Below are 57,409 nucleotides of genomic sequence, written 5' to 3'. Positions count from 1 at the left end.
GATCACATTGGAGACCGTGCCCACGGACACGCCTGCGGCGCGTGCGATGTCCTTGATACCCACTGACTGGGTCATCGGACTGGGACCTCCCGGTATGTAGAGCCACGGTGCCTTCAGGTTACTCGCGGTGCCCGTCCCCCTCCGTCGCTGCGCCGGGCGGGGCAGGCCGGCGCCGCGACGGAAGGCGGGGTACGCCTGGTGCCGGGGTCAGGACAGGTGGAACACCTCCGTCAGAGGCCGCATGGCCTCGTCGGGCCGCTGCCCGTCCAGGGCTTCGAAGAAGTCGGCCATCTCGGCCTGCCAGCGGGCGTTGACCTCGGTGGCCTCCATGGCGGCCACGGCCGCGGCGAAGTCCTCCGTCTCCAGATAGCCGACGAGCAGACCGTCCTCGCCGAGGAAGAGCGAGTAATTGTGCCAGCCGCTCGCCGAGAGGGCGTCGAGCATCTCGGGCCAGACGGCGGCGTGGCGCTCGCGGTACTCGGCGAGCCGGTCCTGGCGGACCTTGAGCAAGAAGCAGACACGCTGCACGGAACCGTCTCTCCGGGAAAGCCGCACGGGCTTCATGAAAGGTTTCAAAGCGGTTCCCGGGACATTAAGCGTGGAGGTCGCATCCCGTCAATGGCCTGCTCAGCGCAGTTCTCAACTGATCTCAGCCGCCGAGTCGTCACCGTCGGCTGGCGGCGTTGGCCGGGTTGACACTCTCGGGCAGGGCTCCTAGGTTCCTGCTGAATCGTTTCAGAACAGAAGATCGCCGGTGCCGAAGCCGTAGGAGCCCTGAAGTGACCGATCTCGCCGCGGTGAAGACCGCGCTCAAGACCCAGGCCGTCGAGACGCCGTCGTGGGCGTACGGGAACTCGGGGACCCGTTTCAAGGTCTTCGCCCAGGAGGGCGTGCCCCGTACCCCTCAGGAGAAGCTGGCCGACGCCGCCAAGGTGCACGAGCTCACCGGCGTGGCCCCGACCGTCGCCCTGCACATCCCCTGGGACGAGGTCGACGACTACACGGCACTCGCGAAGTACGCCGTCGACCGCGGGGTGAAGCTGGGAGCGATCAACTCCAACACCTTCCAGGACGACGACTACAAGCTGGGCAGCATCTGCCACCCCGACGCGGTGGTGCGCCGCAAGGCCGTCGACCACCTGCTCGAGTGCGTCGACATCATGGACGCGACCGGCTCGCGGGACCTGAAGCTCTGGTTCGCCGACGGCACGAACTACCCCGGCCAGGACGACATCCGCGAGCGGCAGGACCGGCTCACCGAGGGCCTCGCCGAGATCTACGAGCGTCTCGGCGACGACCAGCGGATGCTGCTCGAGTACAAGTTCTTCGAGCCGTCCTTCTACACCACCGACGTCCCGGACTGGGGCACCGCCTACGCCCACTGCCTCAAGCTCGGCGACAAGGCGCAGGTCGTCGTCGACACCGGCCACCACGCGCCCGGCACCAACATCGAGTTCATCGTCGCCACGCTGCTGCGGGAGAACAAGCTCGGCGCGTTCGACTTCAACTCGCGCTTCTACGCCGACGACGACCTGATGGTGGGCTCCGCCGACCCGTTCCAGCTGTTCCGGATCATGTACGAGGTCATCCGGGGCGGCGGACTCGGCTCCGACGTCGCGTTCATGCTCGACCAGTGCCACAACATCGAGACCAAGATCCCGGCGATCATCCGCTCGGTGATGAACGTGCAGGAGGCGACGGCCAAGGCCCTGCTCGTCGACCGGCCCGCGCTCGCCGCGGCGCAACGCGAGGGTGACGTACTCACCGCGAACGCCGTGCTCATGGACGCCTACAACACCGACGTACGCCCCCTGCTCGCCGAGGTCCGCGAAGAGACGGGCCTCGACCCGGACCCGATCGCCGCGTACCGCCGCTCCGGATGGCAGGAGCGGATCGCCGCCGAGCGTGTCGGCGGCGACCAGGCCGGCTGGGGCGCCTGAGCCCCGGACCGTACGAGACGACCCAGGCGACCAGGCCGGCTGGGGCGCCTGAGCCCCGGACCGTACGAGACGACCCTCCTCACCGACCCGCAAGGACACGCCCATGTCTTCCTCCCTCCACCCCGAAGCGGCCGCTCTGCTCGCCCGCTCCCATCGCCTCGGCGCCGATCCCCGCACCACCAACTACGCCGGCGGCAACACGTCCGCCAAGGGCACCGCGCCCGACCCCGTGACCGGCGGAGACGTCGAGCTGATGTGGGTCAAGGGCTCGGGCGGCGACCTCGGCACCCTCACGGAGTCCGGCCTCGCCGTGCTCCGCCTCGACCGGCTCCGCTCCCTCGTCGGCGTCTACCCGGGCGTCGAGCGCGAGGACGAGATGGTCGCGGCGTTCGACTACTGCCTGCACGGCAAGGGCGGCGCCGCTCCGTCCATCGACACCGCCATGCACGGACTGGTCGACGCCGTCCACGTGGATCATCTGCACCCCGACTCCGGGATCGCGCTCGCCTGCGCGGCCGACGGGGAGAAGCTGACCGCCGAGTGCTTCGGCGAGACCGTCGTGTGGGTGCCGTGGCGGCGCCCCGGGTTCCAGCTCGGCCTCGACATCGCGGCCGTGAAGAAGGACAACCCGCAGGCCATCGGCTGCATCCTCGGCGGACACGGAGTCACCGCCTGGGGCGACACGGCCGAGGAGTGCGAGCGCAACTCGCTGCTCATCATCCGGACCGCGGAGAGCTTCCTCGCCGAGCGCGGCCGCCCCGAGCCCTTCGGTCCCCTCCTCGACGGGTACGGGGCGCTGCCCGAGGCCGAGCGGCGTGAGCGCGCCGCCGTCCTCGCGCCCCACATCCGGGGCATCGCCTCGCAGGACCGGCCGCAGGTGGGTCACTTCGACGACTCCGCGGCCGTCCTCGACTTCACGGCCCGCGCGGAGCACCCCCGGCTCGCCGCGCTCGGCACCTCCTGCCCCGACCACTTCCTGCGGACCAAGGTCCGGCCGCTGGTCCTCGACCTTCCGCCGACCGTCCCGGTCGAAGAAGTCGTCGCGCGGCTGCGCGCGCTGCACGCCGAGTACCGCGAGGAGTACCAGGCGTACTACGACCGGCACGCGGACGCCGACTCGCCCGCGATCCGCGGCGCCGACCCGGCCATCGTGCTCGTCCCGGGCGTGGGCATGTTCTCCTTCGGCAAGGACAAGCAGACCGCTCGCGTGGCGGGTGAGTTCTACGTCAACGCGATCAACGTGATGCGGGGCGCAGAGGCGGTGTCGACGTACGCGCCGATCGAGGAGTCGGAGAAGTTCCGCATCGAGTACTGGGCCCTCGAGGAGGCCAAGCTCCAGCGGATGCCGAAGCCCAAGGCGCTCGCGACCCGCGTCGCCCTCGTGACCGGTGCCGGAAGCGGCATCGGCAAGGCCATCGCCCAGCGGCTCGTCGCCGAGGGCGCCTGTGTCGTCGTCGCCGACCTCAACGCTTCGAGCGCCGGGGCCGTCGCGGAGGAGATCGGCGGGCCCGACAAGGCTGTGGCCGTGACCGTGGACGTCACCTCGGAGGAGCAGATCGCCGACGCGTTCAAGGCGGCCGCGCTGGCCTTCGGCGGCGTCGACCTGGTCGTCAACAACGCGGGCATCTCCCTCTCCAAGCCGCTCCTGGAGACCTCGGCGCGCGACTGGGACCTCCAGCACGACATCATGGCGCGCGGCTCGTTCCTCGTCTCCCGCGAGGCGGCCCGCATCATGATCGAGCAGGGTCTCGGCGGTGACATCGTCTACATCGCGTCGAAGAACGCGGTGTTCGCAGGACCGAACAACATCGCCTACTCCGCGACCAAGGCCGACCAGGCCCACCAGGTGCGGCTCCTCGCCGCCGAGCTGGGCGAGCACGGCATCCGCGTCAACGGCGTCAACCCGGACGGGGTCGTGCGCGGCTCGGGCATCTTCGCCGCCGGCTGGGGCGCGCAGCGGGCGGCGACGTACGGCATCGAGGAGGAGAAGCTCGGTGAGTTCTACGCCCAGCGCACCATCCTCAAGCGCGAGGTACTGCCCGAGCACGTCGCCAACGCCGTGTTCGCGCTCACCGGCGGCGAGCTGACCCACACCACCGGCCTTCACGTCCCGGTCGACGCCGGTGTCGCCGCCGCCTTCCTGCGATGAGCGATCGTACGAAGGCGTTCGCCGCGGTCGACCTGGGCGCGTCCAGCGGGCGCGTCATGGTCGGCCACGTCGGCCCCGACACCCTCCACGTCTCCGTGGCACACCGCTTCCCCAACCGGCCGGTCCGCCTACCCGAGGGCTTGCGGTGGGACATCCTCGGGCTTTACGCGGGTGTGCTCGACGGCCTGCGCGCGGCCGGCCGGGTCGACTCCGTCGGCATCGACAGCTGGGCCGTCGACTACGGCCTGCTCGACGCCGACGGGGCGCTGCTCGGCAACCCGGTGCACTACCGGGACAGCCGCACCGAGGGCGTCGCGGAGAAGGTGTGGACGACCGTGCCGGCCGCCGAGCTGTACGCGGCGACCGGCATCCAGTACGCCCCGTTCAACACCCTGTACCAGCTCGCGGCGGCCCGCGAGGCGCGTCAACTCGCGTGCGCCGAGCGGCTGTTGATGATCCCCGACCTGATCTCGTACTGGCTCACCGGCGAGCAGGGCACCGAGCTGACCAACGCCTCCACCACGCAGCTCGTCGACCCCCGGACGCGCGACTGGTCCTACGACACGGCCGCCCGCCTCGGCATCGACCTGGAACTGTTCGCCCCGCTGCGGCAGCCGGGCGATCCGGCCGGGCTGCTGCGGCCGGAGGTGCTGGACGAGACGGGGCTCCAGGGGCCGGTGCCGGTGACGGCGGTGGGCTCGCACGACACGGCCTCCGCGGTGGCCGCGGTCCCCGCGACCACGCGGAACTTCGCGTACATCTGCACGGGCACCTGGTCCCTGGCCGGCCTGGAGCTGGAGGCGCCCGTGCTCACCGAGGCGAGCCGCGCCGCCAACTTCACCAACGAGCTGGGCATCGACGGCACGGTCCGCTACCTGCGCAACATCATGGGCCTGTGGCTGCTCCAGGAGTGCATGCGGGACTGGGGCCTGGCGGACGTCGTACCCCTGCTGCGCGAGGCGGCCCGGGTGCCGGGCCTGCGTGCGGTGGTGGACGCGGCCGAACCGGCGTTCCTGGCCCCCGGCGGGATGCCCCGGCGCATCCAGGCGGCGTGCCGCGCCACCGGTCAGCCCGTCCCGGAGACGCCGGCCGAGATCACCCGGTGCGTCCTCGACTCCCTCGCCCTCGCCCACCGCAAGGCGATCGAGGACGCGCAGCGGCTGTCCGGACGGTCCGCCGACGTCGTCCACGTGGTCGGCGGCGGGGCCCGCAACGAGCTGCTGTGCCGGCTGACCGCCGACGCCTGCGGGCTGCCGGTCGTCGCAGGACCGGCCGAATCAGCGGCCCTCGGCAACGTCCTGGTCCAGGCCCGCGCCCACCGCGCGGTCGGGGACCTCGCCTCGATGCGCGGCCTGCTGGCCCGCACCCAGCCGCTGACCACCTACGAACCCCGCGGCGACCGGGCAGAGTGGGACGCGGCGGCCCGACGGATCGCCGGCTGACGGCCACGCCCGAAACGCCGGGTGGGCACGGAACCTGACAACCGTGCCCACCCGGTCCCCGCACACCGAGAAGAAGGAGCCGCGATGCGTGTCGCTCTGTTCCTGACCTGTGTCAACGACACGCTCTATCCGGACACCGGCCGGGCCGTGGTGAGGCTCCTGTCCCGTCTGGGCGTGGACGTCGACTTCCCCGCGGGCCAGACCTGCTGCGGACAGGCCCACTACAACAACGGCTACCGGCACCAGGCCGAACCGCTCGCGCTGCGCTACGCCGAGGTCTTCGCCGGCTACGACGCGATCGTGACCCCGTCCGGGTCCTGCGGCGCCATGGTCCGCGAGCTGTACCCCCGCATGGGCGAGCGCGCCCGCGCGGAGGGCCGCGGCGACAGGCTCACCCGCACGCTCGCGCCGGTCGTGCCGAAGACGTACGAGCTCACCGAGTTCCTGGTGGACGTGCTCGGTGTGACGGACGTCGGCGCGTACTACCCGCACAGGGTCACCTATCACCCGACCTGCCACGGCCTGCGCGGCCTGGGGCTCGCCGACCGGCCGTACCGGCTGCTCCAGGCCGTCAAGGGCCTCGAACTGGCGGAACTGCCCGGAGCGGAGGAATGCTGCGGCTTCGGCGGCACCTTCGCGGTGAAGAATCCCGACGTCTCGGCCGCCATGGGCGCGGACAAGGCGCGCAGTGCCGAGTCGACGGGTGCCGAGGTGCTGTGCGCCGCCGACAACTCGTGCCTGATGCACATCGGAGGAACGATGTCGCGGCTGAAGGTGGGCATGCGGCCCGTCCACATCGCGGAGATCCTAGCGAGCACGGAGAAGGAGCCCCTGCTGTGAGCGGTACGTTCGTCGGGATGCCGGCCTTCCCGAAGGCGGCGCGCGACGCGGTCGGCAACCCCACCCTGCGGGCCAACCTCCGCCACGCCACCCACACCATCCGCGACAAGCGCGCGGCCGCCGTCGCCGAACTCGACGACTGGGCGCGGCTGCGCGAGGCCGGCAAGCAGATCAAGGACCACACCCTCCGCCATCTCGACCGCTACCTGGTCCAGCTGGAGGAGTCGGTGATCGCCGCGGGCGGGACCGTGCACTGGGCGGCGGACGCGGACGAGGCCAACAGGATCGTCACCGACCTGGTCAAGGCCACCGGCGAGACCGAGGTCGTCAAGGTCAAGTCCATGGCCACCCAGGAGATCGGCCTCAACGAGGCCCTCGAAGCCGAGGGCATCGCCGCCTACGAGACCGACCTCGCCGAACTCATCGTCCAGTTGGGCAAGGACCGGCCCTCGCACATCCTCGTCCCCGCGATCCACCGCAACCGCGGCGAGATCCGCGACATCTTCGTCCGCGAGATGAGCGAGTGGGGCCGGCCCGCACCCGCCGGCCTCACCGACAGCCCCGCCGAGCTCGCCGACGCCGCGCGGCTGCACCTGCGGGACAAGTTCCTCCGGGCCAAGGTCGCCGTGTCCGGCGCCAACTTCATGGTCGCCGAGACGGGCACGCTCGTCGTCGTGGAGTCCGAGGGCAACGGCCGGATGTGCCTGACGCTCCCCGAGACGCTGATCTCGGTCGTCGGCATCGAGAAGGTCGTCCCGACCTGGCGGGACCTGGAGGTGTTCCTGCAGACCCTGCCCCGCTCCTCGACCGCCGAGCGGATGAACCCGTACACGAGCATGTGGACGGGGACGAGCGAGGGCGACGGCCCCAGCGACTTCCACCTCGTCCTCCTCGACAACGGCCGCACCGACACCCTCGCGGACGAGGTGGGCCGCCAGGCCCTGCGCTGCATCCGCTGCTCGGCCTGTCTCAACGTCTGCCCGGTGTACGAGCGGGCCGGGGGTCACGCGTACGGCTCGGTCTACCCGGGCCCCATCGGCGCGATCCTGAGCCCCCAGCTCCGGGGCACACAGAGCGAGGTCGACGCCTCGCTGCCGTACGCCTCCACCCTCTGCGGCGCCTGCTACGACGTCTGCCCCGTCGCCATCGACATCCCCGAGGTCCTGGTGCATCTCCGGGAGCGGATCGCCCAGGGCGGACCGGTGACCCGCGAGGGCGACCTGGTCGTCCTGAGGCCGGCCAAGGGGCACGCGGCCGAGCGTGCGGCCATGCGGGCGGCGCGCTGGGCGCTCGGCCGACCGGGTGTGCTGCGGGCCGGACAGCGGCTCGCCGCACGCACGCGGAAGCTGCATCCACGGACACTGCCGGGTCCCGGCAAGGCGTGGAGCGCGACGCGGGACCTGCCACCGGTGCCCGCGGAGCCGTTCCGTGACTGGTGGCAGCGCACCGACGGCGGGAAGAAGGACGGGACATGAGCAGCAGGGATCTGATCCTCGGCCGGGTGCGGAGCGCGCTCGCCGACGTACCACCGGACGACACGCCGTACGAACAGGCCGTCGACCGCTCCTATCTACGCGTCCACGGTGACCTGGACGCCGAGCAGACGGTGGAACTCCTCGCGGAGAACCTGGCGGACTACCGGGCGGTCGTGCACCGTTGCACGGCCGACCAGCTGCCGCGGACGGTCGCCGTGATGCTGGCCGCCCGGGGCGCGACGACGGTGCTCGTCCCGCCGGGCCTGGATCCCGGCTGGCTCTCGGCGACCGACGTCGTGCGGGTCCAGGACCGGGCGGACACCACGCCGCACGAACTCGACCGGATCGACAGCGTGATCACCGGCTGCGCGGTGGCCGTCGCCGAGACGGGCACCCTCGTGCTCGACGCCGGCCCCGGCCAGGGCCGCCGTCGCATCACGCTGGTCCCCGACCACCACATCTGCGTGGTGCGTGTCCCGGACCAGGTGGTCTCCTCCCTTCCGGAGGCCCTCGAACGCCTCGATCCGACCCGCCCTTCGACCTGGATCTCCGGCCCGTCGGCCACCAGCGACATCGAACTCGACCGCGTCGAAGGCGTCCACGGGCCGCGCACCCTCGAGGTCGTACTGGTGACAGGTCCGCGCCCCGCCGTTTCGTGACTCCGGGACGAAAGGAGGTAGCGCGGGCGGGCGCGCGGACGCCGGCAGGCCATTGAGACCCAAGCAAGTGCTTGGTAGTGTGCCGAGGTGCCGGGCCCGGCCGCAGTCGCATCCGGTCCCCGGACCGTCGAGCTCCGGAGGATCCCGGCATGACTTCGATGACCCACCCCGCGACCCACCCGGCCCTGCGCACCGCGCTGTGCGACCTGGTCGGGGTCAGGTACCCGATCGTGCAGACCGGCATGGGCTACGTGTCCGGCCCCGAACTGACGGCGGCCACGGCCGCCGCGGGCGGCCTCGGCATCCTGGCCGGTGCCACCCTGACCCTGGAACAGACCCGTACCGCCGTCCGCGTCGTCAAGGAGCGCACCGACGCGCCGTTCGGCGTCAACATGCGCGGCGACGCCTCCGACGTACTGGAACGCGGCGAACTCCTCGTCCAGGAGGGCGTCCGGATCGCGTCCTTCGCCCTCGCCCCGAACGAGCGGGTGATCCGCCGCCTGAAGGACGCCGGGCTCGTCGTCATCCCCTCCGTCGGCGCTCGCCGCCACGCCGAGAAGGTCCAGGCGTGGGGCGTGGACGCGGTCGTCGTCCAGGGAGGAGAGGGCGGCGGCCACACCGGCCCGGTGCCCACCTCGATCCTGTTGCCGCAGGTGGTCGACGCCGTCGACATCCCGGTCATCGCGGCCGGCGGCTTCCATGACGGCCGGGGTCTCGTCGGGGCCCTGGCGCAGGGAGCCGTCGGCATCGCGATGGGCACCCGCTTCCTCCTCACCAGCGACAGCACGGTGCCGGACCAGGTGAAGGCCGAATACCTGCGGCGCGGTGTCGACGGCACCGTCGTCACCACGGTCCTCGACGGCATCCCGCAGCGGCTGCTGCGCACCGACCCGGTGGAGCGGCTGCTGCGGCAGAAGGCACTCGCCCGCGCGGGCCGCTCCCTCAAGCACGCCGTCGCCTTCCAGCGGATCTCCGGCATCTCCTGGCGGGACATGGTGCGCGAGGGCCTCGCCATGCGCCGCCGACACGACCTCGGGTGGTCCCAGGTGCTCATGGCGGCCAACACCCCGATGCTGCTGCGCGCCAGCATGACCGAGGGCCGCACGGACGTCGGCACGCTGGCCTCCGGCCAGGTCGTCGGCGTCATCGACGACCTGCCCAGCTGCCAGGAACTGATCGAGCGGATCGTGGCCGAAGCAGGCGCCGTACTCAACCGACTCGCCGCCGCGCCCCAGACGGCGGCGAAGCGCGCCTGACCGGCACGTCGAGCCCTCCTGAGCGCCGCCCACGACAACCCAGGGAGAACGCATGGGCACAGACACCCTCACGACCACCGTCGACGGGCGCGGTATCGCCGAGATCGTCGTCGACCGCCCGCCCGTCAACGCCCTCCCGGTCGAAGACTGGTTCCGACTCGCCGAGAAGATCGCGGACTTGGGTCGCGATGCGGACGTCCGGGTCGTCGTACTCCGCGCCGGAGGGCGTGGCTTCAACGCCGGGGTCGACGTCAAGGAACTCCAGGCCGACGCCACCAACGCCGCGCTCGTCGGCGTCAACCGGGCCTGCTTCGCCGCCTTCGCCGCCGTCTACGACTGCCCGGTCCCCGTCGTGGTCGCGGTCCACGGCTACTGCCTGGGCGGCGGCATCGGTCTCGTCGGCAACGCCGACATCGTGATCGCCGCCGAGGACGCCACGTTCGGACTGCCCGAGGTCGACCGGGGCGCCCTGGGCGCCGCCACCCACCTCTCCCGTCTCGTCCCGCAGCACAAGGCACGGGCCATGATGTACACCTGCGCGACCGCGAGCGCCGCCGAACTCCACGCCTTCGGCTCCGTTCTGGAGGTCGTCCCCGGCGAGCGGCTGCGCGACCGGGCGCTCGAGATCGCGGCCGGCATCGCGGAGAAGAACCCGAAGGTGGTGCGGGCCGCCAAGGAGGCCTTCAACGGCATCGACCCGTGGGACGTCAAACGCAGCTACCGGTACGAGCAGGGCTTCACCTTCGAGATCGCCCTCTCCGGAGTCGCCCGCGAGGTCCGCGGCGCCTTCGGGAGTACGGAGGAGCGCGTCACGGAGGAGCGCGTAGGGGACGGGGAGTGACGTGGACCTGACCTGGAGCCCCGAGGAGGATGCCTTCCGGCAGGAGGCCCGGCAGTGGCTCACGGCACACGTGCCGCGAGAGCCCCTGCCCTCCGGCGACACCCGCGCGGGCTTCGCCGCCTGTCTGGAGTGGGAGCGGAAGCTGTTCGACGCCCGGTGGTCGGTGGTCTCCTGGCCCGAGGAGTTCGGCGGCCGGGACGCCACCCTGTGGCAGTGGCTGATCTTCGAGGAGGAGTACTACCGGGCCGGGGCGCCCGCCCGCGTCACCCAGAACGGCATCTTCCTGCTCGCCCCGACCCTCTTCACGTACGGAACCCCCGAGCAGCAGAAGCGACTTCTGCCGCGCATGGCCGCCGCCCAGGACCTGTGGGCGCAGGGCTGGTCCGAGCCGGGCGCGGGCAGCGACCTCGCCGGCATCCGCAGCCGCGCCGTCCGCGACGAGGCCGCGGGCGGCTGGCGGCTCAGCGGCCAGAAGACGTGGACCACCCGCGGTGCCTTCTGCACGCACCTGTTCGGGCTCTTTCGTGCGGATCCCGAGGCCGGACGCCATCACGGACTGACGTACTTCCTGCTTCCGCTGGACGCCCCCGGCGTCACCGTCCGCGGCTTCGAACGCCTCGACGGCGACGAGGGGTTCGCCGAGGTCTTCCTCGACGAGGTCTTCGTGCCGGACGCGGACGTGCTCGGCGGCGTCGGTCAGGGCTGGCGGGTCGCCATGGCCACCACCGGTTCCGAACGCGGCCTCACCCTGCGCTCGCCCGGCCGCTTCCTGCACGCCGCCGACCGGCTCCTGGACCTGGCCCGCAGCACCCCCGACGCCGCCGCCGCGCACCGGGACCGGCTCGTGCAGGCGTGGATCGACGCCCAGGCGTACGAGCTGTTCACCCTGGAGCAGGTCACCGCGATCACCGAGGGCCGCGCCGTCGGAGCCGAGTCCAGCCTCAACAAGCTCTTCTGGTCGGACATGGACATCCGTCTGCACGAGACGGCCCTCGAACTGCTGGGATCCGAAATGGAGTTGGAGGACGGCTGGAGCCGGGGCTTCCTTTTCTCCCTCGCCGGCCCCCTCTACGCCGGAACCAACGAGATCCAGCGCAACATCGTCGCCGAGCGGCTGCTCGGCCTGCCCAGGAGGTGACGCGATGCGGTTCGCCGTAGCGGAGCAGGACACGGCCCTGGCCGAGGCGGCCGGGGAGGTGCTGGACCGGGAGGTGGACGCGGAGGTGGTCCGGGCCGGGTGGCCGGGCGCCGGGCCGCACGGGGGTCCGGGCGACCGGGTCGGCGCGGTGTGGCGCACCCTCGCCCAGGTCGGGATCACCGGGACGCTCGTCCCGCAGCACGCCGACGGCCTCGGCCTCGACGAGCGGGCCCTGCCGCCGCTGATGGAGACCCTGGGCCGCAGCGGCCTGCCGGTGCCGGCCGCGGAGGTGGTGGCCGTCGGGGCTCCGCTGCTCGCCGCCGCGGGGGCCACCTCGTACCTCGCCGCCGTCCTGGACGGAACGGCGCTCCTCGCCGTCGGCCTCACCGAAGGCGCGGCCGTGCCCTTCGCCGCCCGCGCCGACCTGGTCGTCGTACGCGTCGGACGGCAGGCGCGGCTGTACGAGCGGGGCGAGGTGCGCGTCGAGCCGCTCGCCGCCGTCGACGGTTCACGTCACCTGGGCCGCGTCACCGCCCCGCCCGCCGGCGGCCTGGTCCTCGCGGGGGAGGAGGCTCTGGACGTCCCCTGGCGGCGCGGTGTCCTCGCCACCTCGGGTCTCCTCGTCGGACTCGCCGGACGGATGCTCGAACTGACCGTCGGGTACGTGCGGGAGCGCCATCAGTTCGGGGTACCGGTCGGCTCGTTCCAGGCGGTCAAGCACGCCCTCGCCGATGCCGAGACGGCGGTGCGCTTCGCCCGCCCCGCCGTCCTCGCCGCCGGCTGGGCGCAGGCGACCGGCGCCCCCGACGCGGAGCTCCGTACGTCGATGGCGAAGGTGCTCGCCTCCGATGCCGCCCGCCGGGTCGCCCGGACGGCGATCCAGTGCCACGGCGCCATCGGATACACCACCGAGTACGACCTCCACCTGTACGCCAAGCGGGCCTGGGCGCTCGCCGCCGACTGGGGCGGTCCCGCGTACCACCGCGAACGGATGGCGCGCCGACTCGGTCTGACACCGGCTTCGGCTCCGGCTCCGGCTCCGTGACGAAACGAAAGGACCGTGACAGTGACGGGAATCTGCGAGGGCCGGGTCGTCGTCGTGACCGGCGCGGGCCAGGGCCTCGGCCGTGAGCACGCCCTGGCGCTGGCCGCCGAGGGAGCGAGGGTCGTCGTCAACGACCTCGGGGAGGCGGCGGCGCGTGCCGTCGCCGACGAGATCCGCGCGGTCGGCGGCACCGCCGTCGCCGACCCGGGCGACGTCAGCGACTGGGCGTACGCCGAAGGACTCGTCGGACGCGCCGTCGCGGCGTACGGCACGCTGGACGCCCTGGTGAACAACGCGGGTCTGAACCGCGACCGGATGCTCGTCTCCATGACCGAGGCCGAGTGGGACCTGGTCATGAAGGTGGACCTCAAGGGGCACGCGGCGCCGCTGCGCCACGCCCTCGCCTACTGGCGCGAGCGGGCCAAGCAGGGGCGCCCGGTCGCCGCGCGCGTCGTCAACACCAGTTCCGGAGCCGGCCTCATGGGGAGTGTCGGGCAGGGCAACTACGGCGCCGCCAAGGCCGGCATCGTCGCCCTGACCGTCATCGCCGCCGCGGAGGCGGCACGGTACGGCGTCACCGTGAACGCCATCGCGCCCTCCGCCCGTACGCCCATGACGGAGGCGGTCGAGGCGTTCGCCGACAAGATGCGTGCCCCCGAGTCCGGCTTCGACGCCATGCATCCCGGCAACGTCTCGCCGCTCGTGGTCTGGCTGGTCTCCGCCGAGTCCGGCGACGTCACCGGCCGGGTCTTCGAGTCCGAGGGCGGCACGATCTCCGTCGCCGACGGCTGGCAGCACGGTCCGCGTGCGGTGCGCGAGCGCCGCTGGGACCCGCGCGAGGTCGGCCCCGCCGTACGCGACCTCCTGGCCAAGGCTCCGGTGCCGGCGCCGGTCTACGGCGCCTGACCGGGACGCGCCTCCGTGCCTCAACCTATCGCTTGCTTGTTCTTGCTGCCTACAGTGAGGCCTCCGGCACGACGACACGGAAGGAGCGCCATGTCGCTGCGGATAGACATGTCAGGGAAGGTCGTCCTGGTCACGGGAGGCGCTCGCGGGGTCGGTGCCGGGATCGTGGAGATGTTCCTGCGGGCAGGGGCCCAGGTGGAGATCTGCGGTCGCACGGCCCCGCCGCCGGGGGGTGGGGCCGCCCGCTTCAGTCGGGTCGACGTCCGCGACGCGGACCAGGTCGCCCGCTGGGTCGGCGATGTGGTGGACCGGCACGGGCGGATCGACGTCGCCGTGAACAACGCGGGCGGCGCGCCGTTCGCCGGCTTCGCGGACGCGTCCGCGAACTTCCACCGCAGGATCACCGAGCTCAACTTCCTGGGGCCGGTCCACGTGTGCGGCGCGGTCCACCCGGTCATGAGCGCCCAGGACGACGGGGGAGTGGTCCTCAACATCACCTCCATCAGCGCGCGCAGGCCCAGCCCCGGCACAGCCGTGTACGGCGCGGCGAAGGCGGCCCTGGAGAGCCTCACCACGAGCCTCGCCGTCGAATGGGCCCCGCGGGTGCGGGTCAACGCGGTCAGCTGCGGCCTGGTGGCGACCCCGGGATCGGAGGACCACTACGGCGGCGCCGAACAGGTCGCCCGGGTCGCGGCCACCATCCCGCGTGGCGTCCTCGCCCGGCCCGAGGAGATCGGCTCGGCCTGCGTCCTGCTCGCCTCGCCGCTCGCCTCCCACGTCACCGGCGCCGTCCTGAACGTCGACGGCGGCGGCGAGTGGCCGGCCTTTCTCCAACACACCCCGAACAGCGCGTCGTTGCAGGTTCCCACGCGTCAGCGATGAGACCGCGCGTCACCGAGGAGACGGATTCCGTCGTGCCCGAAGCAGTCATCGTGTCGGCCGCCCGCTCGCCCATAGGCCGGGCCGACAAGGGTTCGCTCAAGGACCTACGAGGAGATGACCTGGGCGCCGACATGGTCCGCGCCGGCGATGATCATCGAACGGCTCGGCTGACCCTCGAGGCGCGGGGAGCCGGCCCCGGCCCCTGACGCCGTCGGCCGTGCGCTGTGGCAAGATCGATCAAGCACTTGCTTGTGAGGGGCGCCGGCCCCACCCGAAGGGACGGACGACATGGCGACACGACGGCTCGGCCGGGCAGAGGTCCGCACACCCCGAACGCGCGGGAACGCCGCTTCGGGCCGACGTGCCGAGCTGCTCAGGATCGCCGCGGGCCAGTTCGCCTCGCACGGATTCGCCGCGACCACCGTCCGGGACATCGCCGACGAGGCGGGCATCCTCTCCGGCAGCCTGTACCACCACTTCCGCTCCAAGGAGGAGATGCTCGACGAGATCCTGCGGGACTTCCTCGGCAGCCTCTTCGAACGGTTCCAGGAGATCGAGAAGGAGGGGGAGGGGCCGAGGGAGGTCCTCGACGGCCTCATCCAGCACTCCTTCACCACGATCCACGAGAGACCCGAAGCCGTCGCCCTGTACCAGAACGAGTCGGGGACGCTGAGCGGACTGCCCGGCTTCGAGTACGTCGACGAGTTCAGCGAGAAGATCGAGCGGATCTGGCTGGGCGCCCTCACCGCCGGACAGAAGTCCGGCGTCTTCCCGGACGACATCGACATGAAGCTGAACTACCTGTTCATCCGGGACACCGTGTGGTCGGCGGTGCGCTGGTACCGGCCCGGCGGGAAGTACCGCCCCGAGACCCTGGCGGCGCAGTACCTCAGGGTGCTGCACACCGGTCTGCTCGCCACGTAGCGGTCCGTGCCGGACTCTCAGGCGGGGATCTCCCGGTCGCGGGTGCCGCGCGGGTCGATCACCTCGCGGACGAGGCGCAGCTCCTCCTCGCTCGGCAGCCGGGTCTCCGTCGCCCCGGTCGCGTCGAGGTCGAAGCCGGTGCTCCGCCGGACCTCGTCGACGGTGACGCCGGGATGCGTCGAGCGGATGCGGAGCCGGCCGTCCTGCCCGTAGTCCAGGACCGCCAGATTGGTGACGACCACGCCCAGGTGGTGGAAGCGCAGTGCCTGGCCGCGCTGGGCGCGGGCCCGGTCGTTGCCCACCCCGCACACCACGTCGACCTTCTCGACGAAGACCTTCGGGGAGTGCCGGGCCACCCAGTAGTCGGTGCGGTGGTTGGCCGTGTTGCCCGGCGCACCCCGGACGCCGATGAGCTGCCGCCGGGGGCGGCGCCAGTCGCCGATGAGCGAGATGTTCTGGTTGCCGTACGGGTCGATCTGGCTGGCGCCCATCATGCTCTGGCGGCGCCCGCTCCCGACGATGTCGAACACCCGCCGGTACGGCACCCAGCTCTCCACCACGGCGCTTCCCCCGTCGGCGGCGCTCTGCCCGAGCGGCGGCGGGTCGCTGACGAAGTACGCCTCCCCGTCCGAGAGGACGAGGTCCGGGCTCGTCGTCAGCCGGGCGAGCCTGGCCCCGATCGCGGGAATCGTGCCCACCGCGTGCGCGAGCACCTCTCCGGCGTCGCGCCAGACACCGGCGCAGGCCACCGCGCACACTTCGGCCCTGGTGATCTCCATGGTCACTGTCCCTCCCGCTCGCTGTCGCGCGACGCGTGGAACCGGTCCACGGCCGCCAGGTACTCGTCCTCGCCGCCCGCCAGGTACTGCTTGCGGAAGAGCTCCCACGCGTCGGCGTCCGCGGCCGTGGACGCGTAGTACCGCTGGAACGCCTCGTCCCGGCCGTAGTCCGGAGCGCAGGAGGTGAAGTGGGCGCCGCGCGGGGTCTCGACCACGCCGTCGACGAAGAGCCGGCTGATCAGCAGCGACTGGGCCGGCCCTGCGCCGAGCAGCTCCTCGGTGGGCACGATCCGCTCGCAGCTGACGTAGCAGCGGTCGGCGGCCATCGCGTACAGGTCGTCGAAGTACGGGTCGGGGCCCAGGTACTGGGCGTTGCCGGCGGCGTCGGCACGGTTCACGTGCACCAGAGCGACGTCGAGCCGCAGCGCCTTCATGGCGACGTACTCCTCGTCGCTGTACGGGCTGGGAACCGTCACCAGGTCCGGGTTCATGGTGAGGACGTCGGAGCCGAGCCCGGCGCGCGTCGGCAGGAAGGCCAGCCGCTGGGCCGCCGCCCGCAGCCCCGTCACGAACATGCCCTCGTCGTACTCCGCGGTCTCCACGCCGCCGCGCTCCCGCACGGCGCGGAAGTGCGGGTCGAGCGCGATGCTGTCGAGCGACACGAATCCGTAGACGAGCTTGCGGACCTTCCCCGCGGCGCACAGCAGCCCGACGTCCGGGCCGCCGAACGAGACGACGGTCAGATCCGTGACGTCGCTGCGCAGCAGCGCGCGCACGAGGGCCATCGGCTTGCGCCGCGAGCCCCAGCCGCCGATCCCGATCGTCATGCCGGATTCGATCGTCGCGGCGAAGTCCTCCACGTGCATCGACTTGTCGCCCATACGGTCTTCCTCTCACGTGTGGTTCGGTCGGACGCCGTCAGGAGGCCGGGCGGCCGTCGGCGGCCTGCTCCAGCAGGCGGAAGAGCCGGCGCCGGTGTTCGTGGGGCTGGCCGAACAGCTGGGACGTGGCGTGGGCGCGCTTGAACACCATCTGGGCGTCGTGCTCCCAGGTGATCGCGATGCCGCCGTGCAACTGGACGGTCTCCGAGGCGATGTGGTGCAGCGCCTCGGAGCACCAGGCCTTCGCCAGAGCGGCGTCGTGGGGGAGCCGGGGTGTCCGGTGGGCCGCCGACTGGGCCGCCGCCCAGGACGCCGAGCGGGCCGTCTCGACGGCGACCAGCATGTCGGCCATACGGTGCTTCAGCGCCTGGAACGAGCCGATCGGACGCCCGAACTGCTCGCGCTGCCCCGCGTACTCGACGGTCATGTCCAGGCCGCGCCGGGCCGCGCCGACCTGGAGCGCCGTCACGGCGACGGCGGCGATGTCGTGGAGGACGGGGAGCAGCGCGCCCGCGTCGAGGGTGACGGGGACGGCCCGTGCGCCCGCGAACTCCACGCGGGCGAAGCGCAGCGTGGTGTCCATCGCGGGGGTGGCGGTGCGGTGGACCCCGGCGTCGCCCGGGTCCACCTCGAACAGGCCGACCCGCCCTGCCCCGAGGGCCGCGACGACCAGGAGCGTGTCCGCGCCGACGCCGTCGAGGACCAGGGTGGCCGTACCGGACAGGGCCCAGCCGGCCTCGGTCCCGCCCGCGGCGTCGACGGCGTCGGTGCCAGCGTCGGCGTGGCTGTCGACGGCGTCGGCGCGTACCGCCGCGCGGTCCGTGTGCCAGCGGCCGTCCTCGCCCGCCCAGCACACGGCCGCCGTGCGCGTGCCCTCCGCCAGGCCCGGAAGCAGGCGGTGGCAGGCGGCCTCGTCGCCCGAGAGGAGCAGCGCCTGCGTGGCCAGCACACCCGATCCGAGCAGCGGGCTCGGGGTCAGAGCCGCCCCCAACTCCTCCAGTACGACATGGGTTTCGACGAGCGTGAAGCCCGCACCGCCGTACTCCTCGGGTACGGCCAGGGCCGCCACGCCGACCTGCTCGCACACGGTCCGCCACAGCTCCGGGTCGTACCCGAGCTCCGACTCGGCCGCCGCGCGGACCGCGACGCTGTCGCTGCGCCGTGCGAGGAGGTTCCGTACGATCGAGGAGAGTTCGTGCTGCTCCTCGCTGGGTCGAGCCGCGAACGTCATCGGATCTCCTTCCCCCGGCGGACCGGGCCTCAGGCCTTCGCGGCGGCGTCGCGCATGGCACGGGCGTCCATCCCGGCCAGGGAGTCGGCGCCGACCTCCGCGTTGTGGGAGTGCGCGGCGTGGTGCAGGCCGAAGACCGAGTCCATGCCCGAGCGCATGCCCTGCAGGTCCTCGGCCTGGTTGACGGCCTTCTTGGTGAGCGCGAGGCCGAAGCGGGGCATCGCGCTGATCCGCTCCGCCAGCGCGAAGGTCGCCGACTCCAGGTCCTCGCGCGGCACGACGTGGTTGACCATGCCGAGCCGCAGCGCGCGCTCCGCGTCGAAACGGTCCCCGGTGTACAGGAACTCCTTCGCCGCGCGCGGATTCATCACCCACGGGTGGGCGAAGTACTCGACGCCCGGGATGCCCATGCGCACGACGGGGTCGGCGAAGAACGCGTCCTCGGCGGCGACGATGAAGTCGCAGCACCAGGCGAGCATGAGGCCGCCCGCGATGCACGCGCCCTGCACCATCGCGATGACCGGCTTCGGGATCTCCCGCCAGCGCCGGCACATGCCCAGGTACACCTCGGACTCGCGGGCGATGCGCGCGTCGACGCCCTGCTTGTCGGTGTGGTCCCACCAGATGACGGCCTTGCGCTCGAAGGTCTGGTCGACGTCACGGCCGGGGGTGCCGATGTCGTGGCCCCCGCTGAAGTGCTCGCCGTTGCCGGCCAGGACGATGACCTTCACGTCGTCGTCGTCGACCGCACGGCTGAACGCGGCGTCAAGCGCGTACGTCATCTTCGAGTTCTGCGCGTTGCGGTACCGGGGGCGGTTCAGCGTCACGACCGCGACGGTGCCGCGTACCTCATACGTGACGACGGACTCTTCGGCCTTCTCGGCAGGGGACATGGCAGCTCCTTCGCGATCACGATCACGGTCCGACGCACACCGTACCCAAACAAGTGCTTGGTGGGTTACTGTAGGCCATGCCCCGTCTCCCGACCAGCACCGGACTGCCGGCGGATCCTTCGAGAGGTGACCGTGGATCAGATGCGACCGACGAAGGACGAGAGGTTCCGCCGGGAGGTCCGGGACTGGCTGGAGACGCACCTCCACGGCGACTTCGCCGCCCTCCGGGGCCTGGGAGGGTCCGGCCGCGAACACGAGGCGTACGACGAACGCCTCGCCTGGGACCGGCATCTGGCCGCCCACGGCTGGACGTGCGTCGGCTGGCCCGAGGAGCACGGAGGCCGCGGACTCGGCCTCGCCCAGCAGGTGGTCTTCCACGAGGAGTACGCACGGGCCGGCGGCCCCGCCCGGGTCAACCACCTCGGCGAGGAACTCCTCGGCCCCACCCTGATCGCCTTCGGCACCCCGGAACAGAAGGCCCGCTTCCTGCCCAGGATCCGCGCGGTCGAGGAACTCTGGTGCCAGGGCTACTCGGAGCCGGGCGCCGGCTCCGACCTCGCCGCGGTGTCCACCAGGGCGCGCCGTGCGGAGGACGGCCGGTGGGTGATCGACGGGCAGAAGGTGTGGACCTCGCTGGCACACCTGGCCGACTGGTGCTTCGTCCTCGCCCGCACCGAACCGGGCTCGGCGCGGCACGCCGGGCTCTCCTACCTCCTGGTGCCCATGCGGCAGGAGGGAGTCGAGGTGCGGCCCATCACCCAGCTCACCGGCACCTCGGAGTTCAACGAGGTGTACTTCGAGGGGGCCAGGACCGACGCCGACCTGGTCGTCGGCGCACCCGGGGACGGCTGGAAGGTCGCCATGGCCACCCTCGGCTTCGAGCGCGGGGTCTCCACGCTCGGGCAGCAGATCGGCTTCGCCCGGGAGCTGGAGGCGGTGGTGGCCCTCGCCCGCCGCAACGGCGCCATCGAGGACCCCGCCGTCCAGGACCGCATCACCCGGGCCCACATGGGCCTCGAGGTGATCCGGCTCAACGCCCTCCGCATGCTCGACGGCACGGGCGCGCAGGGGCCGCAGGCATCCATCGCCAAGCTCCTCTGGGGGACGTGGCACCGCTCGCTCGGCGAGCTCGCGATGGAGGTGGCCGGCGCCTCGTCCCTGGTGGCCGCCGGAGCACCGTACGACCTCGACGACTTCCAGCGCCTGTTCCTGTTCAGCCGGGCCGACACGATCTACGGCGGCTCGGACGAGATCCAGCGCAACATCATCGCCGAGCGCGTACTCGGCCTGCCGAAGGAGCCCAAGCGGTGAACTCGAACGCCAGCGCGGCGCAGCCGCCGGCCTATGTGCCCGGCCACGGACTGCTGAAGGACCGGACGGTGGTGGTGACCGCCGCGGCGGGCGCCGGCATCGGCGCCGCGGTGGTGCGGCGCTGCCTGGAGGAGCAGGCGCGGGCCGTGGTCCTCGGCGACGTGCACGAGCGGCGCCTCGGCGAGGCCCACGAGACCCTCGCCAAGGAGTTCGGGCCGGAGCGGGTGGCGTCGGTGGTCTGCGACGTGACGAAGGAGGAACAGGTGGGGGCCCTCCTCGACGCGGCCGAACCGTACGGCGGCGTCGACGTCATGATCAACAACGCGGGGCTCGGCGGCACCCGCTCGGTCCTGGAGCTGACGGACGAGGAATGGTCCCGGGTCCTCGACATCACCCTCACCGGCACCTTCCGCTGTGTGCGCGCCGCCGGGAACCGGATGGTCGCCGCCGGACGCCAGGGCGTCATCGTCAACAACGCCTCGGTGGTCGGCTGGCGCGCCCAGGAGGGCCAGGCGCACTACGCGGCGGCCAAGGCCGGAGTGATGGCGCTGACCCGCTGCGCCGCGATGGACCTCGCCCCGCACGGGATCCGCGTCAACGCGGTCGCCCCGAGCCTGGCCATGCACCCGTTCCTCGCCAAGGTGACCACCGAGGAGTTCCTCGACGGACTCAAGGGCCAGGAGGCCTTCGGCCGGGCCGCGGAACCCTGGGAGGTGGCCAACGTGATGGTCTTCCTGGCCGCCGACTACTCCTCGTACATGACCGGCGAGGTGGTGTCGGTGAGCAGCCGGCACCCGTAAGCAGTGCAGCTCAGCGACCACCGGACGACCAGGAAGAAGAGGACCAGCATGGCCGAGGCCTACATCGTCGACGCCGTACGCACCCCGGTCGGGCGGCGCGGCGGCTCCCTGTCCGCCGTGCACTCCGCGGACCTCGCGGCGCACGCCGTCGGCGCCCTGATCCGCCGTACGGACCTCGACCCCGGCGCCGTCGACGACGTCATCCTCGGCTGCTGCGACACGATCGGCTCGCAGGCCGGAGACATCGCCCGCACCGCATGGCTCGTCGCCGGACTGCCCGACCACGTGCCCGGTGTGACGATCGACCGGCAGTGCGGATCCAGCCAGCAGGCGGTGCACTTCGCGGCCCAGGGCGTCATGTCGGGCACCGCCGACCTGATCGTCGCCGGCGGGGTGCAGAACATGTCGGCGATCCCGATATCGGCCGCGATGACCGTGGGTCAGGCGTACGGGTTCAGCACGCCGTTCGCCGAGTCGCCAGGCTGGATCCGGCGGTACGGCACGCAGGAGGTGTCGCAGTTCCGAGCCGCCGAGATGATCGCCGAGAAGTGGCGGCTCACCCGCGAGGAGATGGAGGAGTACGCCTACCGCAGCCACCTGCGGGCCGCCGCCGCGATCGACGCCGGACGGTTCAAGAACGAGATCGCGCCGTACGGGGACGTCGACACCGACGAGTGCCCGCGCCGCGACACGTCACCGGAGAAGATGGCCGCGCTCAAGCCCCTCACCGAAGGCGGCCGGATCACCGCCGCGCTCGCCGCCCAGAACTCCGACGCGGCCTCGGCGATGCTGATCGCCTCCGCACAGGCCGTACGCGACCACGGCCTGACCCCGCGCGCCCGGATCCACCACCTCTCGGTGCGCGCCGACGACCCGGTGTGGATGCTGACCGGGCCGATCGAGGCGACCCGCCACGCCCTGCGGAAGTCCGGCCTGACCCTCGACGACATCGACCTGTTCGAGATGAACGAGGCCTTCGCCTCCGTGGTCCTCGCCTGGGCGAAGGAGATCGGCGTGGACCCGGCCAAGGTCAACGTCAACGGCGGGGCCATCGCCCTCGGCCATCCGATCGGCGCCACCGGCACCCGGCTGATGACCTCGCTCCTGAACGAACTGGAGCGCACCGGCGGCCGGTTCGGGCTCCAGACCATGTGCGAGGGCGGCGGCCAGGCCAACGTGACCGTCGTCGAACGCCTCTGAGCGTCGGTGCCTCCTATCGCAAGGGCGGTCCGGCCAGCCACCCGACCAATGCGCACCTGGTTCCCGATGTGACGGGTGTGATCTTGTGCTGCACGAAGGCGGGGAACACGAGGATGCTGCCCTGCGCCCTCGGCATGGGCTGCGGCGTGCCGAACAGCTCGAAGTCGCCACCCTCGTAGTCGCGGCCATCGCTGAGTTGAATGCTGACGGTCAACTTCCTCTTTGACACGGGTCGTTCGAGGCCGTAGTCGTTGTGCCAGTGGAAGTGCCCGTGGCCCCCGACGTACTCGAGGAACTGCGGGGGTTTGACGATGTCGGAGACGTCCAGCTCGAAGTAGCGGCGGTTCAGTGCCTCGCCCGCGTCCCAGATGAGTTGATAGATGTCCTCGAACAGCGCCGACCGCGGAAGCAGACGTGAATGGCCCACGCGGTGCTCGGGCAAGGACTCCTGGCCGACGACCTCAGGGGCGACGATATCGAGAGACCTGCACCGCTCGGCCAGTTCCGCACAGACGGCGGGGGCGAGCCCGGGCACGATCGTGGCCCACTGGCCGGGCATGCCGACGACACGGGCGTCAGTGACCATCATCTTCCTGCCCCGCCTGCCAAGGGTCGGAGCAGCATGTGGTCGAAGGGGCTCTCGGCGGGGATGTCCAGTGCGCCGGTCTCCTTCACGGCGCGTACGAAACCCGCGATGAGCGCATCGGTTTCGGCGGCCGCGTGCTGCTGCAGGAACCTACGCACCTGTGCGGGCTCGTCGAGTGCGGCCAGGGCACCGAGAACCACCCGGTGGTCGGGCTCGGTGATGCGGTGCAGCAGCGTCACGGCGCCCACATGGCGCAGCTCGGCAGCCAGGGCGTCGCCGAACGGCTCCGCCACTCCCGGCCACCGCGCGTCCGACCACCCGAGCGCGGCGTGCACCAGTGCCGAGGCCGCCGCGTTGCGGCTGAGTTCGCGCACCACCCGGAACGCCGTGTGCACGTCGCAACGGCCGATCAGAGTCTCCACCGTCCGGCCAAGTCCCGGCGCACCGGAACGGATCAGCATTCTGACCAACTGCACCGTGCGCGTACGAAGGAGATCGTTCTTGCTGGGGTCGAGAGCGATGGCGGGCGGAAAGTAGGCGTACTCCGGGGTGGGGGCGGTATGCCCGCAAGTGCGAGCCACCAGGGTGACACTGGGGCAACCGAGATGCACGACGGAGTGGATCAAAGCGGGGCCTTCGTGGATCTCGCGCACCGCTCCGACATCGAGCAACTCCGCGTCGGTGGCGACGACTTGCCCGATCATGAAGTGGTCGTCGACCCGGTGTGTCTCGGCGAAGGCGTAGCGGGTGTGGACGCTCTGACCGTTCAGGACGGCGAACGCACCGGAGAAGCCGTGTGCGTGCACGTCGGTGCTGCTCTGGACCCAGTACAGGGCGTCGAGCTGAAACTCGCCGTCGTGGTAGAGCGTGACGGGAGGCTGCCCGAAGGTCTCGTCGAGCCGCGGCTGAAACGGGAGCTCGGCGCCGTCGAGCACCCAGTGCAGTACGTCGTCGCCCGTGACGGGGTCGCGGGCGAGACCATCCGAAATGGCTCGGGCGGCAAGGGATGGAAACGATTCGCGGGTGTTGCCGGCCCGTCGCCACCGGTTCCGGAGCTCGGCGGCCGTGGAGGACACGAAGCTGTCGACCCGACCGCGTGTCACCGTCTCGATGCCCGTCATGATGCTGCGACCTCCTGGCGCTCAACCAATGGAATCGTGGGCAACCTCGCCCGGAAATCCACGATCCGGGTTCGGCGAAGAAACCGCAGCGTCCGGGTCAGCTGGGCGGCGGTGAGTCCGCCGGTCCGGTCGCGCCGAAGCCGCTCGTGGATCTCGTGCCCCGTCGCCACGCCGTCGATCAGCGCCAGCACGGACAGGGCCCTCGCAGTGACCGGCTGGCGTCTGCTGCCCCACGGTGTGACCACCGTGAAGTCGACGGCCGACGCCCGGCTCCTGACCGAGGCCGTCGACCCCGGCGGGAAGGAATGGTCGACGGTGTAACCATCGGCGGCGATGACGGGCACCAGCCCCAGGACGGAGTCGAAGTCCGCCGCCGGCTCGACGAGCACGCCCTCGATCACCGCGAAGTCCAGACCCAGTTCGAGCATCGCCCACAACGCGTCGGACGGCGTCTCGACGATGGGCTGCCCGGAGCCGTTCAGCGACGTATTCAAGATCATCGGGACGCCGGTGTGCTCGTGGAAGCGCCGGATCAGCGCGTGGAAGCGTGGCTGGAGCTCTCCGTGAACGGATTGCACGCGCGCGCTGTCGTCGACGTGCGCGACGGCGGGCACCCGGGATCCGTAACCCGGTCGGAAAGTGAACGTGCGCAGCATGAACGGGCTGGAGCACCGCGCCTCGTCGACGTCGAACCAGGTGTGCACGTGTTCGGCCAGCACCGAGGGAGCGAACGGGCGGAACGCCTCTCGCTGCTTGACGTCGCGGTTCAGTCTCACCTTGTGCTCCGCACGGCGGGGATCCGCCACGATGCTGCGCTGCCCCAGCGCGCGCGGGCCGAGTTCGCTCCTGCCGTCGAACCACGCCCCGAGCTGTCCGCGCTCCAACCGGTCCGCGGCGGCCTCGGCGATGTCGGTCACATCCCCGTCCGGGCACACGGCGACGAGCGGGACCGATCGGATGGCTTCGCGCACCTCGTTCGGGCCGTAGCGGTGCCCGAAGCCCTCACTCACCAGCCTGGCCGGGCGGTGCCGGCGGTGACGCCAGAGTCCGTAGAACGCGGCGCCTACGGCGGGTCCGCTGTCCTCGGCGAAGGGCGCGACGAAGACGTCGGAGAAGCCGGACTCGTGCGTCAGGCGTTCGTTCACCAGACAGTTCAGCGCCACGCCGCCGGAATAGCACAGGTAGTCCGAGGTGGACGACGCGCGCAACCGACTCACCAACGCCAGGATCGCCTCCTCAAGGGCGGATTGGACCGAGGCGGCGAGGTCCGCGTACTCGCGCCGGCGCAGAGGCCATCGATCGGAGTGTCGGAACTGCTCCGGTACCGCAGTGCCGAACGTCGCCAGGCCATCGGCCACGGACACGAATTGGTGCGGCGGGAACGACGGCGTACCGAACGGAGCAAGCCCCATGACCTTGCCCGCGTCCATGGGGTCGCCGAAGATCTGCTGAGCGACGGCGGAGTACATGCCGCCGATACTGCCGAAGCTGGGCATTCCCTCGCCGGCGCGGGCCAGCCACCTGCCTTCCGGGACGAGCTGTTTGGCGATGGGGCGGACGGTCGTTCCCGTTGCCTCGTACGCCGAGATGATCTCCCAGCCGCGGGGTGCGCCGATGACGGCGCGGCGCTCCTCCTCACTGAGATCTTGCTCGGGTGACCCCATTCCGTCCACGACGAGGATGGCGGCATCCGAGAAGCCCGACACCGCGTAGGCGCTGATGGCGTGGCCGAGGTGGTGAGAAATTCGCAGGGTGGGAATCCCGTGAAAAGCTGGGCGCAGTTGCTGATTCAGGCTCACGTCCTGCTCGGCGTGACCCGCCTCCCCCTGCACGCACAGCACGATGGTGTCCAATTGCCCCGGCCCGATCCCGGCATGGCGAAGGCAGTACTCGGTGGCCAGGCTGAAGCTCGCGCCGTAGGTGCGGTCGCGCTTGATTCCTGAGAGGCGTTCCTCTTGGACGGCGGCGACGATCTCGGTTCCGTGCAGCAGACACGCGCCGCCGTTGTGCGCGGCGCTGAGTCCGAGAATCCACGGCGTTTCAGTCTTACTCAAGTATTCTCCCGCCCTACCATCGGAAATCGGAGGCGACCGGCGCGCATGCCAAGCCTAAGCCCGACGGGTGGCGTCGTCGTCGAATTGGCCGATGGAAGGCCGCCCCGCTAACCCATCCGAATGAAGCCCGCACGCCGAACGGCGGCACCTCGAGCAGGTTCAGCACGGGGATTGCGGCTTACGGTCCCCACGAATGGAGGCAGAATGCTGAAACAGCTGCCGCTCCTGAACGTCTCGAACACATCCGGGTGCGGGTCGTGCGCATCCAAAGCCCGCCCACCGGACACCTCCGCCCTCGCGCTGCAAGAAGAGATGCGCACCCTGGTGCAGCGAGCAGCCGACCAGCAGGCCGAACACGTCACGCTGAGCGCGGCGCGGACCGACTCGGGGCCCACGGAGCTCACGCTCGCGCTCGACGAACCCGTGTCACTGGTCAAGGAGCTCCACCACGAGCCGGTGAACGGTTCCCACGTCTGGGTCGGCGTCCAGGAGGCGGCGCTGGCCGTGGCGGACGACGCACAGCACCGGCTCATCGTCAGGCTCGTGGCCGGCGAGTCGCCGCGCAGCATCGCGAACGACGTCGGATGGGGCGATGTTTCGAACGTCGTGTCCCTCCTGGCGACCTCCGGGCTGATTCGCGGATTGACGGGCTACCGCGACCGCACACCCGTAGGCGTCGCGGTGTTCGCCCGTCTCCACCTCACACAGGCCTGCCAGCTCGAATGCGCACACTGCTATGCGGATTCCAGCCCGCACGTCGATCGCGCGAACGAACTCCCGACGGCGCGGTGGCGCAGGTTCATCGACGACTTCGCCGCGCTCGGGGGCCGGCAGGTGCTGTTCACCGGCGGTGAGGCGCTGATGCACCGCGGCTGCCTCGAGCTCATGGCGGCCGCCAAAGAGCACCGCATGAAGGTGACCCTGTTCAGCAACGGCCTGCTGATTCCCAAGCTGGCCGAGCAGATTCATCCGCTGGCCGACCTGGTGCAGATCAGCATCGACGGACCCGATGCCGAGTCACACGATGCCATCCGCGGCCGCAACTCCTTCAAGCACGCGATCGCGGCAGTTGAAAAGCTGGCCGAACTGGGCACTCCGACGCGCATCGGAATGACGATCGTGCCCGCCACGTGGACCAACTGGGTGCAGAAATTCCCTCAGCTGCGAGATCGCTTCGCGGGGGCGCCGAACGTCGTCTTCAAGTTCACCTACGGCATCATGCCGCACGGCCGCGGCAGCCAGATCGACCCCACCGGGCCGGCGTCGCGAGAGGAAGTGAACGAATTCCTCAGATCGGTCAACGGCGGCGCTCCCGAGATTACGCGGTACATGGCCACGTGCGGATACGCCGATCAGATGGTGATCGGACCCGATGGGTCGGTCTACCCGTGCCACCTGCTTGACGGGAAGGTCTGCCACATCGACGACATGCCCGTGCGCAGAATTGTCGACCTGGTGGCGGGACTGGCAACACAGATCGACGTCGACCATGTCGAGGGCTGCAAGACGTGCGAGATTCGGTATCTTTGCGGCGGGACGTGCCGCGTACGCGACAGCAAGAACACCGGCTCTCGCCTGATTACCACGTGCACGCCTGAGGACAAGCGTCGTATCTACGTGAAGATGGCTGGCGATTTCGCTCAGCACGTGCGGTAACAGCCGAGAAAGGGAAATTCATGGCCGATGATTCCAAGGTGCCTGACGCTCCGGAAACGGAGTGCGAGGACACGCTCCGCATCCCGGAGGCGAACATCGAGATGTCCGACAAGGGGTTGCGGATCATCCTCGGCGAGGAGCAGCTCTCGGACCTCGCCAATCTGTTGGACCAGAACGCGGAATGCTCGCCGGGGTGCGTCAGCCTGCCCGGTGGCCCCCGCTGCTGACTGCCGGCTTCGTCCATCAGTGGGGGTCGGCCCCGGCAACCTCGCGCCAAAGGCGGGCGTCGGCCGGGGCGACGTCGTCGACCCCCACTCAGGGCGCCGTCCGGAAGGTCGAGGGCAAGAGTGGGGCGCCCTGCACGCTCGCGGTCGGAATCAGGCGTCGGTGGCGGCGTGAAAGCCCGGACGGGGAGCCGTCTCGCCGGACCGGGGCGATGTTCCGGCGGGCTGTCCATGCTCATCGGGGGCGTGGCGATCGCGGCCGCCCAGCAGGCCGTCCGCAAAGTCATTAAGGAGTGCCTGGAGGAGGTCGTCGCCTACATCGTCTCCGCGATGACCGAACCGGCCGTCGCCGCTCTGGAGAACATGGCCGCGGATCTGGCGGTCCAGCTCGGAGCGGATGCTCAGGACGGCGTGGACGCGCCGGACCCGTGGCAGGGACGACATCGCCGGCGCCTTGGACCCCGTGGTCGACAAGGCGATGGAGACCCTGGGAAAGGCCAGTTGGGCTTCGACCCTGTACGAGCGGATCGAGCTCGACCCGGTGGGTGGTGGTGCGGTCTGGGCCCGCGAGGACGGTTCCCTCCTGATCTACCCGCGGCTGCCGCAGCCGGACGACATCGAAGCCGTCTTGCCCCTCGTCCAGCGCAGGCCGAGTCGTCCGGACGGTCGGCCCCGACGGGTTCCCGTCGTCCACGTTCGCCTCTCACCAGGGTCACCCACCCGGACGGCTCCACGACCCGGCTCGCCCACGATGCCTCGGGCCGCCTCGTAGGGATCGACGACTCCCTCGGTGCGCTGGACCGGCTGCGCGGTGACCCCGCAGGTCTCCCGCTGACCGCCCGCGGTCCGCGGGGGAGCGGTCACCCGCTACACCCGCGACGCGTTCGGCCGCGCCGTCCGCATCACCGACGCGCGGGGCAACACCACCGCGCTGGAGTGGAGCGCCGAGGGCAAGCTCCTGCGGCACGCGGCCCCGGACGGCTCCCAGCAGTCCTGGACCTACGACGGCGAGGGCAACTGTCTGGTGCACACCGACGCGCTCGGCGGCGAGACACAGTTCGAGTACACCCACTTCGACATGGTCGCCGCCCGCACCACACCTGACGGCGCGCGGCACGAGTTCACGCACGACACGGAGCTGCGCCTCGTGGGCGTCACCAATCCCCAGGGGCTCAGCAAACGGTCGGCATGCGTCCCGGACGTGTCCCCGCTTGCTGACCTGCGACCGACAGCGCGGCGCCAGAGCAGGTTCGCGGGCCGGAACGGATGGTGCGTACAAGGTCTGCGGCTGCGCGAAGCAGCTGCCCTCACCCGTACATGATCCGTTTCCGGGACGCGCTCGGCAGGCAGCGCGAGCACGCACTAGCTTGCTGGCGCCGGACAGTTCCCATGCCGCGCAGGCGTCGTACGGCTCCTGATCCCTGCGTCGGCTCCGGCCCGGGTGTCACGGATCCCGGTGCCCGCCGGGTGGGGCTGCCCGGCTCTCGGCGGTGCCGGGTGGACCCGGTGAGGGCTCGCCCGCCGCGAGGTGCTCCAGGACCTCCGCCAGTTCCTGGCAGGCGCGGCGCACCGACCGGCGGGTCGCACGCTGCTCGGTGATGACGGAGGCGAGAAGCAGGGCGGTCAAGGCGGCGGAACCGTTGAACGCCTGGAGCTTGGCCATGATCTCGACGTCCGTCAGGTGGAGGAACGCGCCCCGCCCGGAGGTCGCCTCGAAGGTGGTGAGCACGGAGGCGAAGAGCGCGCACAGCATGCTTCCGGCGAGCTGGAAGCGGAGCGCTGCCCAGATCAGCAGGGGGAAGACGAGGAAGAGCATGCTCATCGGGCTGAGCACGGCCATGGGCATGAGGACCAGGGTCGTCAGCCCCAGAAAGGCCGCCTCCTTCCAGCGCCGTACCCGGAACCGTCCGGCCGGCCCCGCGAGCACGAGCAGGAGCGGGGCGACGAGCAGCACCCCCATCGTGTCGCCCACCCACCAGGCCAGCCAGACGAACCAGAACTCGCTCTCGTCCAGGGAGCCCTTCGCCACCTGCAGTCCGACCCCCGCGGTCGCACTGATCAGCATGGCGCCGAACCCGCCGAGAAAGACCAGGGAGAGTCCGTCCCGCAGCCGCGCCATGTCGCGCCGGAAACCCGCCCGTCTCAGCAGCAGGAAGGCGCAGAGCGGCGCGACGGTGTTGCTCACCACGGTGAGCACTGTGGTGGGCCCCGGAGCGGTGAGGGAGGCGATGACGAGGAAGGAGCCGAGGGCGATCCCAGGCCAGACCCGCGCGCCGAGCAGCATCAGGGCGGCGACGGCGACGCCGGTGGGCGGCCAGATGGGGGTGACCACCACGCCTTCGACGACGAGGCGGCCCAGCAGGCCGAGTCGTCCGGCCGCGTAGTAGCAAACCGCCACGGCCAGCGACATCAGAGCCGCCTCCGCAGAGGGCCTGAACTGCCGAGTATCCAACACGTCAGCCATCAGACACCGGCCGGGCCGCCACGACCGGGCAAGGGCCCCTGCGTGTCGGGCGCCGCCTTACGGCACGGGCCCGGGCCGGTCCGAGGACCGAGCCGGCCCGAGGCGAGTCCCCTCTCCCCACTCCTCGGCCGCCGACCGGGCCGGACCCCCGTCATGGCCGACGACCAGGACGGCCGCGTCGTCCTCGTGCCCCACCGTGGCCGCCAGCTTCATGACGGCGGTGGCGAGCGCGTCGACGTCCAGGCCGGCGACGGCTGTGATCCCGGCGAGCCTCGTCACCCGGTCCAGACCCTCGTCGACGTGGAGCGAGGGCCCCTCCACCACCCCGTCGGTCAGGAGGACGAAGACACCGTCGGCGGTGAGCCGGTGGCGCGTGGCCGGGTATTCGACGCCGCGGAGCACACCGAGCGGAGGCCCGCCCTCGCTGTCGTCGATGCCGGAGCGGCCGTCGGTGGTGGCCCAGATGTAGGGGATGTGACCGGCCCGGGCACACTCCAGGGTGCCGGCAGCGGGGTCGAGCCGCAGGAAGGTGCAGGTGGCGAAGAGGTCGGCGTCCAGAGAGATCAGCAGGTCGTTGGTGCGAGAGAGCAGCTCTCCCGGGTCTCCGGTGACGGAGGCCAGCGCGCGCAGTGCCACGCGGACCTGGCCCATGAAGGCGGCGGCCTCGATGTTGTGCCCCTGCACGTCACCGATGGACATGCCGATCCGCCCGCCGGGCAGGGCGAAGGCGTCGTACCAGTCACCGCCGACGTTGAGCCCGTGGTTGGCGGGCTCATAGCGGACGGCCAGCCGTGCGCCCGGAAAACTGGGCAGGTCCGAGGGCAGCATGTCGCGCTGCAGGGCCACGGCGAGCTCGACACGGGAACGCTGCGTCTCGGCCAACTCCCGCGCCCTGGCGGTCAGCGACCCGAGCCGGACCAGGAGGTCCTCGCTGTTGTCGGCCGGCCGTCTGCGGAACATCGATCACTCCGACGTCACGACGATCCTCGCATCAGTCCGTCCCGTCTCCAGTACGCGGGACCACAGGGGACCACCTCGGTACGAACAGGTCCTTCCCCACTTTGCCCGGAGGGGACGGCGACCGCATCTCATCGGCAGGCCGGCGCCGCGCGACTCGTCGGGCGGTCACCCGCCGCGCCCGGCGCCCGGTGCCTGCCTGACCTGGCGGCAAGGCACCGGGCGGCCCCAAGGAAGCCGGGCATGACCACGAACCACACCCGCGCGGCGGCACACCTCGGTGACCGCCCGCGCCGGGTCGACAGTCGCCCCAACAGGCGTCGGTGGCGGCGTGAAAGCCCAGGCGGAGAGCCGTCTCGCCGGACCGGAGCGATGTCCCTCACAACCATCGGACGGGGGTGTCGGTGTAAAATCGAGACCGCCCTTGACCTGCATAAAGCAGGCGGGGAGCCGTCTTCGAGGAGTCCACGCTGCTGCGCACTCTGTTCAAGTCCAAGATCTGACTATCTGGCGTCGCCGCAGGTCAGGGGCGCCATGTGTCCCCCTCAGGTCAGCAAACGGTCAGCATGTGTCCCCGGCATGTCCGCGCCTGCTGACCCCCGACCCGCAGCAAGGCGCCTGAGCACGATTCTTGGGCTGGAACGGATGGTCCGACACATGCCCCGACAGCTCGCCCGCGGCATGGGGACCTTCTTCAAGGACTGCAACTGCGCCGAACCCACCCGCTGCCCCCACCCGGGTTCTGGCTCAACTTCCGTGATTGGTGACAATCCGTCACGGCTACTGGACGAGCGGGGAGCGTGAGTCGAGAGGTTCACCGTCGAGCCGCTTCGGGTGGTCGATTTCGTGAAGCACGTGCGGCGACGCCCAGCATGGCCACGGCTATCGCCAGGAGCTGGTCGGGATAGAACCGACCGGTCCCAGGGAAGAGTTCATAGCACCGAAACCGGTCGGGACGCGGACCACGTTCCACCTCGATCCTTCATTCTGCGGTCCGGGCGAGGCCATCGCCTGGGCGCTGCGGGCCGAAGAACTGCACGGAGAAGCATGCAAGGAACATCCCTCACCCACGACGTTCCCGATCTACGATCTTCGCTCGGAAGCTGAGGAGTCACTCAGCGAGTAGGACTCGTTTTCGCGGAAGGTCGAAGCCGGCGCGGCCGAACATCCGGCGCTTGAGCATCTTGATCCGGTTGACGTGCCCTTCGACCACACCTGAGTTCCAGGACAGGGTCAGACCGGCGATGACCGCGTCGCGGTCGCGGTCGATGCCTGCGGCGAGGGTGTGTAGCCTCACATCCGGGATCTCAGCACGTCGGCCTCACAGCCTGGTGCGAACGGGTCGAAGCCGTGCTCGCTCAGCCAGCGAACTGCCAGCAGGCTTCGCAACGACCACCAGGCGTGGATCACGTCGAGGTCGACGTCGGTGCCGTAGCCGGCAAGGACGTCGTCGAGGTGCTCCTCGTGTCCGAGGGTGAAGGTGGCGAGGTCGTACAGAGCATCACCCTGGCCCGCCTCGGACCAGTCGATGATGCCCGTCACCTCGTCGCCGTCGACGAAGACGTGCGCGATCTGCAGGTCGCCGTGCGTGAATGCCGGAGTCCACGGCCGGAGCGCGGCCTCGGCGACCCGGCGGTTACGGGTGACCAGGTCAGCGGGCAGGAGGCCGTTCGTCACGAGCAACTCGCACTCGTCGTCGAGTTCCGCCGCCAGCGCGACGATGCTCCGGCCCGCCCGGCCGGTCCGGGGCGGCAGCGGCGCGTCGTGCAGCTTCCGGATTGCGGCGCCCGCCGCGGCCCACGCCGCCGACGATCCGGTCGACGGCCCGCCGAGGCGCCCGAGCGTCGTCCCCGGGAGCGCAGCGATCGCGAGCACGGGCGGCTTGCGCCACAGGACCTCCGGGGTCGGGACCGGCGCGAGGGACATCGCCTCGACTTCGACGTCGATACGCGCCTGATCGGCGTCCACCTTCAGGAACACGTCGCCGACGCGCAGGGTCGCGCGCTCGGAGTGGGCGACGACGACTTTGACCTCATCCATGGGTGAGCAGTATCCCGGAGGTGATCGCCGGCGTCGCCAGATTTATTGTTAGGAGTCCTTAGGGTGATGTTTTTTACAAACATCGAACGAGGGTGTCGGTGTAAAGTCGGGGCCGTCTTTGACCTGCAGAAAGCAGGCAGGGAGCCGCCTTGCTGATCTTTTCGGAATGAGGTTCGCAGGCGCCTCAAGCAGATGATGCTGCAGGTGAGTCGGAGCAGGACGGGATGGCAGCAGCGGAGCGATGCGTTCCCACAGGCCATCAGGCACAAGATCATCCGCCATCCGCACCACTCTGCCGCCACCAGACCCGACCGCCAAGCCCTCACGCCGAACTCATTCTGAGACGATCCGCAAGAGCGGTGGACGACGATCCTGTCGGGTGGGGAGACCACGGATAGGGGGGGCTGATCGACAAGGATCCGCTTCAACCACTACTTCGGCCAGTAGGAGCCCGCCGACGCGGGGTCTCGCTGACAGTTCGTTCCTTCCGTGCCGAGGAAAGTGCGGGGATGCGGGACGAGCCGATCGAGAGAGAACCTCGGGGTGGGTGTAACTCTGGCACCGCGCCACCTGAGCCCGCCGTATGGAAGACCCCCGTCATGCGTGTCGCTCTCTTACCTGGGTCAGAGGCTCGCTGAGCCTTTCCGGCCGCATGCTTCAGTGCGTGGTCGGAAAGGCTCGGCCGATTCGATGGGGCTATTGGTCGCAGCAGCTTCTGGCTGACGCTGAGCTTTGCAGCAGTTTCAGTGCGGCTGTAGCAATCCTTCGGGCGGTGATGTGTGGTTCGGCGGCAGGCAGGACGAGATGGCTGATGGTCATACGGACGATGACGTCCGCTGTCATCTCAAGAGTCTCTGTGCGCTGCTCCGGATACCGTGTGCCCAACCATTCCTGCACCAGGCTCTGGCCCGCGTCGAAGATCGGGTCCGCTCGGGCGGTGAGGTAGGGGAGCAGGCTGTCGGAGCCGTGCCGGGCGGCTGCGATGACAGCCCGTATAAGGGGCTGGTGGTCAGCTTCCTTGAGCACGTACAGGATGGCGGCTTCGAGACAGGTTTGGGAGTCGGGCAGGCCGGGATAGAGCGTGTCGGCCACCCCGGCGAGGAACTGCCGGGTCTCACGGACCACCAGAGCGCGTCCCAGACCGGCTCGGTTGCCGAACTCCTTGTAGACGGAGGGGCGGGAGACCCGAGCGCGTGCTGCGACGGCCGAAAGGCTGACCTGGTCCCACCCGGCTTCGCAGGTCAGGTCGTGAGCGGCATCGAGGACGCTTACCCTCATCTGTTTGCGCCAGGCGACGCGCGGGGGATCAGGTGATTCTTCACCTGCGGGGTAATTCGTTCTGTGTCGTTGTTCGGTTGCCATGACACAAGTCTGTCCGCGGGTTGAGCCGCGGAGCGCGAGTAGGTCCGCGGGCGTGCGGCCGGATGAGGACGCGGTGGTGCCGACCCCTTGGTACGGGGGGACGGGGCCGGCACCACGTCAGGGAGTCCGGGTGTACCGGACTGTCAGGAACGCTTGCGACGGGCGGCCAGGACGAGACCGCCGCCGAGGACGAGAACGGCCGCCGCGATGCCGAGGGGGACCAGGGGATCGGAGCCGCCGGTCTCCGCGAGCGGACCGCTCCCGCCGTCCGCGTTCAGGCCGGAACCGCTGTCACCCTCGGTATCGTCCGGTCCTTCCGCGCTGGGCGAGGTGCTGGTTCCGCCCGTGCCGGGCGAGGGGGCCGTGCCGGTTTCGCCGGGCTGCTCCTCCTCGGGCGTGGCGTCATCCTGCCGACCGCTGGAGCCCGTCTCGTCGACGCCGGATCCGGAAGCGTCCTGTGTCACGTCGTCGGTACCCGCCCCGAAACCGTAGGCGCCGCGGTCGGGCGCGCCGCCGGTTCGGTGGGTGCCGGTGGTGACAGCGGCGAACGGGGTGCCCGACCCGATGGCGGGGGAGCCGTCGCGCAGCCGGAAGGCGGTGTCCGCCGTGGTGCCGGCGTCGGCGAACTTCGGGTCGGCGACGATGTCGTGCGGACCCTTGACCTCAGGAGCTTTGCCGCCGAAGTAGACGTTGTAGTCGTAGGTCACGTCCACGTTGCGGGACTTGCTGTTCGTCGCCTGGCCGGGCCGGCCGTACGAGATGTTGTTGAGCAGCCGGACGTCGGTGCTGTCGTGGGCGAAGATGTTGGCGTAGCTCTCCATGCGAGTGCTCCGGCCGTTCATGTACGCCGTGTTGTGGACGATGTCGACGTGCCGGCTCTTGAAGGAGTGGATTCCCGAGCCGCCGTTGTCGTAGGAGAGGTTGCCGGCGACCAGGACACGTCCGCCGTACGCGGGGTGGCCGGCGTCGCCCTTGAGCGTGTCGACGATGATGCCGTTGCCGTCGGAGTAGCAGCGGCACCTCTCCCATTTGATCTTGGTTTCGTTGTCGTGGACGCGATTGCCGGTGATGCGGATCTTGTACGTCCTGGCGTCGGAGCTCCCCACGTCGCGCGGAGTGAGGATGGAGATGCCGCTGGTGGCATAGACCGTGTACCACGAGTTGGAGTGCACGTGGTTCGCGGAGATGGTCACGTGGTCGGATTCGATCGCCGATATGCCGCCGCCTGCACAGGCGTGCACCTTGTTGCCGGTCACCTCGATGTGGTGCGACGGAGCACCCGTGGATTTGTCTCGTTCGATCGAGATGCAGTTGGTGTTGTAGGTGGGGTCGCCCTTCTTCGATCCGCGTTCGGCACCGGCCAGGTTCAGGGCGGCGTTGTTGCCCCTGATTTCCAGGTTCTTGATGGAGATGTAGGACGCGCCGTAGACGCTGATGCCGTTCCACGCCTTCACCGGGTGGATCACCGGCTTGTGGCCGGGGTGCGCGGTGAAGGTGATGGGTGAGTCGGGGCGGCCCGAGCGCTTGATGGTCAGCACGTTGGAGCCCGCGGATCGCTCGGAGTACGTGCCGTTCATGATCGAGACGGTGTCGCCGGGGCCGGCGCTGTCGGCGGCCTTCTGAAGGGTGCGGAAGGCCGCTCCGGGCGAGGTTCCCGGATTGGTGTCGCTGCCTTCGGGGCTCACGAAGTAGGTCTGGTTCGCAGCATGGGCCGTACCGGCTCCCACGGTGACGACGCCGAGTGGGGCGGATGACGCGAGCAGTGCTGCGGTGACGGCGAAGGTGCGCGTGCGTTTCATTGGTGCCTGGTCTCCGAAGTCGTCCGGACTGAAGCGGGCCGTGTCCCCCTCGGCCGGGAGGCCGTGCGCAGGAAAGAGGGCGCCGGGAAGGGCAAGGCAAGGGCGTTACACCGTGTCAGGGCGCCGGCACGGGGCGGCGCGCGACACACGGGTGCGCTCCGAAGTCCGCTGTGGGGGTGGGGTTTTGCGTGAGTGACAGTTACAGAACTGGAAATTGAACGCAACCCCGTACCGCCTGTAAATGTTCTGACGCCCGGTCAGGCGGGCTGAGCGGTGTCGACTGCCGGCAGGCATCGTTTTCGAGAACTTCTGCACGGGGGTTGCGGGTTGGCATGCTGGTATACCAGCATGCCGCCATGCCACAGATCGACTATCCAGTGAACAGCGCTGAAGCCCTGCCCCCCGGCTCACTGCCGCCTTTGCGTCAGGCCGTCTCCCGAACCGACCGGGTGCGGGAGGCGTTGCGGCAGGCGATCCTCGAAGGCGTGCTCCCGCCCGGAAAGGCCCTGGTCGAACGGGAACTCGCGGAGGTGTACGGGGTGTCCAAGACGCCGGTGCGCGAAGCCCTGAAGCAGCTGCACTCCACCGGCCTGGTGGAGATCAACGCCTACCAGGGAGTCAGCGTCCGCCGCCCCGACAACCGTCTGGTGCAGGAGCTCTACGCCGCCCGCCGCGCAGCGGAACCCGAGGCCGTACGCCTGGGCGTGGTCCGCCTCGGTGCGACCCCCCACGCCGCTGCCCGCCAGGCGCTCCAGGACGCGACCACGCTGATCGGCTCGGGCGAGACGCGCGGCCTGGGCATCGCCAACCGGCGTTTCCACCGCGAGCTGTACAGCGCCTGCGGTAACAGCTTCCTCTGCGACTTCCTGGACCAGCTCCAGGACCTCACGGCCTTCGTGGCCGGCCTCGGCTGGCGGTTGCGCGCCACCTGGGAGGAAGAGGCTGCCGAACACGCGGCGATCCTGGAGGCGGTGGAGCAGGGCGACGGTCCGCTCGTGGAACGGCTGACCCGCGCGCACATCGAGAAGGCCCAGCAGACCATCTCCCGCGCCCTCGGCGACGATTCCGGAGACGGCCGATGAACGTCGAGCTGTTCGCTCACCCGCTCTCCTTCCGCCGACAGCCGCAGGCCCAGGCGGACCGACTGGCCGCACACGGCGTCGACGGTGTGCGCCTGGCGTTCAGTTATCACGGTGGGCGGTGGCTGCTGACGACCAGCGACCCGTGTGCCGTGGCCGACTTCAGGGCCGGGCAGTGGTTCCGCGACGAAGCCGCCCCCGTCAACGGGAACGGCCTCGCCCTGCCGGTTCTCGGTGACGAAGCGACGGTCGCCACGACCGCCCTGCTGCGGGCCGGCCTCGGTGTGACGGCCTGGCTCGTCGGGCTCCACCAGTCCGGACCCGCCACCCGCCATCCCGGGTCGGCGCTGCGTAACGCCTTCGGACACCACTACCGGCACGCACTGTGCCCGGCAAGGCCCGAGGTCCGCGCCTATGCCGCCGACCTCGTCGCCCGAACCGCCCGCCGGCCCGGTGTCACCGGCCTCGAACTCGAAGCCTTCGGCTACCTCGGCTGGCAGCACCAGAGCGCCCACGACAAACTCGGCGCGGCCCTTCGACCGGTGGACCGCTGGCTGCTCTCGCTGTGCTTCTGCTCCGCCTGCACGGAACGCTTCACCGACGCGGGCATCGACGTGCCCGCCCTGGCCGAAACCGTCCGCGCGACACTGCTCACCCAACTCGCCGAGCCGCGCGAAGCCGGCGAGCTCGGTGCCGACGCCCGCGCCGCCCTGGGCTCCGACCTGCACGACACCGTCCTCGCCGTGCGCTCGCGAACCACCGTGACCCTCGTGCGGGACGCCGTCGCCGCAGCCGACGGGCTGCCCGTCTCCGTACGCACCACCGGCGACCCGTACGCCTGCGACGGCAAGTCCGCCGCCGACACGAGCACCCTCGCAGCAGCAGCGGGCGCCCTCACCGTCACCGACCTGTCGGGAAACCAGGACGCCCTGCGCCGCGAACTCGCCGCGGCAGCCCGGACCGGCGCACAGATGACCGCCGGATGGAACCTGGCCGCGGACCGGACCACCGGTGAGCGGCAACTCACGGACGTCGCCCAGGACGCGTACGCGGCAGGAGCCCGCTCCCTGGCCCTTTACGCCTACGACCTGGCCCCGGCACAGCGCCTCACGTGGCTGCGCGGCCTCTCCCGCCCCACCGACCGTCCTGACACGGCCGAGCCCGCACTGACGCCCCTCATACCGGAGCCGGTGAAATGACCGGATACCTCGTACGCAGACTCTTCCAGCTGATCCCGGTCGCCCTCGTCGTCTCCCTGGTGCTCTTCATGCTCCTGCGGCTGATGCCGGGCGACCCCACCCTCGCCATCCTCGGCCAGGAGGCCACCGAGCAGGACCGTGCGGTGCTCCGAGAGGACCTCGGTCTCGATGCGCCACTGTGGCAGCAGTTCACCCAGTGGCTCGGCGATCTCGTCCGTGGCGACCTGGGCAGCTCATGGCTCACCGACGAGAAGGTGGGCACGGTCATCTCCGACCGGTTCGCCGCCACGGTCGAGCTCGGAGTCATCGCTCTGGTCTTCGCCGTCCTCATCGGGATCCCCGCGGGCGTCCTCGCCGCCGTCCGCCGTCGCACCCGCACGGACACCGCGCTGAACTCCGTCGGTCTGCTCGCCCTGTCCGCCCCCCACTTCTACCTCGCCGCACTGCTCATCCTCGTCTTCGCCCTGTGGCTCAAGGTCCTCCCACCCTCGGGATACGTCCCCTTCACCGAGGACCCCGTCGAGAACCTGCGGCGCATGATCCTCCCAGCCGTCACGATCGGCTCCACCATCGCCGCGGTCACCATGCGCCAGACCCGCGCCGCTCTCCTCGCCGCGTTCAACGAGGACTACATCCGCACAGCCGAGGCATCAGGCCTCTCACGCGGCAGGATCGTGGGCGTCTACGCCCTGCGGAACGCCATCGTGCCGGTCGTGACCGTGATCGCTCTCCAGATCGGGGCGCTGATGAGCGCCACCGTCGTCACCGAGACCGTCTTCACCGTTCCCGGCATGGGCACCTTGATCGTCAACGGCATCTTCAGCCGGGATCTCCCCGTCGTCCAGGGCGCCGTGCTGATGGTCGTGGTCCTCGTCCTCCTGGTGAACCTTCTGGCGGACCTGGTCTACGCCTGGCTCGACCCGCGCATCACGTACTGACCCGGCCCCTCGGCCCCTCGGCCACAGAGTCACCCGATCCGCGCCCCCTGCGCCGATCAGCACGTCCCGCACCGCACGTCCCGCACGCACCTCCTGGAGCGCCGATGGCCACAGACCTCGCGCCGAAAGTCTCCCGCAGACCGGTTCTGGACCGGCTGCGCCGTGACCGCCGCGCCCACATCGCCGTACCCCTGCTGTTCCTCCTGCTCGTGGCCGCGGCCGCGGCACCCTTCATGTCGGACTCGGTCAGCGCCACGGACACCGGCCGGCTCCTGGCCGGCCCCAGTTCCCAGCACCTGCTCGGCACCGACGAGATCGGGCGGGACGTCCTGGCCCGGATCGTCGCCGGCGCCGTGGTCACCGTAGGGGTGGCCACCATCACCGTGGGCGCCGCCCTCATCGCCGGAACGGTGCTCGGCCTGATCGCCGGATACCGCGGCGGCTGGGTGGACACCCTCGTCATGCGCGTCTCCGACGGACTGCTCGCCTTCCCCCTCCTCGTCCTCGCCCTCACCGTGGTCGCGGCCCTCGGCCCCGGGCTGCGCAACGCCCTGATCGCGATCGCCGTCGTCACCACCCCGCGTTTCGCCCGTGTGGTCCGGGGCGAGGTGCTCTCCCTGCGCACCCGTGAATGGGTGTCCGCCGCGCGTATCGTGGGCGTCACACGGACCACGATCATGCGCCGTCACCTGCTGCCCCACCTCGCCGGCACCCTGCTGGTCTTCGCCGCCCTCCAGGTGTCCACCGCGATCATGGCCGAGGCCGCGCTGAGCTTCCTGGGGCTGAGCGTCCAGCCCCCGCAGCCGAGTTGGGGCGCGATCGTCGCCAGCGGCACCGACCACCTGAGCGCGAGCTGGTCGCTCAGCGTCTTCCCCGGGCTCGCGATCCTCCTCACCGTCGCCGCGTTCAACCTGCTCGCCGACGCCCTGCGCGACGCGCTGGACGCCCACCGCCCGGACCTCGCACCCGCGCGCTGAGCCGCCTCCCAGCCCTTTCCCCGTTCCCCCCGTACAGAGGAAGTACTTCGTCATGCCCAACTCCACGCCGCCCCTGATACCACGTCGCACCGTCCTGGCCGGTGCCGCGGCCACCGCGGCCATCGCCACCCTGGCCGGATGCGGCTCCTCGGACGCCTCCGACGGAACCTCCGGGGGGACGCTCACCGCCGGTTTCGACAACGAGCCCGTCACCCTCGACCCGGCGCTGAGCTCCGCCATCTCCTCCGACCGCAACGTCCTGAACCTGTTCTTCGACACCCTGCTGCGTCAGCGCCGCGACGGGACCTTCGAGCCGGCCCTCGCCACTCGATGGACCGACACGGGCACCGAGATCACCTTCGAGCTCCGCCAGGGCGTGAAGTTCCACGACGGCACCCCGTTCGACGCCGACGCGGTCGTCCTCAACCTGAAGCGGATCTCGGATCCCGCCACCCGCTCCACCAAGACGGCCGCACTGGCCTCCGTCCGCGAAGTGAAGGCAACCGGCCCGCTGACCGTCACGGTCACCCTGAAGGCGGCCGATCCGCTGCTGCTCACCCAGCTCGCCCACGAGCCCGGGATGATCGCCTCGCCCGCCGCGCTCGCCAAGGGGGCCGAGGAGTTCGGCCGCAGGCCGGTGGGCACCGGCCCCTTCACCTTCCGCCAGTGGCGGACGAAGGTCCAGCTGACCGCCGAGCGCAACAAGACCTACTGGGCCAGGACCGCGGAAGGCGGCGCGCTTCCGCTCCTCGACAAGGTGGTCCTGCGCTTCGTCACCGAGGCCAAGGTACTGCGCGCCGAACTGTCCACCGGGGGAGTGCACCTGGTGCGCGCCCTGCCCCCGGAGGAGTACAAGCAGCTGGCCGACGCCCCACGGATCACCATCAAGGACGAGGGCGTACGCCGCAACTACTACGCTTCGCTCAACGTCACCAAGGGGCCCTTCCGCGACCCGCGGGTACGCGCGGCCTTCGCGATGGCCGTCGAGCGCAGGTCCGTCGGCAAGGCCGCGGCCGGCGGCGACTTCGACCTCGCCCCCTCCTTCGCCACCTCCGACGACTGGTTCTACGACGACGCCCTCGCCCCCCTGCCGTACGACCCCGCGAAGGCCCGCGCCACCCTGGACAAGGCGGGACTGCGCGGAAAGGTGCCCATCACCCTCGTCGCCCGCCGCCGCGCCCCCGACCCCACCGTCGCGGAACTGCTCCAGAGCCAGCTCACCGCGGCGGGATTCGCCCCCAAGGTGGAGATCCTCGAATTCCAGACCCAGCTGGAACGCATGCGGAAGCAGGACTTCGACGCGGCGATCCTCGTCATCGACATCCCCCGTCTGGATCCCTCCCTCACCTTCGACCCGTACTTCGCCAGTGACGGCCCGAGCAACTGGTCGGGCCTGGAGGACTCCGCCCTCGACGCCCTGCTCGACAAGGGGTTGAGCACGGACGACCGCACCGTGCGCAAGCAGGCGTACGTCGACGTGCAGCGCCGCATCCTGGAGAACAACTACTGGGTCTTCCTGCACCAGGCCAAGTCGCCGCTGATCCACAGCAGCGGCCTCAAGGGCGTCGGCCTCGACGTCGACGGCCAGTGGCGCCTCGAGCGTGCCCGGCTCGGCGCCTGAGGGGCCCGCGATGACCCTCCTCGAGATCAGCCGGCTCGGCGTCACCTTCCACACCGCCCCCGACGAGCCGCCCGTGCGCGCTGTGGACGAGGTCAGCCTGCACCTCGAAACCGGTGAGACCCTCGCCATCGTGGGCGAGTCCGGCTCGGGCAAGACCGTCACGGCCCTGAGCCTGCTGGGCCTCAACCCGCCCCCACCCCTGTGCGAGACCACCGGGTCGATCCTGCTGGACGGGACCGACCTGCGCGGCCTGGACCGGCGCTCCTGGCGGGAGGTACGCGGCAACCGGGTCGCCATGGTCTTCCAGGACCCCGGCACCGCCCTCAACCCGCTGCTGACCATCGGCACACAGATCATGGACGCCGTCCGCGCGCACGAACGCATGAGCCGCGAGCAGGCACGGAAGCGGGCGGTCGAGGCGCTGGCGCAGGCCCGCATGCCCGAGCCCGAGAAGCGCCTGACCCAGTACGTCCACGAACTGTCCGGAGGCATGCGCCAGCGCGCCGCCATCGCCCTGGCGATCGCCGCCCGCCCACGACTCCTCATCGCCGACGAACCCACCACCGCCCTCGACGCCGCCGTCCAGGCCGAGATCATGACCATGCTCCGTTCGCTGTGCGACGACCTCGGCATGGGCCTGATCCTCATCACCCACGACCTCGGCGTGGTCGCCGAACAGGCCGACCGGGTCGCGGTCATGTACGCCGGACGGATCGTCGAGAGCGGACCCACCGCCCAGGTCCTGGCCGATCCGCGCATGCCCTACACCCAGGCACTCCTGGCGGCGACCCCGCGGCTGGACGCACCCGCCCGCACCCGCCTCGCCTCCATCGAGGGCCGGCCGCCCCGGCTCAGCGACCGCCCCCCGGGCTGCTCCTTCGCACCACGCTGCCCGGTCCGCACCGACGACTGTGAGAGCGTCGTGCCCCCGCTGCTCACCGTCGGCGAGAACCATGCGGCGGCATGCCTGTTCGCCGCCGCATCACGCGAACGGCCCGTGCCGCTGCCCGTGACGACCGGCGAACTGCCCCAGGACGCCGAACAGGAAGGCGGCACGCCGCTCGTCGAGTTCGACGCCACCGACCTGCGCTATCCGGTCCGCACCGGGGCGCTGCGCCGTATCACCGGGCACGTCGACGCCGTCCGGCAGGTGAGCCTGGCGGTCGAACCGGGGCGCACCCTCGCTCTCGTGGGGGAGTCCGGCTCGGGGAAGACCAGCCTGACCAAGATGCTGCTGCGGCTCGAGACCCCGTCCGGGGGGACCGTCCGCTACGACGGCATCGACGTCCGACGGCCGTCCGCGCCGGAGCTGCGGCGGCTCCAGCGGGAGATCCAGGTCGTCTTCCAGAACCCGTACGCCAGTCTCGACCCCCGTATGACGGTCCGCGAGATCCTCGCCGAGCCGATGCGGGTCCACCGACTGGACACCGCGGAACCCGAGCTCGTACGCCTCCTCCAGGACGTCGGCCTCGACGCGTACGCGCTGGACCGCTTCCCCTCCGCCTTCTCCGGCGGTCAGCGCCAGCGCATCGCGATCGCCCGGGCGCTGTCCCTGAAACCACGGCTGATCGTCTGCGACGAGGCCGTCAGCGCCCTGGACGTCTCCGTCCAGGCCCAGATCCTCAACCTGCTCGCCGACCTCCAGGCCGAGCACGGCATGGCCTACCTCTTCATCACCCACGACCTGGCCGTCGTCAGGTCGGTCGCCCACCGCATCGCCGTCATGCGACAGGGCCGGATCGTCGAGGAAGGCCCGGCGGACCGGATCTACGAGACCCCCTCCCACCCGTACACCCGTGAGCTGCTCTCGATGGCTCCGGGGCGGACCGTGACCCCCGCGCAGTGAGCACCGGCAACACCGACAACGAACGGAACACCACATGGCCAAGGTGACCCAGGTCCGCCTGACCCCGATCAACACGCCACGCCACAACAGCATCACCTGTGGACACATCCTGGTCGAACTCCTCACCGACGACGACGAACTGACCGGCGTCGGCGAGATGTCCGACCTCCAGCACCTCCCGCGCTACCACCTCGACGTACCCGATCTGGAGGCCACCCTCAACGAACTCCTCGTCGGTCTGGACGCCCTCCAGATCACGGAGATGGAGCGCCGTATGGAGGCCAACTTCCCGCAGGCCGGGTACATCTACGACAAGAGCCGCGCCATCAAGTGCGGCGTCGACATCGCCTTCTGGGACCTGGCGGCGAAACAGCTCGGTGTCCGGGTGTGCGACCTGCTCGGCGGCGCGGTCCGCGAGTCGGTGCCCATCGCGTATCCGATCTTCCGCCAGCAGCACGAGGAGGACGTCGAACGCAACCTCGCCATGGTCGAGCGCCGGCTGGCGGAGGGCTTCACCTTCTTCCGCGTGTATGTCGGGCGCCGCCTCGACCTGGACGAGCGGTTCCTGCGCACCGCCCGTGAACGGTTCGGCGACCGCATCACCATCAAGTCCCTGGACTTCTCCAACCTCCTCGACGCCAAGGCGGCCTGCGCCTTCGCCGAGCGGGTGGCCGACGTCGGCTACGACCTCATCGAGTCGCCCGCCCCGCACCACGACATCCGCGGTCTGGTCCAGGCCCGTGACCGGCTCGCCGTCCCGATCAGCGAGCACGTCTACAGCTTCCGGTGGGCACTGGACCTCGTCGCCGCGGACGCGGTGGACGTGTTCAACGTCAGCGTCATCGCCATCGGCGGGATCACGCCGGCCCGCCGGATCTTCGCGATAGCCGACGCCGCCGGCAAGGCGTGCCTGGTCGGCACCACGCAGGAGCTGTCCATCGGCACGGCGGCCGCCGCCCACGTCGCGATGGCGATGTCGGCCGTCACCGTCCCGAGCGACCCGGTCGGGCCGCTTCTCTACACACGGGACGTCGTCACCGACCCCGTCCGTTACACCGGCGGTCTGCTGTCCGTGCCGCAGGGCCCCGGCCTCGGCATGACTCTCGACCCGCAACTGGTGTCGGCTTCCGCCGGGCCGCTGACCTGGGCGGCCACCAGTGCCGCCGCCGTTGTCGACCGGCAGGTGGCCGCCACGTGAGCGACGCACCGCAGCCGACGGGCGACGCCCGTGCTGAAGGCCGCTTCACCGGCCGGGTCGCGCTGGTCACCGGCGGCGCACGCAACATCGGCCTCGCCATCGCGTGGCGGCTCGCCCAGGAAGGCGCGGCGGTGGCCCTCAACGGCCCCGACCCGGCCGAGACCGAAGCCGCGGCCGCGGCCATGCGCGACAGGGGCATGTCCGCGGTGGCCTGCCCCGGCGACGTATCCGACGCCCGCCAGGTCGACGCCTGCCTCGACCGTACGGTCGACGTCCTCGGCGGACTCGACCTGCTGGTCAACAACGCGGCCGCCCCCATGCTGGGCCGTGGTCCGCTGCTCGACATCGACGTCGCCGACTGGGACCGCAGTTTCGCCGTGAACGCGCGCGGGGTGTTCCTGTGCACGGTGGCAGCCGCCCGGGTGATGCCCGCCGGTTCCTCGATCGTGAACATCTCCTCGGTCGGGGCCACCCGCGCCCACCGGGCCGCCGTCGCCTACGACGCCAGCAAGGGCGCCGTCGACGCGGCGACCCGTGCGATGGCCCTGGAACTCGCGCCCCGGGGGATCCGCGTCAACGCGGTCGCCCCCGGCCCGGTCATCAACGACCGGTTCGCCCTCCTCGATCCGGCCCAGCAGCGGACCCGCGCGCAGCCGGTCCCACTGGGTCGGGTCGGCGACGGATCCGATGTCGCCGGGGCCGTCGCGTTCCTCGCCTCGGCGGACGCGTCCTTCATCACCGGACAGGTGCTGAACGTCGACGGGGGACTGAGCGCGCAGCTCAGGCCGCCGGGGGCCGACCCGGCTCTCGACCACCCCGTCCCCTGACCGGCCGCACCACCGCCCCGGCCCGTATCCGCCATCCGTTCTGCCGCACCGAAGGAAGCACGACATGACCCAGACCCCCCGGCAGCCCCTCGACCCCGATGATCTGGCCGCCCTGGGCGAGGCCAGCACCGCCACCATCACCACCCAGCTCTTCAAGCACGGCCTGCGCAACACCTTCCTGGCGGGCCTGACCTGCGTCACGCCCGACGCCAGGCGCATGGTCGGCGAAGCTTTCACCCTGCGCTACATCCCGGCCCGCGAGGACATCGACACCCTCGAGGTCTACGACGACTACGACCACCCGCAGCGCCTGGCGGTCGAGCAGGCCGGCCCCGGCCAGGTTCTCGTCGTGGACTGCCGCGGCCAGGGACGCGCGGCCGCCGCGGGCAACATCCTGTTGACCCGCATGGCGGTCAACGGCGCCGCCGGCGTGGTCACCGACGGCACTCTGCGCGACATCGAGGAGATCAGCCGCCTGCCCCTGCCTGTCTTCGCCACCGGGGCGGCGGCCATGACCAACCTCGCCCAGCACCACGCGGTCGACCTGCAAGTGCCCATCGGGTGCGCCGGCGTCGCCGTCTACCCCGGGGACGTCATGGTCGGCGACGCCGACGGTGTGGTCTGCGTACCCCGCCACCTCGTCCCGGTCATCGCCGAGGCGGCCCGCGAACAGGAACTGCAGGAGGCGTTCATCGTCGCCCGCGTCGCAGGCGGCGCCCCCCTGCGCGGCACCTACCCCCCGGACGAGGCGACCCGCCGCGCCTACGACGAGTCGCGCGGCGCGCTCCCGGCGACCGACTGACCCGCCCGCCCGGCCGACCTCCGACCGAGCCGGCGGCACAGTCTCCGGAGCGCCGGAACCGGTGCTCCGGAAGCACGGCTCACATCCCGTTCACCGATCGATTCGCCCTCCCCCGCAGAAGGCAGGAATCATGGTCAACCCCGCCACATCCGGCTCTGTACGCTCCCGTACGGGAAGGACTGTCCCGCTCCTCCTCTCCGGCGCCCTGGTCGGCGCCCTGACATCCGTCGCCTCGGCCGGCCCGGCCGCCGCGGCGAACCTCTCCAGCACCTTCGACACCGTCGCCCCCGGCGCGCCCGCTCCCGGCTGGGCCACCGGTGGGGACGTCACCGTGCAGGACGTGACCGGCACCGTCGACCGAAGCCTTCGTCTACGAGACACCTCCACCACCGCCAACGTCACCGCGACCGGCACGTTCGGGACCACGACCTCGACCGTCGTCGCCGGATTCCGCCTGCGAGCCGCACAGTCCACCGCCACGGTCGGCGCGCACCTCGACAGCTCGGGCGGCCACAGCGTCACGGTCGCCATGAGCCCCACCGGCCGTCTCTACACCTACGACGGCGCCACCCAGATCGATCTCGGCACCTATGTCGCCAACCGCTGGTACGACATCCGTCTCGTCGCCCGACCGGGCACCGCGAGCGCCGACCTCCACATCGACGGCGAACGCCGGGCGGCCGGGCTGGACTTCCGCACCTCCACCACCGATCTGCGCAGCCTTCAGGTCGGGATCTCCGTAGGCGATACCGGCACCGCCTATCTCGACGACGTCCGCACCGCCGTCGAGGCGTTCCCGACCGGCTGGCCGCACCTCGGCACGGTCGCCCCCCGCACGGCCGCGCAGGTGGGCACCTCCAAGCTGCTCGTCGGAGCGGAGACCCTCGACCGCGACTACACGAACTACCAGGCTTACGCCCCCTACCTGGGACGGCTGGGAGCGACCGGGGTCCGCCTGCAGGGCGGCTGGGCCAAGACCGAGAAGGCGAAGGGGGTCTACGACTGGACATGGCTCGACCGGATCGTCGACGACGCCAGGGCCCGCGGCGTCAGGCCATGGCTCCAGCTGTCCTACGGCAACGGCATCTACACGGGCGGCGGAGGTTCCGGCCTCGGCGGTCAGATCCCGACGTCCACCGAGGCCCTGGCCGCCTGGGACGCCTGGGTGACCGCCATGGTCAAGCGGTACGAGAACCGGGTCACCGAGTGGGAGATCTGGAACGAGCCCAACCTCGCCGGCATCCCGGCAGCCACGTACGCCGACTTCTTCGCCCGCACCGCGGCCCGGGTCCGCGCCGAACAGCCCGAATCCGTCATCTACGGGCCGGGCGAGGCCGGCATCGACGTCCCGTACACCAAGGACTTCCTCGTCCGGCTCTCCGGACAGGGCAAGAGTCACCTGCTCGACGGCATCAGCTACCACCCCTACAACCCCAACCCCGACGACGTGTGGACCTACCAGCAGGTCGACAAGATCCGGGCCCTGATCGACCAGTACGCACCCGGAGCCGTACTGAGGCAGGGGGAGAACGGAGCCCCCAGCGCGCCCAACAGCTTCGGCGCGCTCGGTGACCTGGACTGGACCGAACTGAGCCAGACCAAGTGGTTCCTGCGCCGCCTCACGCACGACCTCGGTCAGAACATCAGCACCAGCGCCTTCAGCATCTCCGACCTCCACTACCCCTCGAAGATCAACAGCAAGGGCCTGCTCCAGACCAACAGCGACAAGTCGATCCGCTACGCCAAGCCCTCCTACTACGCGGTCCAGACCCTCGCCTCCGTCATCGACAGCACGGTGACGGCACTGCCGGCCTACCCGTTCACCACCGACTCCGCCACCACCCTGACCGTCCAGGGCTTCGCCAAGCGCGACACCGGGCGCCAGATCGTCGGTGTCTGGAACGGCACCGCCACCCCCGGCGACAGCACGACCCGCACCCCGGTCCGCCTGACCCTCCCCGACGGCGACTTCACCGACCCCGTCTACGTCGACGTACGGACCGGCGCCGTCTTCGACATCCCGGCCGCCGACTGGACGGTGTCGGGCAGCACCCACACCTTCCGCAACGTGCCGGTGTACGACTCGCCCGTCCTCATCGCCGACCGTTCCACGATCAGGCTCTAGAACCCGCCGGGCCCCGCCCTTCCCTCCTGGGCGGGGCCCGGCTCCGAGGAGACCCCCATGCACGCCACCGCACGAGCGGCCCTGCGGTCGGTCGTCGGACCCGGACACTTCCGGGAGACGGACGGCGAACTCGTCCCCTACAGCCGAGACGCCACCCCGCTGTTCCACGCCCGGCCCGACGCCGTCGTCTTTCCCGCGGACACCGCAGAGGTCGCCGCCGTCCTCGACATCGCCACCCGCCACGCCGTCCCCGTGGTCCCGCGCGGCGCCGGCTCCAACCTGTGCGCCGCCACCGTCGCCTCCCAGGGCGGCGTCGTCCTGGTCCTGACCCGTCTGAACCGGATCCTCGAAATCGCACCGGCCGAACTCCTGGCCCGGGTCCAGCCCGGCGTCACCAGCGCCGCCCTGGCGCATGCCGCCGCCCGCGACCACCTCCTGTGGGCCCCCGACCCCGGCAGCCGCACGGTGGCCACCATCGGCGGCACGATCGCCACCAACGCCGGAGGCCTGCGCGGCCTCAAATACGGCGTCACCCGCGACTACGTCCTCGGCCTGGAGGCGGTCCTGCCCACAGGAGAGGTGATCCGCACCGGCGGCCGCCTCCACAAGGACGTCGCGGGATACGACCTCACCCGGCTCCTCACCGGCTCCGAGGGCACCCTCGCCGTGATCACCGAAGCCACCCTCGCCCTGCGGCCCGCACCCGCGACGGCGGGTACGGGAGTCGCCTATTTCCCCGACCTGGCAGCCGCGGGCCGGGCCGTCGCCGCGATCATCGCCGCCGGCATCCTCCCCGCCACCCTGGAGTTCCTCGACCGGTCCTGCGTCCGGGCGGTGGAGGACTTCGCCCGTCTCGGGCTGCGCACCGACGCCGGGGCACTGCTCCTCTTCGGCGACGACGGCGAAAGCGACACGGTCGACCGCGCGCTGGAGCGCATGAGTGACGTCTGCACCGCCCACCATGCCCTCGACGTCACGACCACCGCCGAAGTGGCGCAGGCCGAGGCGCTGCTCGCCGCCCGGCGATGCGCTCTTCCCGCCCTCTCCCGGCTGGGTGAGCTGACCATCCTGGAAGACGCCACCGTGCCCCGGCCCCGCATCGCGGAGATGGTCGACCGCATCGACGCGATCGGAGCCCGCCACGGCGTCACGATCGCCACCTTCGGACACGCCGGCGACGGCAACCTCCATCCCACCTGCGTGGTGAAGTCGCAGGACGACACGGACGCCGTCGCCCGCGCGGAGCGGGCCTTCGCCGACATCTTCGCCGCCGCGATCGACCTGGGCGGCACCATCACCGGCGAACACGGCGTCGGCGCGGCCAAGCTCCCCTATCTGTCCACGCAGCTGGGCGCCGACCAGATCACCCTCCTGCGCCGCCTGAAGACGGCCTTCGACCCGGCCGGCATTCTCAACCCCGGAAAGCTGGGCTCATGACCGACCGCACGGGCGACCCCCTCCCGAAGCCCGTCCTCGACCCGGACCTCCTCTCCCGCTGCATCTCCTGCGGCTTCTGCCTCCCCGTCTGCCCCACCTACGCCGAGACCGGTGACGAGGCGTCCTCGCCCCGAGGCCGGATCAATCTCATGCGCGCCCTGCAGAACGGCGATCTCGAACCCGACGACCCCACCCTGAAGGAACAGTCCTCGCAGTGCCTAGGCTGCCGCGCCTGCGAGCCGGTCTGCCCGGCCGGCGTCGAGTACGGGCAGCTCCTGGAGCAGTGGCGCGACCATCAGTGGCGCGGCCGTCGGATGCCCGTACTCGCCCGCTCCCTCATGCTGGTCGCCGGCCGGCGGAGCCTCTTCCGCCTGCTGGGACGACTGCGAGGGACACCGCGCCCGCACGTCGCCGAGACCTCGGCCATCGCGTCCGACGGGGCTTCGCTCATGCTCGGATGCTTCGAACGCGTCCTCTTCCCACGGGTCAGCCGCGCCGCCCTCGCCCTCGTCCCCGGCCTGGCCGCCCCCGCCTCCCAGGGCTGCTGCGGCGCGCTGCACGCCCACAACGGCGACACCGCCACCGGCGAACGCCTCGCCCACCGGATGGGCGATGACCTTCCCGGCACCATCGTCACCACCTCCGGCGGCTGCGCCGCCCACCTCGCCTCGGTCCTCGGCAAGGCTCGCGTCCGCGAACTCTCCGACCTCCTGGCCACCGGCTCCCCCTACCGCCCTGTCGGCGAGCTCCGGGCCGACGGCCGCCGGGCCCGTGTCGCCCTCCAGGACTCCTGCCACCTGCGCAACGGCCTCGGAGTGTGGACCGCCCCACGTGATCTGCTCGCCGGGATCGCCGACTACGTCGAACTTCCCTCGGCCGGCAGCTGCTGCGGTGCCGCCGGGACCTACTCCCTGCTGCGGCCCCGGGAATCGCGCCGCATCCTCACCGCCAAGATCGACGAGATCGAGGCCGCCGGCGTCGACTTCGTCGCCGCGGTCAATCCGGGCTGTCTGCGCCAGCTCCGCACCGGCCTGCGCCGCAGACGCTCGCGGGTCAAGGCCGTGCATCTGGCCGAACTCCTGGTCATGGCCGGAGAGAACGGACCTCCGGCCACCTAGGGCGGACCGTCCCACCCGGGACACCGACTCCAGCACATCCCTCGCCGTACCACTGGGAGAAGACATGCCTTCCCGACCCCCGCTCGACCCCCTGGCCACCGAAGCCGCCCGTGCCGCCGCTCCCGGCCTTGCCGCACTCGCCCCGGCCGAGGTCGGCACACTCCTCCGCGCCCTCGCCGACGCACTCCACGAGCACACCGACGAACTGGTCGCCCTCGCGGAGGAGGAGACCCGCCTCGGCGACATCAGACTGCGGAGCGAGGTACTGCGTACCCGCGCCCAGCTGGAGATGTTCGCCGAGATCGCCGAAGAGGGCGCCCACCTCGACGTCATGATCGACCGGGCGGACGACGCCGCCGTCCCCGCCCCGCGCCCGGACGTACGGCGCGTGCTCGTCCCTCTCGGCCCGGTCGCCGTCTTCACCGCTTCCAACTTCCCCTTCGCCTTCTCCGTCCTCGGCGGGGACACCGCCAGCGCGCTCGCAGCCGGCTGCCCGGTCGTGGTCAAGGCCCACGAGGGCCATCCCCGGCTCACCGACCGCACCGCCGCCCTCGCGGCCGAAGTCCTGCCGCCGGGCGCCCTCTCCGTCGTCCACGGCCGCGAGGCGGGCCGAGCCCTGGTCACCGACCCCGACATCCAGGCCGTCGGCTTCACCGGCTCCACCACCGGCGGCCGGGCGCTGTTCGATCTCGCCTCCGGCCGGCCCGACCCGATCCCGTTCTACGGAGAACTGGGCTCCCTCAACCCCGTGGTGGTCACCCCCCACGCCCTCGCCGCACGCGGGCCCGCCCTGGTGAGCGAGTACATCGCGTCCGTCACCCGCAGCCAGGGCCAGCTGTGCACCAAGCCGGGTCTGCTCTTCTTGCCCGAACGGCACGACCTGGACGAACTTCTCCGCCTGGCCGTCACCCGGACCTCTCCCGCGCCGATGCTGGGACCCTGGATCGCCGAGGCCTACCGCGCGACCCTCGACGAGCTGGCCACCCACCCCGCCGTCCGGCGGATCGCGGCCGCACCGACCGGCACCCACCGCACCGGACGACCCGCCGACGGGCCCTCGGCGGCACTCCTCACCGTCACGGCCCACGACCTGCGCGCCCATCCCGAACTCCTCCGGGAGTGCTTCGGCCCGGCATCGACCGTCGTCACCTATGCCTCCACCGAGGACTTGCTCACCACCCTCCGGGAGCTCCCGGGCAGCCTCACGGCCACGGTGCACGGCCAGGAGGACGCGGACGAGGCACTGTCCCGCGAGATCTGGTCCGCCCTGCGCGCCGGCCGCCTGATCTGGAACGACTGGCCGACCGGAGTGGCGGTCACCCGCGCCATGCACCACGGCGGTCCCTGGCCGGCCACGACCAGCCCGCTGCACACCAGTGTGGGCGGCACCGCCGTCGCCCGCTGGCTGCGCCCGGTCGCCTACCAGAACATGCCCGAGGCCCTGTTGCCGTACCCCCTGCGGGCCTCCAACCCATGGCGGGTACCGCAGCGCAGAAGGGCGTAACGCGGAGGAGGCCGTGGACAACCTGCGGGACCCCTACGGCTCATACGTAACAGGCGATACATTTGGTGAAGGAGAAAGCGCCGCCTGTACGTCCGGAGTCTTCAGGACAGGGGGTACGTCCGTCAGGTCGCGGCCGGGAACAGTGGCAGGCGACAGCGATCTGACCACGCAGGGAGGAAAGCCCATGAGTCCTACGCTGGCCGATGAGATCCGCGACAGGCTGGGGGATCTCAGTCCGGCCGAGCGCAAGGTCGCGCGGGTCCTGCTGGCCGGGTATCCGGCCGCGGTCTTCGAGACGGTCGCCACGATCGCGGCGCGCGCCTCGGTCTCCGCTCCCACGGTGCTGCGCTGCGCGTCCCGGCTGGGCTACAAGGGCTTCCCCGACCTGCAGGCCGCTCTGCGGCTCGAACTCGACGCGCGCACCGCTTCCCCGATCACCCTGTACGAGACCTCCGGATCGTCCCGGCGCGACGTACCGGACCGTTCGGAAGAGGCGTCCGACGCCCGCCTCGGAGAGCGCCTGGCGCTTGTGCAGCAGGCCGTGTCCCAGACCTTCAAGGAGGTCGCTCCTCAGGAGTTCAGCGACGCGGTGCGTCTCCTGAGCGACCCGCGGCGCCGCGTGCACGTCGCGGGCGGCAGGTTCACCCATCTGCTGGCCCGGTATCTGGGCCTGCATCTGACGCAGTTCCGCGACCAGGTGGACTTCTTTCCCGACAGGGATGTGGAACGGGCTTCCTTCCTCACACAGCTCGCTCGTCGCGACGTCACCGTCCTTTTCGACTACCGGCGTTACGAGGCCGACAAGACCGTCATCGCCGAGCTGGCCCGCGAACGCGGAGGGAAGGTCATCGTGTTCACGGACCCCTGGCTCTCCCCGGCCGCGGCTCACGCCGACGTCGTTCTCGTCACCCAGGTGACGTCCGATTCCCCGTACGACAGTCTCACGCCGGCGCTGGCTCTCATCGAGTCGTTGGTCGCCGCCGTGCTCGACCGGGTCGGAAGTGAGGGGCACGAGAGGATGAAGCTGGCCGAGAGCGTGGCCCGCCGCACCGGCCTGCTGTGACGGGGAGGCGCCGCAGGGGGCTGGGCTTCACGGCACTGCGCTGCCCGGGGTGACGGCCGGTCTTCCGAGTCAGACCAGGTGTACGCGGCGGGCGATCTCCTCGCTGTGCTTCATGTGCCGGTGGGCGGCGTCGCCGAGAGTGGCGACGAGGCCGGCGACCACGGTCTCGATGACGGCGAGTGTGGGGACGAGGCTGTCATAGGGAGAGGGGGTGTCGACACGGCTGGGGAGCACGACTTCCGCGTGGGCGCTGGTCGGTGACAACCACGCGTCGGTGAAGACGATGACTTTGCCGCCGTTCTCCCTGACGAGTTGCGCCATGGCCTGCTTGTCGTCCTCGTAGCGCCGGTAGTCGAAGACGACCAGGACGTCACGCCTGCCGAGAGTGGTGAGCGCGGCTGTGCGTTCGACGTCCCGATCGGGCAGGAAGCGGACGTCTTCGCGGAGCTGCATGAGGTGCAGCCCGAGGTACTGGGCCATGACGTGGGTGAACCGGCCGCCGCTGAGAGTGATACGGCGCTTGCGGTCGGCGAGGAGCGAGACGGCGGTCTGGAGGTCGTGGGGCGGTATCTCCGCGAACGTCCGGGCCAGGGCGTTGCCGAAGAGGTGCGCGCTGTGGGCCATCAGGCCGCCCGGGGACTGCGGGAAGGCCGTCTCGTTCGCTGTTTCGTAGAGATGGATCGGGGAGGCGTTGCGTTCGTCGAGTTCGTGGCGCAGGGCGGCCTGGAAGTCCGGGTATCCGTGGTACCCCAGGCGTGCCACGAAGCGCAGGACGGTCGGGGCGCTGACGCCCGCGCGTTCGGCGACGGTGGCGACGGTCTCGAAGCCGGCCGAGGGGTAGGCGGCGAGCAGGACGCGGGCGACCTTGCGTTCTGCCGGGGTGAGTGTGCCGAGCCCGCGTCGGATGTCGTCGGCGAGGAGGCCGGTTGTCATGGGGGGTCCTCCGTGTGAGCTGAGGTCCTCGGGACCGGGTGGAGAGCGGGGCGGGGCCGGTACGTGTGGACCGGCCCCGCCGAGACGGTCATCGTGGCGCGATGGCGACCCGCAGGTCGACGAGCGTCTGCGGGACGGCGCCGTCGTTCGTCCAGGCGCTGAAGCCGCCGGCCTTGGTGAAGGTGACGGTGAAGCGGGGGTCGGTCTCGAAGGTGGTGGCGGTCGCGGTGCTCTGCGTCCCGGCCGACGCGAGGGCACGCGCGGTGGTGCGGAAGGAGTACGGCGTGCCGGCGGGGTTGGACACGGAGAAGAAGACGTCGTCGTTGGCGGGGACGGGTGTCGTGCCGGCGGGGCGCAGGCGCTGCTTGTCCGCGGCGGGACGGACCGACCAGGTGCTCGGGTGGTAGCGGTCCGACTGGGTGAGATAGGTGTACCGGGCCTCGCGCATGCTCCAGCCGGCGTCGGCCCGGATGCGTACGTCACGCAGGTCCAGGACGGCGACGCCGTTGGGGCCGAGGACCGTCATCCGCTCGTGCCGGCTGCCCGGGGCGTCGACGACCAGGGCGGTGTTCTCCTCCAGCGCGTAGACACGGTCGTGGCCGGTGTCGGCGGCCAGGCGGAACGCCCGGCCTTCCCGCCCGTAGGCTCCGGTGTGCGTGTCGATGAGTCCGGACCGGAGGAACCCGAAGCCGCCCCGGGGGACGTAGCCGAGTCTGGTGGGGTCGTCGAAGTATCCGGGGGCGCTGCCGTCCCTCAGCCCTTCGTAGGATTCGCCGCCGCTGACCATGTCCGGGCCGGCGGCGATCTGCGCGCCGGCGGAGGAGCCGGAGATCACCGCCCCTTGGGCGAGCTTGGCACGGATGGCGGCGAGGACTTTGGAGTCCGCGTGCTCGTCGCCGCGCAGCAGGGTGGTGATGTAGCGGTACTGGTCGCCGCCGCCGAAGAAGAAGCCGGTCATGGAGTTGACCTGGGCGACGACGGCGTCCGATTCGGCGTTCGCCACGTGGTCGATGTCGAGCGGGAGCCATTCGGCGTCGGCCGCGCCGTGCCTCTTGAAGAGGTCGGCGTAGTAGGCCCCGTTGCACGCCGAGTTGCTGCACAGGTCCGGGTCGTCGGCGTCGGGGTCCTGGCTCTCGGGCACGGAGGCGGCGGTGATCACTCCGATACGGGCGGCAGGGCCGCCGGCGCGTCGGATGATCTCGCCGTAGACCGCCGTGTTGCTCTCCTTGAGTGCTCCGCCGATCAGGACGAGCGAGCCGGCGACGTGGCCGGGGCGTTCGGGCTCGGCCTGGGCGGCGGGGGTCGCGGCGAGGAGAGCGAGGGCGATGCCGCACGTGAGAACAGTGCGGCGTGCGGGTCCTGAGGGAGCGCGCATGAGTGCCTCCGTGGATCGGGGGGTGGATGAGCCGGACCGGACCCTTGCCCGTGTGCGGGCGCCAAGGCCGGTTCCGCGCGGGCGGGGGTGCGGCATGTGCTTCCTGCGGACAGGGGGAGAGCGGGGAACGGCGTGCGAGGGGTCTCGCGGGTTCGTCCGGTCGGAGGCGGTTCAGGTGTTTCTCGCGTCACCGAGGGAGGCGATGAGCGCGGCGAGTACGGCGACGCGCTGGGGGACGCTGGAGATGTCGAGCCATTCCTGGGGGGTGTGGTCGGCACCGCCGACGGGCCCGAGCCCGTCGAGGGTCGGGACACCCATTCCGGCGATGAGGTTGGCGTCCCCGACTCCGCCCGTGGCCGTGGCGCCGAGTTCCACGCCGACCGCCCGTGCCGCCTGCCGGGCCTTGTCGAGCATGTGGCGCGCGGCAGGGGTGTCCTCCATCGGCGGGCAGAGGTCGAGCTGCTCGACGACGACGCTGGTGCCGGGCACGGTGGGGCGGTCCGCGGCTTCCT

Annotated in this window: 50 protein-coding genes and 1 pseudogene (2 of these 51 only partly in view); 33 read left to right on the top strand and 18 right to left on the bottom strand. The window is 71.0% G+C overall.

Annotation, left to right across the window (positions count from 1 at the left end; translation table 11 throughout):
• Positions 1–75, bottom strand: partial view of a LacI family DNA-binding transcriptional regulator gene (locus tag ABT034_RS12275; protein ID WP_351214046.1) — the 5' portion only. 951 nt of this gene lie to the left of the window's left edge; 75 of the gene's 1,026 nt are visible here — the first part of the coding sequence; its start codon is at positions 73–75; its stop codon lies beyond the left edge, outside the window.
• Positions 76–207: 132 nt separating this feature from the next.
• Positions 208–528: an L-rhamnose mutarotase gene (locus ABT034_RS12270; RefSeq protein ID WP_351214044.1), complete on the bottom strand. Its 321-nt coding sequence runs from the start codon at positions 526–528 to the stop codon at positions 208–210.
• Between the two features lie 251 nt (positions 529–779).
• Here ABT034_RS12270 and rhaI point away from each other — a divergent pair, with 251 nt between their 5' ends.
• The 13 genes from rhaI to ABT034_RS12205 all read left to right on the top strand — a co-directional run bounded on the left by rhaI (position 780) and on the right by ABT034_RS12205 (position 15,497).
• Positions 780–1,940 carry an L-rhamnose isomerase gene (gene rhaI / locus ABT034_RS12265; protein ID WP_351214042.1) on the top strand — a complete coding sequence of 387 codons (1,161 nt, stop codon included), beginning with the start codon at positions 780–782 and terminating at the stop codon, positions 1,938–1,940.
• Positions 1,941–2,043: 103 nt separating this feature from the next.
• A complete protein-coding gene (locus tag ABT034_RS12260; protein WP_351214040.1) occupies positions 2,044–4,089 on the top strand; it encodes a bifunctional aldolase/short-chain dehydrogenase in 2,046 nt (681 codons plus the stop codon).
• On the top strand, positions 4,086–5,531 hold the full coding sequence (locus ABT034_RS12255) for a rhamnulokinase (RefSeq protein WP_351214038.1): 1,446 nt from the start codon (positions 4,086–4,088) through the stop codon (positions 5,529–5,531). Before ABT034_RS12260 ends, ABT034_RS12255 begins: the two co-directional genes overlap by 4 nt.
• Positions 5,532–5,615: 84 nt before the next feature.
• A complete protein-coding gene (locus ABT034_RS12250; RefSeq protein ID WP_351214036.1) occupies positions 5,616–6,371 on the top strand; it encodes a (Fe-S)-binding protein in 756 nt (251 codons plus the stop codon).
• Positions 6,368–7,846, top strand: coding sequence for a lactate utilization protein B (locus tag ABT034_RS12245; RefSeq protein ID WP_351214034.1), 1,479 nt, complete (start codon positions 6,368–6,370; stop codon positions 7,844–7,846). Before ABT034_RS12250 ends, ABT034_RS12245 begins: the two co-directional genes overlap by 4 nt.
• Positions 7,843–8,505: a LutC/YkgG family protein gene (locus ABT034_RS12240; RefSeq protein WP_351214032.1), complete on the top strand. Its 663-nt coding sequence runs from the start codon at positions 7,843–7,845 to the stop codon at positions 8,503–8,505. Before ABT034_RS12245 ends, ABT034_RS12240 begins: the two co-directional genes overlap by 4 nt.
• A 149-nt stretch (positions 8,506–8,654) precedes the next feature.
• Positions 8,655–9,761, top strand: coding sequence for an NAD(P)H-dependent flavin oxidoreductase (locus tag ABT034_RS12235; RefSeq protein WP_351214030.1), 1,107 nt, complete (start codon positions 8,655–8,657; stop codon positions 9,759–9,761).
• A gap of 52 nt (positions 9,762–9,813) precedes the next feature.
• Entirely contained in the window at positions 9,814–10,602 is a 789-nt protein-coding gene (locus ABT034_RS12230; RefSeq protein WP_351214028.1) for an enoyl-CoA hydratase family protein, read from the top strand.
• Between the two features lies 1 nt (position 10,603).
• The gene (locus tag ABT034_RS12225) at positions 10,604–11,740 is read left to right on the top strand and encodes an acyl-CoA dehydrogenase family protein (RefSeq protein ID WP_351214026.1); all 1,137 of its coding nucleotides are present in this window, start codon (positions 10,604–10,606) and stop codon (positions 11,738–11,740) included.
• Positions 11,741–11,744: 4 nt separating this feature from the next.
• A complete protein-coding gene (locus tag ABT034_RS12220) occupies positions 11,745–12,785 on the top strand; it encodes an acyl-CoA dehydrogenase family protein (RefSeq protein ID WP_351214024.1) in 1,041 nt (346 codons plus the stop codon).
• A gap of 21 nt (positions 12,786–12,806) precedes the next feature.
• Complete coding sequence (locus tag ABT034_RS12215) at positions 12,807–13,691, top strand: SDR family oxidoreductase (protein WP_351214252.1); 885 nt, start codon at positions 12,807–12,809, stop codon at positions 13,689–13,691.
• Positions 13,692–13,781: 90 nt separating this feature from the next.
• Entirely contained in the window at positions 13,782–14,573 is a 792-nt protein-coding gene (locus ABT034_RS12210) for an SDR family oxidoreductase (RefSeq protein ID WP_351214022.1), read from the top strand.
• A gap of 288 nt (positions 14,574–14,861) precedes the next feature.
• Positions 14,862–15,497 carry a TetR/AcrR family transcriptional regulator gene (locus ABT034_RS12205; RefSeq protein ID WP_351214020.1) on the top strand — a complete coding sequence of 212 codons (636 nt, stop codon included), beginning with the start codon at positions 14,862–14,864 and terminating at the stop codon, positions 15,495–15,497.
• Between the two features lie 17 nt (positions 15,498–15,514).
• On the opposite strand, the gene ABT034_RS12200 is transcribed toward ABT034_RS12205, so the two are convergent.
• The 4 genes from ABT034_RS12200 to ABT034_RS12185 are packed head-to-tail and all read right to left on the bottom strand — an operon-like array spanning position 15,515 to position 19,281.
• A complete protein-coding gene (locus ABT034_RS12200) occupies positions 15,515–16,276 on the bottom strand; it encodes a CoA-transferase subunit beta (protein WP_351214018.1) in 762 nt (253 codons plus the stop codon).
• Between the two features lie 2 nt (positions 16,277–16,278).
• On the bottom strand, positions 16,279–17,157 hold the full coding sequence (locus ABT034_RS12195) for a CoA transferase subunit A (protein WP_351214016.1): 879 nt from the start codon (positions 17,155–17,157) through the stop codon (positions 16,279–16,281).
• Positions 17,158–17,194: 37 nt separating this feature from the next.
• Positions 17,195–18,388: an acyl-CoA dehydrogenase family protein gene (locus tag ABT034_RS12190; protein ID WP_351214014.1), complete on the bottom strand. Its 1,194-nt coding sequence runs from the start codon at positions 18,386–18,388 to the stop codon at positions 17,195–17,197.
• 29 nt (positions 18,389–18,417) lie between these two features.
• The gene (locus ABT034_RS12185; RefSeq protein WP_351214012.1) at positions 18,418–19,281 is read right to left on the bottom strand and encodes an enoyl-CoA hydratase; all 864 of its coding nucleotides are present in this window, start codon (positions 19,279–19,281) and stop codon (positions 18,418–18,420) included.
• Between the two features lie 141 nt (positions 19,282–19,422).
• Here ABT034_RS12185 and ABT034_RS12180 point away from each other — a divergent pair, with 141 nt between their 5' ends.
• The 3 genes from ABT034_RS12180 to ABT034_RS12170 are packed head-to-tail and all read left to right on the top strand — an operon-like array spanning position 19,423 to position 22,592.
• On the top strand, positions 19,423–20,592 hold the full coding sequence (locus ABT034_RS12180) for an acyl-CoA dehydrogenase family protein (protein ID WP_351214010.1): 1,170 nt from the start codon (positions 19,423–19,425) through the stop codon (positions 20,590–20,592).
• The gene (locus ABT034_RS12175; protein WP_351214008.1) at positions 20,589–21,392 is read left to right on the top strand and encodes an SDR family oxidoreductase; all 804 of its coding nucleotides are present in this window, start codon (positions 20,589–20,591) and stop codon (positions 21,390–21,392) included. Before ABT034_RS12180 ends, ABT034_RS12175 begins: the two co-directional genes overlap by 4 nt.
• A 48-nt stretch (positions 21,393–21,440) precedes the next feature.
• Positions 21,441–22,592: an acetyl-CoA C-acetyltransferase gene (locus ABT034_RS12170; RefSeq protein WP_351214006.1), complete on the top strand. Its 1,152-nt coding sequence runs from the start codon at positions 21,441–21,443 to the stop codon at positions 22,590–22,592.
• 13 nt (positions 22,593–22,605) lie between these two features.
• Here the strand turns inward: ABT034_RS12170 and ABT034_RS12165 are convergent, their stop codons facing one another.
• From ABT034_RS12165 to ABT034_RS12155, 3 genes are read right to left on the bottom strand one after another with little or no spacing between them, the layout of a single operon-like run.
• On the bottom strand, positions 22,606–23,181 hold the full coding sequence (locus tag ABT034_RS12165; protein WP_351214004.1) for a 2OG-Fe(II) oxygenase: 576 nt from the start codon (positions 23,179–23,181) through the stop codon (positions 22,606–22,608).
• On the bottom strand, positions 23,178–24,299 hold the full coding sequence (locus ABT034_RS12160; protein WP_351214002.1) for a cupin domain-containing protein: 1,122 nt from the start codon (positions 24,297–24,299) through the stop codon (positions 23,178–23,180). Before ABT034_RS12160 ends, ABT034_RS12165 begins: the two co-directional genes overlap by 4 nt.
• Positions 24,296–26,353 (bottom strand): carbamoyltransferase family protein, encoded by a 2,058-nt coding sequence (locus ABT034_RS12155; RefSeq protein ID WP_351214000.1) that lies wholly within the window; start codon positions 26,351–26,353, stop codon positions 24,296–24,298. Before ABT034_RS12155 ends, ABT034_RS12160 begins: the two co-directional genes overlap by 4 nt.
• 204 nt (positions 26,354–26,557) lie before the next feature.
• On the opposite strand from ABT034_RS12155, the gene ABT034_RS12150 reads away from it, so the two are divergent.
• From ABT034_RS12150 to ABT034_RS12130, 3 genes are all read left to right on the top strand, one after another.
• A complete protein-coding gene (locus tag ABT034_RS12150) occupies positions 26,558–28,009 on the top strand; it encodes a radical SAM/SPASM domain-containing protein (RefSeq protein WP_351213998.1) in 1,452 nt (483 codons plus the stop codon).
• A 38-nt stretch (positions 28,010–28,047) separates the two neighbouring features.
• A complete protein-coding gene (locus tag ABT034_RS12145) occupies positions 28,048–28,236 on the top strand; it encodes a hypothetical protein (protein WP_351213996.1) in 189 nt (62 codons plus the stop codon).
• Positions 28,237–29,257: 1,021 nt separating this feature from the next.
• Positions 29,258–29,554 (top strand): hypothetical protein, encoded by a 297-nt coding sequence (locus ABT034_RS12130; RefSeq protein WP_351214268.1) that lies wholly within the window; start codon positions 29,258–29,260, stop codon positions 29,552–29,554.
• 123 nt (positions 29,555–29,677) lie between these two features.
• Here ABT034_RS12130 and ABT034_RS12125 read toward each other — a convergent pair whose 3' ends face one another.
• From ABT034_RS12125 to ABT034_RS12100, 6 genes and pseudogenes are all read right to left on the bottom strand, one after another.
• Positions 29,678–30,697 carry an MASE1 domain-containing protein gene (locus ABT034_RS12125; RefSeq protein WP_502972889.1) on the bottom strand — a complete coding sequence of 340 codons (1,020 nt, stop codon included), beginning with the start codon at positions 30,695–30,697 and terminating at the stop codon, positions 29,678–29,680.
• Between the two features lie 57 nt (positions 30,698–30,754).
• A complete protein-coding gene (locus ABT034_RS12120; protein ID WP_351213993.1) occupies positions 30,755–31,657 on the bottom strand; it encodes a PP2C family protein-serine/threonine phosphatase in 903 nt (300 codons plus the stop codon).
• A 1,108-nt stretch (positions 31,658–32,765) separates the two neighbouring features.
• Positions 32,766–32,945 (bottom strand): annotated as a pseudogene (locus ABT034_RS12115) (ISL3 family transposase); the annotation flags it as partial.
• A gap of 2 nt (positions 32,946–32,947) precedes the next feature.
• Entirely contained in the window at positions 32,948–33,694 is a 747-nt protein-coding gene (locus ABT034_RS12110; protein ID WP_351213991.1) for a phosphotransferase family protein, read from the bottom strand.
• A gap of 696 nt (positions 33,695–34,390) precedes the next feature.
• Positions 34,391–35,056 carry a TetR/AcrR family transcriptional regulator gene (locus ABT034_RS12105; RefSeq protein WP_351213989.1) on the bottom strand — a complete coding sequence of 222 codons (666 nt, stop codon included), beginning with the start codon at positions 35,054–35,056 and terminating at the stop codon, positions 34,391–34,393.
• Positions 35,057–35,199: 143 nt separating this feature from the next.
• Positions 35,200–36,855, bottom strand: coding sequence for a right-handed parallel beta-helix repeat-containing protein (locus ABT034_RS12100; RefSeq protein ID WP_351213987.1), 1,656 nt, complete (start codon positions 36,853–36,855; stop codon positions 35,200–35,202).
• Between the two features lie 356 nt (positions 36,856–37,211).
• Here ABT034_RS12100 and ABT034_RS12095 point away from each other — a divergent pair, with 356 nt between their 5' ends.
• The 14 genes from ABT034_RS12095 (at position 37,212) to ABT034_RS12030 (ending at position 54,589) form a co-directional block, all read left to right on the top strand.
• Positions 37,212–37,937 (top strand): GntR family transcriptional regulator, encoded by a 726-nt coding sequence (locus tag ABT034_RS12095; protein WP_351213985.1) that lies wholly within the window; start codon positions 37,212–37,214, stop codon positions 37,935–37,937.
• Positions 37,934–39,133, top strand: coding sequence for a hypothetical protein (locus ABT034_RS12090; protein WP_351213983.1), 1,200 nt, complete (start codon positions 37,934–37,936; stop codon positions 39,131–39,133). The genes ABT034_RS12095 and ABT034_RS12090 overlap by 4 nt, the downstream gene beginning before the upstream one ends.
• Positions 39,130–40,071 (top strand): ABC transporter permease, encoded by a 942-nt coding sequence (locus tag ABT034_RS12085; RefSeq protein ID WP_351213981.1) that lies wholly within the window; start codon positions 39,130–39,132, stop codon positions 40,069–40,071. The genes ABT034_RS12090 and ABT034_RS12085 overlap by 4 nt, the downstream gene beginning before the upstream one ends.
• Positions 40,072–40,175: 104 nt before the next feature.
• Positions 40,176–41,048, top strand: coding sequence for an ABC transporter permease (locus tag ABT034_RS12080; RefSeq protein WP_351213979.1), 873 nt, complete (start codon positions 40,176–40,178; stop codon positions 41,046–41,048).
• A gap of 52 nt (positions 41,049–41,100) precedes the next feature.
• A complete protein-coding gene (locus ABT034_RS12075) occupies positions 41,101–42,669 on the top strand; it encodes an ABC transporter substrate-binding protein (RefSeq protein WP_351213977.1) in 1,569 nt (522 codons plus the stop codon).
• Between the two features lie 10 nt (positions 42,670–42,679).
• Positions 42,680–44,515 (top strand): dipeptide ABC transporter ATP-binding protein, encoded by a 1,836-nt coding sequence (locus ABT034_RS12070; RefSeq protein ID WP_351213975.1) that lies wholly within the window; start codon positions 42,680–42,682, stop codon positions 44,513–44,515.
• Positions 44,516–44,549: 34 nt separating this feature from the next.
• Positions 44,550–45,713 carry a mandelate racemase/muconate lactonizing enzyme family protein gene (locus ABT034_RS12065; RefSeq protein ID WP_351213973.1) on the top strand — a complete coding sequence of 388 codons (1,164 nt, stop codon included), beginning with the start codon at positions 44,550–44,552 and terminating at the stop codon, positions 45,711–45,713.
• Complete coding sequence (locus ABT034_RS12060) at positions 45,710–46,540, top strand: SDR family NAD(P)-dependent oxidoreductase (RefSeq protein ID WP_351213971.1); 831 nt, start codon at positions 45,710–45,712, stop codon at positions 46,538–46,540. Before ABT034_RS12065 ends, ABT034_RS12060 begins: the two co-directional genes overlap by 4 nt.
• 64 nt (positions 46,541–46,604) lie before the next feature.
• Positions 46,605–47,342: a ribonuclease activity regulator RraA gene (locus tag ABT034_RS12055; RefSeq protein WP_351213969.1), complete on the top strand. Its 738-nt coding sequence runs from the start codon at positions 46,605–46,607 to the stop codon at positions 47,340–47,342.
• A gap of 130 nt (positions 47,343–47,472) precedes the next feature.
• A complete protein-coding gene (locus ABT034_RS12050; protein WP_351213967.1) occupies positions 47,473–49,467 on the top strand; it encodes a GH39 family glycosyl hydrolase in 1,995 nt (664 codons plus the stop codon).
• A gap of 57 nt (positions 49,468–49,524) precedes the next feature.
• Positions 49,525–50,904: an FAD-binding oxidoreductase gene (locus tag ABT034_RS12045; RefSeq protein WP_351213965.1), complete on the top strand. Its 1,380-nt coding sequence runs from the start codon at positions 49,525–49,527 to the stop codon at positions 50,902–50,904.
• Entirely contained in the window at positions 50,901–52,022 is a 1,122-nt protein-coding gene (locus tag ABT034_RS12040; RefSeq protein ID WP_351213963.1) for a (Fe-S)-binding protein, read from the top strand. The genes ABT034_RS12045 and ABT034_RS12040 overlap by 4 nt, the downstream gene beginning before the upstream one ends.
• A gap of 64 nt (positions 52,023–52,086) precedes the next feature.
• Positions 52,087–53,526 (top strand): aldehyde dehydrogenase (NADP(+)), encoded by a 1,440-nt coding sequence (locus tag ABT034_RS12035; protein WP_351213961.1) that lies wholly within the window; start codon positions 52,087–52,089, stop codon positions 53,524–53,526.
• Between the two features lie 184 nt (positions 53,527–53,710).
• Positions 53,711–54,589 (top strand): MurR/RpiR family transcriptional regulator, encoded by an 879-nt coding sequence (locus ABT034_RS12030; protein ID WP_351213959.1) that lies wholly within the window; start codon positions 53,711–53,713, stop codon positions 54,587–54,589.
• A gap of 69 nt (positions 54,590–54,658) precedes the next feature.
• Here ABT034_RS12030 and ABT034_RS12025 read toward each other — a convergent pair whose 3' ends face one another.
• The 3 genes from ABT034_RS12025 to ABT034_RS12015 all read right to left on the bottom strand — a co-directional run.
• Positions 54,659–55,522 carry a MurR/RpiR family transcriptional regulator gene (locus ABT034_RS12025; protein WP_351213957.1) on the bottom strand — a complete coding sequence of 288 codons (864 nt, stop codon included), beginning with the start codon at positions 55,520–55,522 and terminating at the stop codon, positions 54,659–54,661.
• A gap of 88 nt (positions 55,523–55,610) precedes the next feature.
• Positions 55,611–56,897 carry a cyanophycinase gene (locus tag ABT034_RS12020; RefSeq protein ID WP_351213955.1) on the bottom strand — a complete coding sequence of 429 codons (1,287 nt, stop codon included), beginning with the start codon at positions 56,895–56,897 and terminating at the stop codon, positions 55,611–55,613.
• Between the two features lie 171 nt (positions 56,898–57,068).
• Positions 57,069–57,409, bottom strand: the 3' portion of a protein-coding gene (locus ABT034_RS12015) for a M20 family metallopeptidase (protein WP_351213953.1). The gene runs 874 nt beyond the window's last position; only the last 341 of its 1,215 coding nucleotides appear in the window; its start codon lies beyond the right edge, outside the window — the gene reads right to left on this strand; the stop codon is at positions 57,069–57,071.

Origin of the sequence: Streptomyces sp. NPDC002773 (assembly GCF_040295605.1) — a bacterium.
Lineage (GTDB): Bacteria > Actinomycetota > Actinomycetes > Streptomycetales > Streptomycetaceae > Streptomyces.
The sequence above is the reverse complement of the archived record's forward strand: the minus strand, read 5'-3'. Positions and strand labels throughout refer to the sequence as shown.

What these genes read in the sequence shown, in the direction of transcription:
- ABT034_RS12035 (WP_351213961.1), top strand. Translation starts at nt 52,087, where the DNA reads ATGCCTTCCCGACCCCCGCTCGACCCCCTGGCCACCGAAGCCGCCCGT.
- ABT034_RS12105 (WP_351213989.1), bottom strand. Translation starts at nt 35,056, where the DNA reads ATGGCAACCGAACAACGACACAGAACGAATTACCCCGCAGGTGAAGAA.
- ABT034_RS12040 (WP_351213963.1), top strand. Translation starts at nt 50,901, where the DNA reads ATGACCGACCGCACGGGCGACCCCCTCCCGAAGCCCGTCCTCGACCCG.
- ABT034_RS12100 (WP_351213987.1), bottom strand. Translation starts at nt 36,855, where the DNA reads ATGAAACGCACGCGCACCTTCGCCGTCACCGCAGCACTGCTCGCGTCA.
- ABT034_RS12020 (WP_351213955.1), bottom strand. Translation starts at nt 56,897, where the DNA reads ATGCGCGCTCCCTCAGGACCCGCACGCCGCACTGTTCTCACGTGCGGC.
- ABT034_RS12045 (WP_351213965.1), top strand. Translation starts at nt 49,525, where the DNA reads ATGCACGCCACCGCACGAGCGGCCCTGCGGTCGGTCGTCGGACCCGGA.
- ABT034_RS12185 (WP_351214012.1), bottom strand. Translation starts at nt 19,281, where the DNA reads ATGTCCCCTGCCGAGAAGGCCGAAGAGTCCGTCGTCACGTATGAGGTA.
- ABT034_RS12050 (WP_351213967.1), top strand. Translation starts at nt 47,473, where the DNA reads ATGGTCAACCCCGCCACATCCGGCTCTGTACGCTCCCGTACGGGAAGG.
- ABT034_RS12240 (WP_351214032.1), top strand. Translation starts at nt 7,843, where the DNA reads ATGAGCAGCAGGGATCTGATCCTCGGCCGGGTGCGGAGCGCGCTCGCC.
- ABT034_RS12190 (WP_351214014.1), bottom strand. Translation starts at nt 18,388, where the DNA reads ATGACGTTCGCGGCTCGACCCAGCGAGGAGCAGCACGAACTCTCCTCG.
- ABT034_RS12055 (WP_351213969.1), top strand. Translation starts at nt 46,605, where the DNA reads ATGACCCAGACCCCCCGGCAGCCCCTCGACCCCGATGATCTGGCCGCC.
- ABT034_RS12120 (WP_351213993.1), bottom strand. Translation starts at nt 31,657, where the DNA reads ATGTTCCGCAGACGGCCGGCCGACAACAGCGAGGACCTCCTGGTCCGG.
- ABT034_RS12065 (WP_351213973.1), top strand. Translation starts at nt 44,550, where the DNA reads ATGGCCAAGGTGACCCAGGTCCGCCTGACCCCGATCAACACGCCACGC.
- ABT034_RS12180 (WP_351214010.1), top strand. Translation starts at nt 19,423, where the DNA reads ATGCGACCGACGAAGGACGAGAGGTTCCGCCGGGAGGTCCGGGACTGG.
- ABT034_RS12025 (WP_351213957.1), bottom strand. Translation starts at nt 55,522, where the DNA reads ATGACAACCGGCCTCCTCGCCGACGACATCCGACGCGGGCTCGGCACA.
- ABT034_RS12090 (WP_351213983.1), top strand. Translation starts at nt 37,934, where the DNA reads ATGAACGTCGAGCTGTTCGCTCACCCGCTCTCCTTCCGCCGACAGCCG.
- ABT034_RS12210 (WP_351214022.1), top strand. Translation starts at nt 13,782, where the DNA reads ATGTCGCTGCGGATAGACATGTCAGGGAAGGTCGTCCTGGTCACGGGA.
- ABT034_RS12200 (WP_351214018.1), bottom strand. Translation starts at nt 16,276, where the DNA reads ATGGAGATCACCAGGGCCGAAGTGTGCGCGGTGGCCTGCGCCGGTGTC.
- ABT034_RS12095 (WP_351213985.1), top strand. Translation starts at nt 37,212, where the DNA reads ATGCCACAGATCGACTATCCAGTGAACAGCGCTGAAGCCCTGCCCCCC.
- ABT034_RS12070 (WP_351213975.1), top strand. Translation starts at nt 42,680, where the DNA reads ATGACCCTCCTCGAGATCAGCCGGCTCGGCGTCACCTTCCACACCGCC.
- ABT034_RS12170 (WP_351214006.1), top strand. Translation starts at nt 21,441, where the DNA reads ATGGCCGAGGCCTACATCGTCGACGCCGTACGCACCCCGGTCGGGCGG.
- ABT034_RS12235 (WP_351214030.1), top strand. Translation starts at nt 8,655, where the DNA reads ATGACTTCGATGACCCACCCCGCGACCCACCCGGCCCTGCGCACCGCG.
- ABT034_RS12255 (WP_351214038.1), top strand. Translation starts at nt 4,086, where the DNA reads ATGAGCGATCGTACGAAGGCGTTCGCCGCGGTCGACCTGGGCGCGTCC.
- ABT034_RS12075 (WP_351213977.1), top strand. Translation starts at nt 41,101, where the DNA reads ATGCCCAACTCCACGCCGCCCCTGATACCACGTCGCACCGTCCTGGCC.
- ABT034_RS12260 (WP_351214040.1), top strand. Translation starts at nt 2,044, where the DNA reads ATGTCTTCCTCCCTCCACCCCGAAGCGGCCGCTCTGCTCGCCCGCTCC.
- ABT034_RS12230 (WP_351214028.1), top strand. Translation starts at nt 9,814, where the DNA reads ATGGGCACAGACACCCTCACGACCACCGTCGACGGGCGCGGTATCGCC.
- ABT034_RS12110 (WP_351213991.1), bottom strand. Translation starts at nt 33,694, where the DNA reads ATGGATGAGGTCAAAGTCGTCGTCGCCCACTCCGAGCGCGCGACCCTG.
- ABT034_RS12150 (WP_351213998.1), top strand. Translation starts at nt 26,558, where the DNA reads ATGCTGAAACAGCTGCCGCTCCTGAACGTCTCGAACACATCCGGGTGC.
- ABT034_RS12085 (WP_351213981.1), top strand. Translation starts at nt 39,130, where the DNA reads ATGACCGGATACCTCGTACGCAGACTCTTCCAGCTGATCCCGGTCGCC.
- ABT034_RS12030 (WP_351213959.1), top strand. Translation starts at nt 53,711, where the DNA reads ATGAGTCCTACGCTGGCCGATGAGATCCGCGACAGGCTGGGGGATCTC.
- ABT034_RS12195 (WP_351214016.1), bottom strand. Translation starts at nt 17,157, where the DNA reads ATGGGCGACAAGTCGATGCACGTGGAGGACTTCGCCGCGACGATCGAA.
- ABT034_RS12165 (WP_351214004.1), bottom strand. Translation starts at nt 23,181, where the DNA reads ATGATGGTCACTGACGCCCGTGTCGTCGGCATGCCCGGCCAGTGGGCC.
- ABT034_RS12220 (WP_351214024.1), top strand. Translation starts at nt 11,745, where the DNA reads ATGCGGTTCGCCGTAGCGGAGCAGGACACGGCCCTGGCCGAGGCGGCC.
- ABT034_RS12160 (WP_351214002.1), bottom strand. Translation starts at nt 24,299, where the DNA reads ATGACGGGCATCGAGACGGTGACACGCGGTCGGGTCGACAGCTTCGTG.
- ABT034_RS12080 (WP_351213979.1), top strand. Translation starts at nt 40,176, where the DNA reads ATGGCCACAGACCTCGCGCCGAAAGTCTCCCGCAGACCGGTTCTGGAC.
- ABT034_RS12125 (WP_502972889.1), bottom strand. Translation starts at nt 30,697, where the DNA reads ATGGCTGACGTGTTGGATACTCGGCAGTTCAGGCCCTCTGCGGAGGCG.
- ABT034_RS12250 (WP_351214036.1), top strand. Translation starts at nt 5,616, where the DNA reads ATGCGTGTCGCTCTGTTCCTGACCTGTGTCAACGACACGCTCTATCCG.
- ABT034_RS12205 (WP_351214020.1), top strand. Translation starts at nt 14,862, where the DNA reads ATGGCGACACGACGGCTCGGCCGGGCAGAGGTCCGCACACCCCGAACG.